Here is a 56,360-nt window from a genome sequence, read left to right as displayed (position 1 = left end):
ATCCTCGCGGTACACAGCCAGGTATCCCACGCCGCACGCGATTCCGCTGAGCAGCGCAAGTGCCAGCAGCATCGCACCGACACCACGCCGGACGTTGCGCTCGGGCCGTTCGACGCGGCGCACCTCGGTGCTGGTCAGCAGATCGGCAAACGTGCGGTTGCGCGAATCCCACAGCGGCCACAACCAGCCCACGAACACCGCCGCGGTATCCAGCAGATGCGCGAGATCACGCAGCAACAGCCGCCCGAGACCGGCGTCGCCGGCCGGTGAGACCACCCGGATGCCGAATACCGACCGACCCGGGCTCCAGCCCGTGAGAGCCGGCAGCAGAACGCGATTCACCGCGGCAACGGCGACCAGCAGGACCAACGCCCCGGCGTAGACCGCCCACCACAACCACTCGCCCAATGCCGTCGCCTGAATGACGAGCATCAACGTCACGATCAACCCGGCAGGCGCCAGCACGTCGATCGCCAACGCCCCGGCCCGGGACGGCCACGACGCCAACCGCGCCTGGTCCGTCCCGGTGACCTCGGTGGCCACCGGACCGGCGTTGTCCAGCACAGCGGTCACGACGTGACCTGGTCGAGCCGTGCGACCTTGTAGTTGCCGTCCTCGGCGCGGGCCATCTTCACCCGCAACCGATAACCCTGCTCTTCATCCGACTTCTCGCTGTTGGTGACCAGCACCCGTACCGCGACCAGCAGGTCCATCGACCCGTCGTCGTTGTGCTTCTCCACCGCCGCCCGCAGGTCGGAAACCTTCACCTGAACGTTGGCGGCCTGGTATGCGTCGAGCAGCATGCCACTGTAGAGACCGGCCTGCGCGCCGAAGTCACCCGTCGCGCATTCGATGATCTTGGTCTGGGCCTCGATCATCGCCTGGGTGTTGGGCGCCTGCGTCGCCGTCACACAGTCCGTGGCCGCCTGCAAGGCCTCGGCCTCGTCGCCGGCGATCCGTTCACTGTCCTGATGAGCGCGCAGGGCCAGGTAGCCACCGACACCGACGGCGGCCGCCAAGACCAGCAGCCCGGCAAGGATCGCCGCCAGCCAGCCCCGCCCCAGTCGCGAAGGACGCGATGCGGCCTCCTCAGCGTCCGTGGCTGAGATCGGATCAACGATCTCGGTGAGAGCCTCCGCTTGCGGTTCGGTGGTGTGGGGATCCTGCTGGTCGGCGAGGTTCAGCTGGCTGGTGCCAGCATCTCCTTCCATCCGTCATCTCCTGGTTTATTCGAGTTGGTGACGGAGTACTTCACACCGCCGGGACCGACCACCTCACCGCTGGACGGACTATAGGTGGCGGTCGAACCTGCTGCCGGAGTGTAGATGCAGGGGTTCGGCTGCTGTCCACTACAACTCACATTGCCACCCCGCGGCGCGGTCAGCGGATCGCTGCGCATCGCCGATGATTCCGGTGGTGGAAGCTGACTTGCCGGCAACGGGTTCAGCCCATTATTCACCGAAGGCGCGGGGATCACCCGACCCGGATCGACGGGCTGATCGCAGCGCGCGGCCGGGGCCGGGCAATTGCGGATCTGATTCGGGTCGCCGTACCACGGGTTGGTACCCAGCGGCTGGTAGGGCTCCTCGCTGTGGCACTCCGCCGGTGAGGCGGCCCGCTTGCCGGGCACATCGGCACACGGGTAGTTACGCGCACCGCGCACCGCGTTGGGCGCATCCTTGGGGATCTTGCAGTACAGGCCCGACGGCAACGGTGCCGTGGACGTGTCCGCGGGGGAACGCCACTGTGAGGCGGGCAGGAACCCGGTCAGACACGGCGGCGGCATATTGATGCCGAGACCGAAGTGGAGCAGGCCCTTGGGCGCGAAGATCGTCGCGGTCTGGGCGACGGCACCACCCTGAGGCAGCGCCACCAGCACCTGCTCGACGTTCTTGTTGTACCGCTTGAGCATGTCGATGACGATTTCCAGGTTCGCCAGCGTCTGCGGCAACGATTCCTGCACGTCACCGAACACCGAGTTCAGCTGATCAGCTGTCGGCGCCGCCTGCTGGATGCCGCTGCGCAACGCGGCGTCGTTCTGGGCACTCTGTGCGGCCAGCGTGTTCAGGTTCTTGGCCCACCGCGAGATCGCGTCGCCCGAATTCACCTGACTGTCGATGATCGGTCCGGAGTTCTCGACGATGTCGTTGACCGACCCGATGTTGTCCTTGAAGTCACCGGCGATCGCCTGGGTGGAATCGACCAGATGCTGCAGTGACGGTCCCAGCCCACCTACCGCTGTGGCTGTTTCGTCGAGCAGCGTCGCGATCTTCTCCTTCGGCAGCGCCGCCAGGCCCTTCTGCGCGGCGTCCAGCGACGGGCCCACCTCGGCGGGCACGGTGCCGATCTGGATCGTGTCGCCGTCGCGGAAGTACTCTTTCGCGCCGTCCTTGGAGACCAGGTCGATGAACTGCTCACCCACCGCCGACACCGAGTGCACATTGGCGCTGGCGTCGATCGGCACCCGGAACTGGTTGTAGATGTTCATCTTGACGTGGGCGCCCTGCTCGGTGGGCTCCACCGAGGTGACCTTGCCGATCGTCGTTCCGCGATAGGTGACGTTGGCCGTGGCGTACAAACCGCCCGAATTCGGGAGGTTGGCATTCAGCTGGTACATCCCGACCCCGGCCCAGGTGGGCAACCGTAGGTAGATCAGCGCCAGCACGACCAGGGCGATCACGGTCAGCACGGTGAACAGAACGAGCTGCATCTTGATGAAGCGGGTCAGCAACATGTCTCACTCCCCCCTTTCCACAAGCGGGCCACCAGGTGCGTCGTGCGGGTTCGGCGTGAACCGCACGTCCGGGATCATCGTCGCCGGATCTCGGCCCCACGCCTGCTCCAGTGCGCGGAGCATGCCCGAGACACCGGTGCCGGACAGGAACGCGTTGTCCACCGAGCTCAACGTCAGATCGATCGTCAGCGACACGTTGATGTAGTCGCCGCGGACCGCCTTCGGGATGTTCTCGATGTTGAACGGCACCGTCAGGATCAGCTTGAGCGCCTCGACCAGGTACGGAGCCGAGCGTGCCAACTGCTTGAGCGGCCGCTGCAGGTTCTGCAGGTTGGTGTGCAGGTTGGCGTTGCTGTTCGACAACGTGTCGTCAGCGGCCTTCGACAACCGGCCCAGCGAGGTCACCGCGTCGGCGAACAACTCCCGCGTATCCGCGAAGTGCTGGATCAGCGGCGGGAACTCCGTCAGCACACGATCCAACGTGTCGTTTCGCGCCGCAACGATGTTCAACAGCCGGTTGGTCGAATCAATCGCCCGGGTGATGTCGTTGCGCTGCTGGTTGAGCTCGTCGGTGAACGTGTCGAGCCGGCCCAGGAAGTCGCGGATCTGATCGGCGCGACCGTTGAGGATGTTGAACACCTCGGTCTGGATGGTCTCGATGTTCGGGATGCCACCGCCGGTCAGGATGCCGGAGATCCCGGCCAGTGTCCGCTCGATCGTCGGATAAGCCGACGAGTGCTCCAGCGGAATGGTGTCCCCGTTCCGCAACTTCTCATCGGACGGCTTCGCCGGCGGGTTGAGCTCGATGTGCTGCGAACCCAGCAAGCTGGTCTGGCCGATCTTGGCCTCGGTGTTCTTGGGCAGCACGATGCCCGGCTCCAGGTCCAGGGTCAACGTCGGAACCCAGTTGATCAGCTCGATCTTGCGGACCCGGCCGACAAAGACATCGCGCACCCGCACGCGGCTGTTGGCGTTGAGTGCCAACGTCTCCGGCATCTGCACGTACACCGTGGTGTGACCGGACTCGGTGCCCGGCCCACCCGGCAGCGGCACGTTGGCGACACCGCGCCACTGCCCACACGAGGTGAGGATCAGCGCGGACGCGGACAACACCGCGACGCGCCGACCGACGCGACCCCATTTGCGTGTCTTCATCCGACCCGTCGGTTCTTCGCGCAAGCGGCTCATCAGACCCGTCGGTTCTTCGCGCAAGCGGCTCATCACGGTTGTCCTCCGACCTCGGCAGGCAACGCGGGTCCGGCGGGAGCCGGGCCGGGCGCGGGAGCTGCTGCCGGTGCGGGGCCCGACATCGGGTCACCCGGGATCACACCCGGCGCAGGCGCCGGCGGCGGTCCGGGCTGCGGATACCACGGCGGCGGCAACGGGTTGCTCTCGTCGTACGAGTTCGGCGGTCCGGGCAGGTTGCCTCCCGGAGGAGCACCGAACGCCGGCGGGGCCGGCGGGGCCACGATGTCCGGGCCACCCATCAACTCGGACAACGACTCCGGTGTCAGCATCTGCTGAGTGGCCGGCTGCACCTGCACACCCTGCATGCCCGGCGCCACGGTCCAGCCCGGCTCATGGTTGCCGTGCGAGAACAAGGTGTCGCGCGACCAGATGCCCGGGACGGTGGTGTCCTTGTAGCCCCCTGGCGGCTGCAGGCGCGGATCCGAGTAGGAGATCTGCTTGGGCAGCGTCATCGCGGTGTTGGCCAGGTTCTGACCGAACGGCAGGAAGTTGAACTTGATCGCGTCGAGGATCGGCGCCAGGTACTGCGCGCACAGCTCGGCCGAATCCTGGTACCCCAACCGGCTGCCCGCCTGGATCGAGCTGCAGACGAACTGCAGCGGGTTGGAGAAGTTGGTCAGACCCGGCAGAACCGGCAGGCCCACGATGCCACCCTGATTGGGCGAGACGATGTTGAGCACGTTGGCGGCCAGGTTCGGGTAGGCGTGCAGCCCCGTCTCCAGACCGTTGCGCGGCTCGGGCTGCAGGATCGCCGTCGTCGCCTCCGACAAGTTGTTCACGTCGTGGGCGAGCACCCCGCCGTTCTTGTCGAGGAACTCACGGGTCGTCTTGAGCACCCGGTTGAGATCCTGCAGGGCCGTGGCCAACTCCTGGTCGGTGTTGGTGAACGAGTTGGTGAACTGCGCCAGGTCGTTGTTCAGCGCCACGAACTGCTGATCGCTCTTGTGCAGGGCATTGACGAACAACGCCAGGCTCTTGACCACCTGGAAGAAGTCGCCGCGGCCCTGGTTCAGCGTGGTCAGCGCCTCCGACAACCCGTTGAGGGTGCGGTTGAGCTGTTCACCCTTGCCCTGGAACCCGTCGGCGAAGGACTCGATGATGTCGCCGAACGGGCCCTTGGGTTGTTCGGCGGTCGGGCCCAGTTCGTCGAGGAGACGGGTGATCTGGTTGCGCAACTCGTCGTACTCGACCGGGATCTGGGTGTTCTCGATCGGGATGACGGCGTTGTTCTTCATCTGCGGCCCGCCGGTGTATGGCGGGGACAGCTGGATGACGCGCGAGGCCACCAGGCTCGGGTTCAGCACGGATGCCGTGGCGTTCTCCGGCATCTTGTACTTGTTCTTGACGTGGAAGACGACCTTCATCTTGTCGCCGTCGGTCTCGATGCTGTCGATCTCGCCGACCTTGACGCCCATGATGAGGACCTTGTCGCCGGGGTACAGCGCCAGGACCTCGGGGAAGTACGCGGTGACCGTGGTGTTGGTCATCTTCTTGTACAGGTTCAGGCCGAAGTAGCCCAGCACCAGGGCCGCGACCACCGCCAGCGCACCGACGATGATCGCTGCCCGTGAAGCCTTGGGCAACTTGATGTTTCGCACATTGAAAACGGTAGACATAGCTCCCTATACCCCTGTCTATCCCTGCGACCCGGGCGGAAGGAACGGCGGGTTACCCGGAAGCGGCGGCGTACCCACCGGCCCCGCATCGGGCCCCGGTCCCGGCGGTGCCGGGGGAGCGTTCAACGGTGGCGGGTGCGGTGCGTAGCCCGGGATGTCTCCCGGCGCCACCGGCAACGGGGCAATCGGAACGGTGCGGGCGCCGGGCGGGCCGGGCGCCAACTCGACCGGGGCGCCGGGCTGATCCGGCGGCATCTGGCCGGGGATGGCCCCACTGGGCACACCCGGCGAATGCGCGATGCCGTCAGGATTCGGCGCCGAGGTCGCGAGGTCCGGCGGACCGTACTCCGGGCCGCCGAACGGACCCTGGGTGGCCGCTGCGCACGGCATCGGGTTGCCCGGGGACGGAATTCCGGCCGCGGTCGGCGTGTACGAGCACGGCGATCCGGGCGGGACGGCAGGTCCCGGATGCTCCGGGGTGCCTTCCAGCGGCGTGGGGGCCGCCGGCGGAGCGCCGTTCTCGAACCGCTTGCCGTTCGGATCGGGGAAGCGGGACGACGGGAGTCCGGCGTTACGCCAGAACTCCTCGGGATCGATCCCGCGCTTCTTGAACGCGGAATCGACGAAGGGCTGCAGGATCTGCGGCGGGATCAGGTTGACCAGCATCACCTTGAAGTACGGGCCGGAGGCCAGCGCCTCGGCCAGCGAGGTGATGAACTTGCCGGCCACGGTCAAGGTGTCCGCCAGGTCCTGCTTGCGCTCGACCAGCAGATCGCTGACCGTACGCAGCTGCTCCAGCACATGGTTGAGGTTCGGGTTGTCGTTGATCAGGCCTTCGACCTGATGCGACACCGACGACACGCGCTCCAGCAGCATGCTCACGGCCTGGCCCCGCTCGTTGACCGCGGCCAACAAGGTCTGGGCGTTCACCAGCAGCTGGTTGACCTGCGTGCTGCGGTCCCCGAGGATCGTGGCGACCTTGTTGGCGTTGGCCAGCAGCTTCTTGACGTCCTCATCGCGCTTGCCGATGGTCTCCGAGAACCTGGCCACGCCGTCCAGCGCGGCGCTCAGGTGCGGCGAGGTCTGATCGACCGTCTCCGACAGGACATTCAGCGAGTCCTTGACCGACTTGGTGTCCCAGCCCGACGCGTTGCGCGTGACATCGAGGAACGCATCATAGATCTGGTACGGCGTGGTCGTCTGCCCCAGCGGCAACATTCCGCGCGGCTGCAGCGTCTGGCTACCACGCGGCTGGATCTCGATGTTCTTACGACCCAGGATCGTGTCGGTACGGATCGCGGCGCGGCTCTCGGTACCGATCGTCTTGCCACCCAGGGTGTAGCCGATCTCGACCTTGTCGCCGTTGATGTCCATGCTCTTGACCGTGCCGACATCCATGCCTGCGATGCGGACTTTGTCGCCCACGCTCAGGCCTCCGGTATCGGAGAACTGGCCGTAATACGTGGGGACCGCGAACAGCATCGGCACACTCGTCAACGTCGAACCGACGCCGATCACCAGTGCCACCACCGCGACGCCCATCAGGCCTTTGCGGAAGCGGTCGGAACCTTGCAGTGTCCTCATCTCGGCGTGCACCTACCCGACGGCTGTGAACTGAGTCTGACGGTTCGGACGGGCCCGCCCGGCTGCAACCCGTTGAGCTTCAACGAAAGGTCGCAGGCATAGAAGTTGAAGAAGTCACCGTAGATGCCACCGGCACGGCCGATGATCTTCAACGCCTGGGGGAACTGCACGAGGATGTCGTTGAGCTGCTGCTTCTGGTCGATCAGCGGCTGCTGGATGACCTCGAGTTGACCGATGGTGTCCTTGAGCAGCGGACGGTTGTCGGACAACAGATCCGCCAGAGAACCGGCCGCATTGCTGATGTTGGCCACGGAGGATCCGATCGGATCGGCACGGTTCTTCAGCCCCGTGATCAGCGTCTCGAAGTTCTTCAGGGTGTCGTTGAACTGCTGCTGATGCGCAACGGTGGTGTCCAGGACGATATTCAGGTTCTTGATCACCTCACCGATCGACTGATCCCGGTCGGCGATGCTCTGGGTGAGCTGCGCCGTCTGGTCGAGGATGTCGTTGATTGTGCCGCCCTGGCCCTGGAAGATCGTGATGATCGACTGGGAGATGGTGTTGACCTTCTCCGGGCTCAGTGACTGGAACAGCGGACGGAAGCCGCCGACGAGGGCGTCGAGGTCGAGCGCCGGCTCGGTGCGTTCCAGCGGAATGGTGCCGCCGGGTGCAAGCTTCGTATTGCTCTCGCCGCGCTTGAGTTCCAGGTAGCGATTACCGATCAGGTCCTGGTAGCGAATCGCGGCCGTCGTCTGGTCGAACAACGGCAGCGACTTCTCGACGTTGAACGTCACCTCGGCCTGCTGGCCACCGTTGACCAACTTGACGCCCGAGACCTTGCCGACCTCGACACCGGATGCCCGGACGAACTGCCCGGTGCGCAGACCGCTGACGTTCTTGAAGATCGCCGAGTACTCGGAGGTCCGGTTGAACCGGATCTGACCGAAGACCACGAAAATGATCGCAGTGAAGGTGAGCAGCACCAGTGAGAAGATGCCGAGCTTGATAATCGTGCCCTTGATGCTCATGGGTTGATCGTGTTCTCCCCCACTTGGCGACCCCACACGTACTCGGCCACGAGCGGTTGACCCATCTCGAGGTGGTTGTAGGGCGCGATCGATGCACCGGTGTCCATCACCAGGTACGGCATGGGCCACAGGTCCTTGGTGATCGGCTGCCAGCAGCCGGGCCGGCCCTCGGGCCCACCCTTGGCGTTGATCCGCGGCAGGTTGTCGGGATAGACGTACGGGTTGCCCACGCCGATCACCAACGACTGAGTCTGCAGCGAGTAGCCGTTACCACCAAGTGCGCCAGCAAGTTTCGGGCCGGCGTCGTGGTAGTTGCGGATCGTGCAGAACAGCGCCGGGCTGTACTTGTCGAGCAGTGCCGAAGTCGGCAGCAGGTCCTGCGCGCCGCGGACCAGGTAGGGGCCGCCGCGCTCGAAGATGTCGCCGCCGGTGTTGCCGAAGCCCACCGCGGCCACCAGAGCCTGGTCGAGGTTGCCCCGCTGCTCGTTGAGGGTGCGGGCGGTGGTGACGGCGTTGGTCAGGCCGTCGAACAGATCGGGGCCGGCGTTGGCGTAGACCTCGCCCAGATCGGCCAGACCCGAGATGTCGCGCCGGATCTGGGGCATGCGCGGGTTGAGGTCGGACAGGATGTCGTTGCCGTTGACGATCGACTGGCCGAACTTGTCACCCAGACCGTCGAGCGCCTGCGCAGTCGCGGTCAGCGTCTGGTTCAGCTTGATCGGATCGATCTGCTCGGAGATCGCGGTGATCGTCTCGAACAGTGTGTTGAACTCCGTCGTCACACCCTGCGCACGGATGGGCGTGGACGGCGACAACCGCTCCTTCGAGGGATTCGGAGGCGACAGGAACGAGATGTACTTGTTGCCGAATACCGTGGTGGCCCGCAGTTCGGCACTCACGTTCTCCGGGATCAGCTTCAGGTACTGGGGCTTGACGTCCAGCGTCAGCTTGGCCTCGGGGTTGTCGTCGACGGTGACGACGTCGATCGAGGCCAGCCGCCCGATGGGCACCCCGTTGAAGGTGACCTTCGAGCCGGGATCCATCGACAGACCGGCTCGACCCGACAACACGGTCAGCTGTGTCCTCTTCTCGAACGTCCCGCGGAACTGCATCCACGTCAATGCCACGACCACCATGGTGACGAGGGCGAGGACCAAGCCGGCCAACTTGTACGGCGGGATCTTGGGCTTGTTTAGGGGCGCGTGCGGCGCTGGAGATCCGGTCATGCCGCTACACCGTGAGGTTGAAGTTGGGGTCGGTGCCGTAGAGCGCCAACGATGCCAACAGGACCACCAACACGATTGCGATCAACGAGGTTCGCATCGACCTCCCTACTGCCTCACCCACACCGACGGCACCGCCACTGGCGTAAAAGCCGAAGTAGCAGTGGTTCAACATGACCACGACGGACATGACGATGACCTGAAGGAAGGACCACATCACGTCGTCGACGCGCAGGAACGTATGGAAGTAGTGCTCATACGTACCGACCGACTGCGAGTAGAAGACCGTCGTGACGAACTGCGCAGACAGGAAGGACAGCAGGACCGCCCCGGCGTACAGCGGGATGATCACGATCGAGCCGGCGATCAGGCGCGTGGACACCAGATACGAAATCGACCTGATACCCATAACTTCCAGCGCGTCGATCTCTTCGCTGATGCGCATGGCGCCGAGTTCCGCGGTGGCACCGGCGCCGACTGTGGAAGCCAGGGCCTGACCCGTGACGACCGGGGCAACGACGCGGATGTTTGCCAGTGCGGCGAAGAAGCCGGTGAAGGCCTCGACGCCGATATTGCCCAGGGAGGCGAAGCCCTGGATCGCGATCAGGGAGCCGGCCGACAGCGTGACGAAACCGATGATGGCCACGGTGCCGCCGATGACGGCCATCGCGCCGGTACCCATACCGATCTCGGCGACCAATCGCAGCGCCTCGCGCCGATAGTGCCGGAACGCGTGCGGGACGGAGCCGATGGATTGGACGATGAACCACGCGACGTGGCCCATGCTGTCGAGGAACCGGGCCGGGGTGCCGGCGATGTCGGAGGTGCGCGAGAAGGCCCGGGGGAACCGGGAGCGGAGGACTGTTGCGGTACTCATGTCAGTGCCCTGTTCCGAACCGCACACCGATGGTGGTGAGCACGACGTTGACTGCGAACAATGCCACCACGCACAGCACCAGGGTCTCGTTCACCGCGGTGCCGACGCCCTTGGACCCACCGGCCACTGTGAGGCCCCGGTAGCAGCCCACCAGTCCGGCGATCAGGCCGAACAGTGTGGCTTTGATGACCGAGATCATCACCTCGGGGAATCCGGTGAGCAGCGTCAGTGTGGACACATAGGCACCGGCGGACACGTTCTGGACATAGACGCCGAAGAAGAAGCCACCGATGAGGCCGATGGTGATCACGGCGCCGTTGAGCATGAAGGCCACGAATGTAGAAGCCACCACGCGGGGAACCACGAGCCGCTCGATCGGGTCGATGCCGAGGACCTCAAGCGCGTCGATCTCCTCACGCACGGTGCGGGCACCGAGGTCGGCGCAGATCGCGGTAGAGCCGGCACCGGCAACCACGAGCACCGTCACCAGAGGTCCGAGCTGAGTGACGGCACCCAGCGCAGCACCGGCGCCCGAGACGTCAGCCGCACCGAACTCCGCCAACAGGATGTTGAGCGTGAAGATGATGAGCACCGTCAGCGGGATCGATACCGCGAGCGTGGGCAGGAATGCCACGCGGATCAGGAACCAACTCTGCAGCACGAACTCTTTCCACTGGAAAGGCCGTGTGACAAAGGCCTTTCCGGTGAGCACGGTCATCTTGAAGAAGCCACCGACCATAGCCAGCGGCTTCTCCAATTGACCACGTACGTAGCCGACGAGCCCGTCGGCGGGCGCCGTCACCGGTGTGCCCCCTGGACGTGTCGCACGCCCCCTCCTCGTCGCCTGTCAGCCTGTGTGATCCGTCTCTCCCTACTCACCAGTAGTAATTGAGACCACCGGACTGTACCCGATAAAAACCGGGCCGTGCACTGCATCGAGAGGATTGTGCCATCAACCGTTAGCGAGGGCGTGCAAAGACAGCAAACTTTCCCGGCGACCTGCAGAAACCGTTGACGCGGAGTTACTTTCGCAGACGTCAACCCTATTGGGCATTGACTGGCGAGCCGAAGCGTTCCCTGAGTTCGGTCTTGAGCACTTTGCCCGAGGGGTTGCGGGGCAGAGCATCGACGATTTCGAGTGCCTTCGGGTGTTTGTAGCGCGCCAGGCGTTCGGTGAGGAAGCCGTCGAGCTCGTCCAGGTTGAGGGCGTCGCCTCTGCCGATTGCCACCACAGCGACAGGAACCTCACCCCATTTGTCGTCATGCCGGCCGATCACGGCGACCTCGGTGATGGCGGGATGCCCGGCGAGGACGTTCTCGACCTCGGCGCAGTAGATGTTCTCGCCGCCGGAGATGATCATGTCCTTCTTGCGGTCGACCACCCAGATGTAGCCTTCCTCATCCTGACGGACCAGATCACCGGAGTGGAACCAGCCGCCGGCGAAAGCCTCCGCGGTGGCCTTGGGATTGTTCCAGTAGCCCGCCATCAAAGTTGGGGCGCGGTAGACGATCTCGCCGACATCGCCGACCGGGACGTCGTTCATGTTCTCGTCCACGATGCGGGCCGAAACAGTGGGGATCACCTGACCGACCGAGCCGAGCTTGCGAATTGCGTCGTCCGCCAACAACATGCAGGTAACCGGCGACATCTCGGTCTGCCCGAACGCCGCAAGGATCTGACTACCCGGGAACGTGTCCGCCATCGCGCGTAGCAACGTGTCCGAAGCCGGCGCAGCGCCCCAGGACAGGGCCCGCAGACACAGGTCGCGCGGATTGGCTTTCTGCTCAGCGCAAACCGCCTGCCACTGCGCAGGCACCAGGAAGATCGCGGTGACCTTCTCGGCCGCCAGTACGTCGAGCAACGCACCCGGATCGAACGCGCCGAGCGGATAGATGACCGTCGGCAGGCCGAGCGTCAGACCCGTGTTCACGTTTCCGGCCACCCCGGCGATGTGGAACAGCGGGACGCCGATGAAGCCGACGTCGTTGTTGATGTCGACGCCGGTGGTGAACAGGTTGGTCATACCCTGCCCGGCCAGGTTGTTGTGCGTCAGCACCGCGCCCTTGGGCCGGCCTGTGGTGCCCGAGGTGTACATGATCAGCGCGGGGGCATCGCTCGGGATGTCAACCGGTGGCGCGGGGTCGCCTTCTTCGGCGATCAGGTCCTCGTAGCCCAGGACTGGATCGTCGGTCGCGGACTCGGTAGCTGTGCCGGCCACGATGACCGTTGACAGCGTGGCATCGAGATCGCATACCGCCGTGGCGACTCCGGCGAGCACGGGCTCGGTGACGATGACGCGGGCCTCGCAGTCGCTGACCAGGAAGGCCACCTCCGGTGGGGTCATGCGGAAGTTCACCGGCACCGCGATGGCGCCGAGCTTGGTGGCCGCCAGCATCGCCTCGATGAACTCGGGCCGGTTCAGCATCAGGATCAGCACGCGGTCGCCGAATCCGACCCCGCGTCGGCTCAGGGCGCCGGCCAGCCTGGTGACCCGGTGGTCGAGCTCCCGCCACGTGGTGGTGTGCCCCAGAAACCGCAGGGCGGTCTTGTCGGGCTGCATCAGGGCATGTCGGGTCAGTTGGTTGGCCCAGTTCTGACGACGGGCCAGGTATGGCTGCTCAGTGGGGATCGGCTCGGCAGTCACCGGATCTGCACTCCATCGGTATCGAGTTGCGTGAATTTTATATTTGATCAAACATTGGGGTTGCCCCGGTCACACTATGGCCTCGGCGCCTCGGCGACAAGCCCACCAGAAAGGCGACCGGATTCGCGTGAATGCACCTGCCAGAGCGGCCGTGCAACGTCGTCGCGGAGGACGGCGCGAGCAACTTTCCGACGAGGTCGCCGCCCAGCTGCGGGCCGAGATCATGACCGGCGTCCTGCGCCCCGGAACGTTCATCCGGCTCGACGAGACCGCCGCGGCACTCGGCGTCAGCATCACGCCCGTACGCGAGGCCCTGCGCACACTGCGCGGCGAGGGCATGGTGCAGTTGGAGCCGAACCGCGGGCACGTCGTCGTGCCCCTGACCCGCGCCGACGTCGAAGACATCTTCTGGCTGCAGGCCACCATCGCGCGTGAGCTGGCCGCTACCGTCACGACCCGCATCACCCCGGCCCAGATCGATGAGCTGGAACAGCTCAACACCGAACTCGCGGCCGCCGTCGGCAATCAGGATCCCGGGGCGATCTCGTCGGCCGAATTCGCCTTTCACCGGGCCTTCAACCACGCCAGCGGTCGGCTCAAGCTCGCCTGGTTCCTGTTGCACGTCGCGCGGTACCTGCCGTCGCTGATCTATTCGACTGATCCGAAGTGGGGCACCGAAGCCGTGGAGAACCACCGGCTTCTGATCGACGCGCTGCGCCGGCGCGATGCGGGCGCGGCGATCGAGCTGAACTCGACTCAGTTCACCGATGCTGCCCAACGGCTCATGGCACGGCTCAACGACATCGGGATGTGGGACTGACGCGCTGACCGCAGCCTAAGCGGACAGCTGCGAAACCCTGGTGATGAGCGCGTTGGCCAGGTGGTCCAGGGTGTCACCGATCAGCTTCTTGACCATCATGGCCGGGATCGGCAGCTTGACCTCGACCTCAAGGTCAACCTGAAGCAACGTGCTGTTGTCGCCGAGCGGCACGACCGAGAACCGCTGCTCCTGCTTGGTGAAGTGGTCGCCCTGCTGCAACACGGTGAAGATCTGGTTCTCCGCGGGGTAGTAGACCGCGTTGATGAAGGTGCCGGACTGACCCTGGATCTCGACGTCGAGCCGCAGTTGGCTGGGCCGGCCGTCGTCGTAGCGGGCCAGGATCCAGCAACCCTTGATCTCAGGGTTCCACTGCGGATAGGCCTCGAAATCGGCGACGATCGCCAGGATCTTCTCGGCAGGGGCATCAACCTCGACGGTCTTGCTCACGAGTGGCATCCGGCGAGCATATCGACTGCAGCAGATCGCGGATCACGGCGGGAATCGGTACCGGACGGCGCGTGGTCCGGTCCACGTACACGTGCACCCAGTGGCCCACCGCCGCCACCGGGCCGTCGGGCTCGAACAGGCCGAGCCGGTAAGTGACACTGCTGTTCCCCAACCGGGCCACCGCCAGCCCGACCACCAACGGGTCGGGGAACTTCAACTCGGCGAAGTAGCGGCAGCCCGACTCGGCGACCACGCCCAACCACGGCGCAGTGACCGGATCGACGTCGCAGTTGGTGTTGATCCAGGCGTTGATCGCGGTGTCGAACAGCTCGTAGTACACCGCGTTGTTGAGGTGGCCGAACATGTCGTTGTCGGTCCAGCGGGTCAGCACCGGCCAGTGCAGCGGAAAATCCTCACGGGTCAACTGGGCTCCGTCGGTCATTCCTGGAGTCTGACAGGCTGATGGGTATGAAGATCCGCGGCGCCGTCCTCGAGCACATCGGACTCCCCCGCCCCTACGCCGAGTCACATCCGATCCGGGTGAGCGACCTCGAGCTCGCCGAACCCGGGCCCGGCGAACTGCTGGTGCGCATCGAGGCCGCGGGGTTGTGCCATTCCGATCTGTCGGTCGTCGACGGCAACCGGGTGCGCCCGGTCCCGATGCTGCTGGGCCATGAAGCCGCCGGGACCGTCGAGGCCGGTGACACCGATCTGCCGGTGGGCCGGCGGGTGGTGATGACGTTCCTGCCGCGCTGCGGGCACTGCCCCGCCTGTGCCACCGACGGGCTAACCCCATGCGGACCCGGATCGGCCGCCAACGGTGCCGGCACCCTGATGAACGGCGACATCCGGCTGACCCGTGACGGCCAACCGGTGTTCCATCACCTCGGCGTATCCGGTTTCGCCACCTACGCCGTCGTCGACCGCCGCTCGGTGGTGCCCGTACCCAGCGATGTCCCAGCAGTCGTCGCGTCGCTGTTGGGGTGTGCGGTACTCACGGGCGGCGGAGCCGTGCTCAACGTCGGCACCCCGCGGCCGGGCCAAACCGTGGCGGTCGTCGGTCTGGGAGGCGTCGGCATGGCGGCTGCCATGACCGCGCTCGCGCACGACGACGTCCGGGTCATCGGCGTGGACCAGCTGCCCGACAAACTCAGGCGGGCCCGCGAGCTGGGCGTGCACGAGACCTACACCCCAGAGCAGGCTGCCGACCTCAAGGCCGACGTGGTGATCGAAGCCGCCGGCCACCCCGCCGCGCTGGAAACCGCGATCGCGCTCACCGGGCCCGGCGGGCGCACGATCACCGTCGGCCTACCCCGGCCGGACGCACGAATCTCGGTGTCGCCGTTGGGTTTCGTCGCCGAAGGCCGATCGCTGATCGGAAGCTATCTGGGCTCGGCGGTGCCCGCACGCGACATCCCGCGGTTCGTCGAGCTCTGGCGGGCCGGACGGCTACCCGTCGAGCAGCTCGTGTCCTCGACCATCACGCTCGATCAGATCAACACCGGCATGGACGAGCTGGCCGACGGACGGGCCGTCCGCCAGATCATCGAGTTCGACTAGAACCAGCTGTCGCGCATCTCCAGCGTGGTCCGGTCCAGGCTCTCCAGCAGATCCAATTGTGGTGCGGTCTTGGGTAATTCGTAACGGAAGAAGTACTGCGCGGCCTGCCGTTTGCCGTCATAGAATTCCCCGGTGCGGCCTTCGGCGGCCAGCAACTGCTCCAGCCAGATCCACGCCACCACGATGTGGCCGAACGCCTCCAGATACACCGCGCTGTTGGCCATCGCGGCCTCGACATCACCCGCGGCGAACATCGCGCCGGTCACCGCGACCAGCCGCTGCCAGGCGGCATCGAGTTGCGCGGCCAGGTCCGGCGCGACCGCCGCAGCAACTGACACGGTCGCCGCGATCCGCTCCCCCAGCGCCACCAAGCTGCCTCCACCGTTCTGGGTTACCTTGCGGCCCAAAAGATCCAGGCTCTGGATGCCGTGGGTGCCCTCGTGGATCGGATTGAGCCGATTGTCGCGGTAATGCTGCTCGACGTCGTATTCGCGGGTGTACCCGTAGCCACCGTGGACCTGGATCGCCAGGCTGTTGGCCTCCACGCACCACTGCGACGGCCAGCTCTTGGCCACCGGGGTGAGGATGTCGAGGACAGCACTGTCACCGGTGGCTTCCCGGTCTATGAGGTTCGCGCAGTACAGCAGCAGGGCAAGACCACCTTCGACATAGGCCTTCTGCGCCAGCAACATTCGCTTGACGTCCGCATGCTCGATGATCGGCACCTGCGGGGTCGACGGATCTTTCACACCGAGCGGCCTGCCCTGCGGACGCTCGCGCGCGTACTCCAGAGACTTGAGATAGCCGGTGTAGCCGAGCGCCACGGCGCCCATCCCGACGCCGAGGCGGGCCTCGTTCATCATGCGGAACATGTAGACGATGCCGCGGTGTGGCTCACCGACGAGGTAGCCGACAGCGCCGTCGAAGTTGAGCACGGTGTTGGTGATCCCGCGTTGCCCCATCTTGTGATTGAGGCCGGAGATGGCCACGCCGTTGCGGGTGCCGTCGGCAAGGAACTTGGGCACGATGAACAGCGAGATGCCCTTGGTGCCGGCCGGGCCACCGGGAATCTTGGCGAGCACGAGGTTGACGATGTTCTCGGTGAGGTCGTGCTCGGCGCCGGAGATCCACATCTTCGAACCGAACAGACGGTACGTGCCGTCGGGCTGTGGTTCGGCGCGGGTGGTGATGTCGGCCAGCGACGATCCGGCCTGGGTCTCCGACAGCGCCATGGTGCCCGAGAACCGGCCGGCCAGCATCGGTTTGACGAAGGTCTCGATCTGCTCCGGGGTACCGAAGTGCGCCACCAGATTGGCGTTGGCGATGGTCAGCATCACATAGCCCGAGGTCGACACGTTGGCCGCGGCGATCCAGGCGAACGCGGCCTGCGCGACCGTGACCGGCAGTTGCGCGCCGCCGACCTCCGCGTCCATCCCCATGGCGATCAGATCGGCCGCCGCGAACGCGTCCCACGCCTCTTTGACGTCGGGGATCAGCGTGACGGTCTGCCCGTCGAACGTCGGCTCGTTCGCGTCGCTGAGTTTGTTGTGGGGCGCGAAGTAGCGCGTCGCGAGTTGCTCGCACAGATCCAGCACGCCGTCGAAGGTCTCGCGGGAGTGCTCGGTGAATCGGTCCAGTGCGGTGAGCTTTTCGACGTCCAACCACTCGTAGAGCAGGAAATCCAGGTCTCGGCGCGAGAGGATCGTCGACTTCATGCGGCCAGGTTAATCGTCGGCGGGTGGCTCGGGCAGCGACATCAGGGCCAGCCGTCGTGGATCGACGATCGACACGATCCCGACCAGACGGCCCCCGTCGACGGTGCACGCCATCACGCTGAGCGGGCGACCGGTCGGCCCCCACGCCAGGATCCCTGGCTCGCCGTTGACCGACACCCGCCGGGCGACGACGCGGGTCCCCTGACCGCGCCGAGCCGCGGCGATGACAGCGTCGGGTCCCGTCCCGACGGTCACGCCGGCGGCCGTGTACCGCTGCCAGGTGACGTCGGGATCCAGGACCCGCAACAGTGCATCGAAGTCGCCGTCGCGAGCGGCGGCCAGAAAGGCGTCGACAACCTCGCGCTGTTCCTGCTTGCGGCGGCGGCCCCCGGTGGGCGGTGGCACATCCTGCACTTTCCGGCGCGCCCGGCTGGCCATCATCTTGACGGCATCGCTCGACCTGTCGAGGATCTGGCCGATCTCGGCGAACGGCACGGCGAACATGTCGTGCAGGACGAAGGCGAGGCGTTCGTCGGGGCGCAGCGATCCCAGCACGACGAGCATCGCCAGCCCGACGGAGTCCGCGAGCACCGCGGCATCCTCAGGGGTGTCGACGTCCTCGGTGACGACCAGTTCAGGAATGTCAGCGGCGGCGGGAGACACTTCTGCGCGGCTGCTGCGCGCCCGCAACGTGTCGATACAGATGCGGCCCACCACGGTCGTCAGCCATCCGGCGACGTTGTCGATGGCGTCCGCGTCCTGACGGGACAGGCGCAACCACGCGTCCTGGACGGCATCCTCGGCATCTGCCCGTGAGCCGAGGACCCGGTGGGCAACCGCGAGCAGCCGCGGGCGCTGTTGCTCGAATGTCTCCGCCAGTGATGCGTCGGGCGTCATGCGTTACCTCTCCTCGTGCGGATCCGTCATAAGAGTGACGAGCCGGAACGGCTGGACGTAACCACGAAACGGAGCGCGCAATGAACATCACTCTCTGGATCATCACCATCATCGCCGCGGCAGCGTATGCAGCCGGCGGAACCACCATGCTGTTGGCGTCGCGGGAGAAGTACCGGTCGATGGGTAAGACCCAGCATTGGGTCGACGACTTCGGTGACGGTCACCTCAAAGCGATCGGGACCATCAAACTGGTCGGCGCAGTCGGCCTGGTGCTTCCCGTCGCGGTGGGTATCGCCCCGGTGCTGACGCCGGTGGCCGCCTGCGGCCTGGCGTTGTTCATGGCGGGTGCGGCCACGACCAGATTCCGTCGCAGCGAGTGGCTCTACATGGCCGGCGACGTGGTCTATCTCGGTGTGTTCGCCTTCTTGGCCTGGGGCTGGTTCACCCTGCCCGTCACCTGATGGTGCTCACGCCGCCGTCGACCGGGATCACGGCACCGGTGATGTACGCGCTGGCCCGGCTGGCCAAGAACACCGAGATCCCGGCGATGTCGTCGGGCCGGCCGATGCGGCCCAGCGGAAGAACGGCGCCTACCTCTTCCGCGCCGGCCCGCAGCATCTCTTTGGTCATCCGGGATTCGAAAAGCCCCGGCGCGATCGCGTTGACCAGGATCCGCGGGGCCAGCTCGCCGGCCAGATGCTTGGTCAGCATGTGCACTGCGGCCTTACTGGCGCTGTAGGAGAAGTTGTCGCGGCCCTTGCCGGGCGCGACGATCCCGTCGATGCTGCCGGTGTTGATGACGCGAGCCGGGTCTTCTTCGGTGGCACCGGAATTCAGCAGCGGGGTGAGCGCCCGGGTCAGCAGGAACACGCCCTTGACGTTGACGTCGTAGACCTTGTCGAACCCGGATTCCGGGAACTCGTCGTACGGTGCGCCCCAGGCCGCGCCGGCGTTGTTGAACAAGGCATGGATCGCGTCCTCACGCTCGGCCACCGCCGCGGTGAGCGCGGCGACCCCTTCAGCTGTCCCGAGGTCGGCGGGCACCGCGGAGATCCGGCCGAGCGGGGACAACGCGTCCACCGCCGCGGCCAGTTCGGCCTCCTTGCGGCTCGCGACGTACACCGACGCTCCAGCCTGCAACAGTCCCCGGGCCATCATGAGGCCGATGCCACGGCCGCCGCCGGTGACGACGGCCACCTTGCCGTCCAATCGGAACAGATCAGTCATGTTCTAGGCCTTTTCCTCGATCTCGACCCCCAGCGGCGACTCGTTGCGGGTTTCCTCGTCGCGGATCAACCCGCGCAGCAGCGCCGTACTGAACTCCACGGCGATCTCCTGCGCGGTCCGCCTGCCGTGGGGGCGTAGCCAGCGGTACGAACCGAGCGTCATGCCGATGTAGCCGAGGGCCAGTACGTGCGAGTCGCAGTCGTAGAACTCGCCGCTCGCGATACCGCGATCGATCACGTCGCGGACGTGCTCGTACACCTGGGTCTCGGCGCGCCGGATGTAGGACACCTGCTCCTCGGTGAACCACTCCGCGATGTACGGGCCTTCCTGGAAGTACACCGCGGCGCGCTCGAGATCGTTGGCGATGCCGACCATCAGTCGCCTGGTGAAGTTGTAGATGGTCTCCCTGGCCGTCGCGGTCGGGTCATCGTGGAGCGCCTCGACGGTGAAGTCCGCGGTGCCCTTGTAGATGTCGTAGAGGATCAGCGACTTACTCGAGTAGTAGTGATAGACCGTGGCCTTGTTCAGTCCGACGGCCTCGGCGACATCGTCCATCCGGGTGCCGTGATAGCCGCGGGCGGCGAACAGCTTGGCCGCGACGGTCAACAGTTCATCGCGGCGGGATGTCCCGTTGGCAGCCGCACCACCGCGGCCCCGGCCGCCTTCTGAATCGGATGACATAGCACACTCACTATCAGCATCGCCCGGACCTTGCCCAGGAAATCAATCAACTAGATGGTTGATCAGTGTAGGCAATTCCGCGCGCGACCCTGTTCCGGCCTTGCCTTCTACGACTAGACTCCGGGCATGGATCCGAATCCTGACTACGACCTCAGCGACGAGAGCGACTTCTTCTTCCCGTGGCTGGCCTGGGGTCTGCGTGGCGTTTACCCGCCGCCGGCGTACCCCCCGGTGTAATCAGGACTGTTCGTCAGTCTTCGCAGTCCGGGCGCGCTGGTGATATCGGCGCGCCTTCATGCGGTTTCCGCAAGTCGCCATCGAGCACCACCGTTTTGTGTTCGGTTTCGTCCGGTCGATCAGGAAGAGCCGGCAGTCCGGATTCCCACACGCGCGTAGCCGGCCCGGACTCGAGGCCCTCAGCGCGTCCCACGCCAGGATGGCCCGCAGGGCGCCTCGCCGCGCGTCGCAAGTATCAAGTTCCCAGCTCACACCGTCGTCCGTCCCGTGCGCCCGGATCGCCGCGACGTTGAGGTACGGCGTCAACGCAACCGCCGTCTCGGTTCCGCGCACCACTTCCTGAAGTAGATTCCGCGCCGCGACCAGATCGGCCAGTTCGGCTTCGGTCGCCGCATGCTCGTCGAGCCACGCGTGCGCCGCCTCTGGATGCGCGAGCACGTCGCGCTGCATTCCGTCGACCACCGGTGTGGTGTTGAGCAGATCGAGCAGCAAGGCCTCATCGCTCAGGCCCAACTCCAGCAGCTCCATATCTAACCTCCAAATAACTATTGACAGGTTATGTCGTCGCGCGTTAGATGTCACTAACCGGTAACAATCGTTAAAGGAGTTAGATATGACCGTTCATCACCGCTACACCACCGTCGACGGACAGCGGCTGTTCTACCGTGAGGCGGGCTCGCCCGATTCCCCGGCAATCGTGCTGCTGCACGGCTTCCCGACGAGCTCGTACATGTTCCGCGACCTCATTCCTCGACTGGCCGAGCGCTACCACGTCATCGCACCCGATCACCTGGGCTATGGACACTCCGATGCGCCGGCCGCCACCGAGTTCGACTACACCTTCGACGGCCTGGCCGACCTCACCGACGGTCTGTTGAATCGACTCGGGGTGTCCCGCTACGCGATCTACGTCCAGGATTACGGCGCCCCGATCGGCTGGCGCCTGGCACTGCGGCATCCGGAGGCCATCACCGCGATCGTCAGCCAGAACGGCAACGGCTACGACGAGGGTTTCGTCGAGAGCTTCTGGGCCGGGGTGTGGGCCTACCAGCGTGAGCAGACCGCAGAGACCGAGGCGGGCGTGCGGTCCGCGTTGAGTGTGGACGGCATCAAATGGCAGTACCTGACCGGCGTGGCGGACGAAAGCCTGGTCAACCCCGACACCTGGGTCCACGACGCGGCGATGGTGGCCCGGCCGGGCAATGACCTGGTGCAGCTCAAGCTGTTCCGGGACTACGCGACCAACGCCCCGCTGTACCCGACACTGCACGAATACCTCCGCACCAGTGCGGTTCCCGTGCTCGCCGTGTGGGGCGAGGGCGATCCGATCTTCGGTCCCGACGGTGCCCGGGCGTTCGGCAAGGACGCTGTCGACGCCGAGATCCACCTGCTCGACGGCGGACACTTCCTGCTCGAGACGCACGTCGCAGAAGTGGCCGCGCTGATCGACGATTTCCTGCAGCGGCGCGCCTGACGCGGCACGCGCCGAAAGTGACGCCATGGTCGTTGCCCGCGCGGGTTTACGACCATGGCGTCACGTTCGGCGCAGAAGATTACGCCGCGGCGACCTTCACGGCCTCACTCACATCCGTCCGCAACCTGAGGTACTCCGGTGACCGCCGCAGTTCGTGCGCATCGACGCCGCTGCGTGGCAGATCGACAGGCAGGTCCAGGGCGATCTTTCCGGGCCGGCGGGTCAACACCACGATCCGGGAGCCCAGGAACGCCGCCTCGTCGGCGCTGTGGGTCACGAAAACCGTTGTGCGACCGGACTCCGCACTCACCTGACGGACATCCTCCTGCAACCGCTCGCGGGTCAGCGCGTCCAGTGCCGCGAACGGCTCGTCCAGAAGGAACAGCGGGGTCTCGGCGGCCAGTGCCCGCGCGATCGCGACACGCTGCTGTTGCCCGCCGCTGATCTCCCAGATCCTGCGCTTGGCCGTGCCTTCCAGCCCGACACGTTCCAATATTTCCGCTCGGCGCTCAGGTCGTGATTCACGCGGCACGTTGGCGTACTTGAGGGCCAGGTCCACGTTGCCGCCGACCGTGCGCCACGGAAACAGCCGCGGCTGCTGGAAAACCACACCCGAGGTGACCCCGGGCGTCGGCGGCGTCCCCGCCACGTGAACCTGACCCTCAGAAGGGGTTTCGAATCCGGCGATCAGGCGCAGCAGCGTGCTCTTCCCGCACCCCGACGCGCCGACCAGAACCAGGAATGAGCCGGGTTCGACGTCGAGATCCACCGGGCCGAGCGCAGTGACCTCGTCCGAGCCACGCCCGTAGCGGTGTGCGACGTTCTTGATCGACAGGGCGCCGGAGGCGTCACTGCTTGGCGATGACATCCGGCAACCCCTTCGTGTAGATGGCGTCCTTGAACCTCTGCAGGGGTGCGGCCTCCGGGATCTGTTTCTGATCGGCCAGGAACTGCGACGCACTCTGCAGATTGGCCGCGATGTTGCCCGGCGCGCCGTCACTACCCAGCCATTCGGGTGAGGCCACCTGGGCCGGAGTCAGATAGACGCCCTGCTTGAGTTGTCCGGCAACATCTTCCGGGCTCAGCCCGACTTCGGCCGCGATCGCCTTGGCTGCGGCCTGCGGGTCGTCCTTGATGACGTTCAGCGCGCGGGCCTGCTGCTGACGCCAGACGTCGACCACCTCGGGATGAGCATTGGAGAACTCGTCGGACACGGCCGCAAGGTCCAGTGTCGGCTTGCCGTCCTTGGCCAACTGCCGGCTGGTGATCAGGTCCTTGCCGGTCTTGCGCAATTGGTCGAGCGTGGGCAGCCAGCTGTAGGCGGCCGCGATGTCGCCCCGGTCCCACGCCGCCAAGATGGCCTGCGGCTGCAGGTCGATCAATTGAACGTCCTTGGACGACAACCCGTTCTGCGCCAGCGCCGCCAGGAGACTGTAATGCGCGGTGGACGCGAACGGCGTGGCGACGCGCTTGCCCCGCAGGTCGGCGATCGAGTTGACGCCGGCGCCGTCACGGGCCACCAGGGCCTCGTTGTCACCAGCGACGTCGAGCACGAAGGCCACCTTGTACGGAATGTTCAGCGGGGCCGACAATCCGCGCGCCACGGGACTCGAGCCCAGGGCCCCGAAGTCCAACTCCTTGGCGATGAACGCGGTATTCACATCGGCCCCGGAGTCGAACTTCGTCCATTTGATGTTGTAATCGGGCAGTGCCTCTTCGAGCCACCTGTTGTTCTTGACGATCAGGTCCCCACTCGGAAAGGACTGGTAGCCAAGGCGAATGGTGGGCTTCTGGGCGTCCTGACCGGAGTGGTCGACCGCGCAGCCGGACAGCGCCAGGGCCGATGCGACGGCTGCCACCATCAAGGCTTTGAGTTTCATATTTTTCCTCTCCAGGGGACGGCCCGTCGTTCAACGGCCCGCAAACCTCCGTCGATCACCAGACCCGAGATCCCGATGGCGAAGATCCCGACCAGTACGACCGGTGTGTTGTTGTAATTGCTCGCGTCCTTGACCAATCCGCCGATACCGGGGATGCCGTTGAACAGTTCTGCGGCCACCACCGACGAGTACGCCATGCCCACGGCCAGCCGGATCCCGGTGAAGGTTTCGGGTAGCGCCGAGGGCACCACGACGTCACGGATCACCTGTGCCCGGGTGGCGCCCAACGCCCGCGCCGCCTCTTGCAGCCCGACCGGTGCGGCGACCACGGCCGCCGTGGTGGCCACCGCGGCGGGCGGTAGTGCGGCCAGGGCGAGCAGCGTGATCTTGGGTGCCTCGTCGATGCCGAGCCAGATGACCAGCAGGAAGAAGTACGCCAGTGGCGGCAGCGCTCGCAGGAAGGTCAGCCATGGTTCGAGCACACTGCGCAGCCATCCGACCGAGCCCATCAGCAGTCCCAAAAGGACACCGATCACTACTCCCAATACGACGCCGGCCAAGACCCGGCGCAACGTCATGTAGAGGTGCTCGTAGAGCAGGTAGCCCGCGTAGCCGCGGGCCCCGTCATGGGTGGTGGAGACGTCGATGAAGGCGCGCCAGACCGCCGATGGATAGGGCACGAACGTCTGGTTCCAGATGCCGGCCCAGGCGACCACCTGCCAGACCACGAAGAACACCACCACCGACAACAGCGGCAACGCGGACCTGATCAGCAGGGTGCGCCAACGGCGTGACGGCACGACCGGACGGAGCGAGCCGGTTTCGGCCTCGCCGGGAACGATGTCGACGAATACTGACACTGTGGGCAGCTTTCTGTTGCTGAAGCAGGGAGTGGTGACTTGGCTTCAGCGACGACAGCAGCCGGGCAGCGTCTTGTTCACCCGGGTATTGGTACCGGCGGGATCCGGCGCGGTGAAGGTCTGGAATCGGGGTGAGTTTTACTGACCGTCAGGTCGCCGAGCGTGGCAGCGCCCGGATTGCGTAGCGGGCGCTGAGCAGAACCAGCGTGGTGGTGACGACAAACAGCGGCCAGCCCATCGCCAACCGTGCGACCGCGAGCAGCCCGTCCTGACCCGTGTCGTAGAGGTAGTTCTGCACCAGGAACCGCGACCAGGACACCGTCGCCAGCACGGCGGTCACGACGTTGAAGACGAGCCGCACACCGGGCACCTGACGCCAGGAGCCGTCGCGGCCGGTCGCCCAGGCCCAGATGACCCCGACCAGTGGGCGCCTGACGAAGATCGAGCCGGTCATCACGATGGCCGAGGCCAGGGACATCCAGATACCCGGGAGATAGAAGTCTTTGGCCTGGCCGGTCACCAGAGCCAGCAGCGCACAACCTGCCACCGCGACGAATCCCCACAGCGCGGGCCTGACCGATTCGCGGCGCAGCAGCTGCCAACCGAATACGACGGCCGCTGTCGCCAGCGCGGAGATGATTGCGGGCACCCGCCCCGAGAGCGCCGAGACCGACGCGTACACGGTCACCGGCAGCGCCGAGTAGGCCAGGCCGCTGACACCGCCGACGCGCGCCATCAGTCCGTCGAGTGGGGAATCCGTCATGTGGGTCTGGGCCTCGCGTTCAAGATCTGGCAGGTCCCCACCGAGAGTACCGAGCTCAGCAGACCAGACCGGCCGGCTCAGTACGCCTGGCCCCCAGCAGGGCCGGCAGCTTCACATATCCGTGCAAATTGACCAGACCGCGCGGGCGTGGGGTCTCGGTCAGGCGCAGGTCGGGGTAGGCGTCGAACAGCGCGCGCAGCGCGGTTGCGCCTTCGATGCGGGCCAGCGCCGCGCCCAGGCAGACGTGGATGCCCGAGGCGAACGCCAGATGTTCACGGGCGTTGTGGCGGGTGATGTCGAAGCGCGTCGGCTCACTGAACACCCGCGGATCCCGGTTGGCACCACCCAACAACACGGCGACCATGGTTCCGGCCGGCAGCCGCTGCCCGCCGATCTCGACGTCGCATTGCGCGGTACGGGCGGTCATCTGCACCGGGCTTTCGATGCGCAGGATCTCCTCCACCGCGGCGGGCCACAGGTCCGGATTGTCGCGCAACAGGGCGAGTTGATCGGGATGCCGCTGCAGCAACACGATCCCGTTACCGATGAGGTTGACGGTGGTTTCGAATCCGGCGCCGATCAGAAGCGCTGCGTTGGAGGCGAGTTCGTGATCGGTCAGCGTGTGGTCGGCGGCCATCTTGGTGAACGGGTTGTCTTCCGCCGCTCCGGCGCGGACCTTGTCGAAGAGGTCTGCGAGGAATCCGTCGAGCTCGCGCATCCCGTCGATGCCACGCCGGTAGGTGCGCCACGGGATTCCGACATCGAGCAGTGGCGCCCCGTCGTGTCCCCACCCGAGCAGTTGCGCATGGGATTCGCCTGACAGGCCGAGGATCTCGGCGATCATGGCGACCGGAAGGACAGCGGCGAAGTCCGCGATCAGCTCGGGTCTGGGCTGCCCGGCGAGCCGATCGATGAGTTCCGCGGTCACCTCGGCCACCCTGGCGTCGAGTTTGTCGATCGCGCGCGGCGTGAAACTCTGCGCCACCAGCTGCCGGTACTGCGTGTGCTCCGGCGGGTCGACGATGACCATCGCCGGCGGCTCCACCGGGTTGGCCACCTTCGGATCAGTGCGGTCCAAGAGCTGCTGGACCGGCTTCGGCATCCCCATCCCGGTGGGCGGGGTGACGCCGAACCGCTTGTCCCGCAGAATTTCCCGAGCGACACCGTGGTCGGCGGTGACCCAGACGAAGGGGGTCTTCACCAATGGACCGCGCCGGCGGATCTGCTCCATCAGCGGATAGGGGTCGATGCCTTTGCCGTGGCTCGAGATCAGCGCGCCCATCGGATTGCCCGCCCGGCCTTGAAGCGACATGAATGCCTTCGGCACTGAATGCAGTGCCACCCACCGCGTCCACAACTTGATGTCCATGTGCGCCCCCTGGCTCGGATCGATCATTAGAATGAGACGTGTGAGACATTTAGACACTCATCGTCTCTCTCGTCTCGATGGCTAGGCTACGACGATCGGCGCATGCAGGCAAGGAGTGGTTCGGTGACATCGACGCGAACAGCGGACTTCGTGCGACGGCTGGCTGAACCGGACCCCGCGGTGCTGGCGCGCGTGCGTGAACCCGACCCGATCAGCACGCGGATCCTGGCCGCCACACTCGAACAGGCCGAACTCGTCGGAATCCGGCGCACCACGATGGAGGATGTCGCCCGGCGCAGCGGCGTCGGTCGCGCCACGCTCTATCGTCGGTTTCCCACCAAAGACGCCCTCATCGACGCACTGGTGCTGTCCGAGGCGCGGCGCTATCTCGACGGCAGCGCCCAGGCCCGGGCACATGCCGACAACCTGGAGGACCGCCTGGTCTACGGCACCGTCTTCACGGTGACGTTCCTACGGGATCACGCCTTGCTCAAGAAGCTACTGCGTACCGAACCCGAGACGATCCTGCCCAGCCTCACCGTCGACGCCGGGGCCATCATCGATTTCGCGACGGAACACTCGGCCGCACAGTTGCGCACCGACCTCTACGGTAAGGCCGAAACCACCCCGGCACAGGAACGCCACATCCGCACCGTCGCCGAGTTGCACACCCGACTTACGTTGTCGTTCATCGTCACTCCGCACACCGGCATCAAACTGACCAGCCTGGAAGACACCCGCGACTATGTGCGGACCTACCTGCTGCCGATGGTGGCCGCCTCATGAGGCAGGTGCAGGGACGAATCTGGCGAGCCGGAAAGCCGGTCGACGGTTTCACGTTCTCGGGCATATCGGATTGTCTGGCCGATGAGGATGCTCTGGTGTGGGCCGACATCTACGACCCCGACCATGAGGCGCTGCGCGAGCTGGCCAAGGAACTCGGCCTCAACATATGGGCCGTCGAGGACGCCGTCGCACCCAAGGAACGCACCAAAACCTCGGTGTACCAATCTCATACGTTCTTCACGGTGTACGCGATCGACGCCCGGACGCCCGACGAGGACGAAGCGCAGGACACCTCGATGTTGGTCAAACACCGCATCTCGGCATTCGTGCTGCCTCGTGGCCTGATCACCGTCCGGCTGCCCAGCATCAACGGTGCGGCCGAATTCGACATCAGCGAGGTGTCACGGCGCTTCGACGATCTCGGCGGCCAGCGCTACGGCGTCGGCGCCCTGGTGCACGGTCTGCTCGATGTCGTGGTGGACGGGCACTTCGAGGCTGTCGAGGCACTGGACGACGCCATCGAATCGCTCGAGGATGAGCTGTTCGCCGACGGCGGCCCACGGCGCGGCCTGCAACGGCGGACCTTCCAGCTCCGCAAGGACCTGGTCGATCTGCGCCGGGTCGTACTTCCCATGCGCGAGGTGGTGAGCACCATCCAGCACCGCAGGCTCGACTCGTCAACGGAACCCGCGCTCGATCCACTTTATGCCGACCTGTACGACCATGTGCTGCGGGCCTCGGAATGGACCGAGTCCCTGCGCGACATGGTCACCACGGTGTTCGAGACCAACCTGTCCCTGCAGGACGCCCGGCTCAACACGGTGATGAAGAAACTCAGCGGCTGGGCCGCCATCATCGCGGTACCGACCGCGATCACCGGCTTCTACGGCCAGAACGTCATGTACCCCGGGATCAACACCGTCGTGGGCTTCATCGCCAGCAGCATTTTGATCGTTGTTCTGGTCATCCTGTTGTATGTGATGTTCAAACGCCGGGACTGGCTGTAGCAGCGCCGCCTCACCCCGTCACTCTGAAACGTGATCCCGGTTGACTCACCGGGAAAGTCCTGCCGCATCGGCGATCTCGCGGGCCTTCTCGACGATCGAGTCGATCCGCGTCACAGTGGGGGTGCCCGCGACCGCCTTGTTCTCTGGCTCGTCCATCGCCCGGCGCATGACGCCCTCGGCGATGATCGCCAGCTTCCATAGCCCGAGCACATGCCAGTACTGCAGGGCCGCCGGATCGCGCCCGGTCTCATCCAGGTAGAGCCGGGCCATCTCGGCACGGCTGGGAAACCCCTGCAGCGTCGACGGTGCGAAGTCCGCCCCGGTCGTTTCACCGGGCTCGGGCCAGTAGGTGAGCAGCGTGCCCATGTCGGCGATCGGATCCCCCAGAGTGGACAGCTCCCAGTCAAGCGTTGCCACCACCGCGCCGGTGTCGCGGTCGGTGATCAGATTGCGCAAGTGAAAGTCGCCGTGCACCAGTTTGATTTCCCGCTGCTCGGGAATCGCGGCACTGAGGCGACGCGTGAGGTCGTCCAGTGCAGGCAGATCCCGGGTCTTGGAATGCTCCCATTGCGCCGACCACCGTTTGAGTTGACGCTGCGCGTACGGCTTGTGGCTGGCAAGATCCGCCAGCCCTGTCTGCTCGAGATCGACCCCATGGATCCTGCCCAAGGTGCTCGGCATGAATTCGGCGATCTCGCGGCGACGCTGCGGGGTCAGCGCCTCGGCGACGGTCATGGTGTCGACGACCAACCCGTCAACGAACTCCATCAACACCAACGGAACGTCGGAGTCCGTTGTGACACCCAGGATCCGGGGCACCGGAACGTCGGTGTCTGCCAGCGCGGCGATGATGCGCGCCTCCCGCACGACATCGTGCGCCGAGGCCAGTAGGTGTCCCAGCGGGGGCCTGCGCAACACCCAGGAGCGGTCACCCGCGTCGGTGACGCGGTAGGTGAGATTCGACTGTCCGAGGCCGATCCGCTGGAACCTCAGCGGAGCTGCATATTCGACGCCCAGGTCCGCGAGCCAACGGGCCACAGCGACGGCATCGACGCCGGTGGGTGTCACCGGAACGCCCGGGCGTCGCCGAGGTGTTGCCCACCGTCGATGACGAACGTCTCGCCGGTCACCCAGCCCGCCGCATCCGAAACCAGGAATGCGATGGCCGACCCGACATCGTCCGGTTCACCGATCCGCCCGAGTGGGGTGGCCGAATTCAGTTGACTCTCATGCTCTTTCCACAGTGCTTCGGCGAGCTTTGTGCGCACCACCCCGGGTGCCACCGCATTGACCCGCACGTTCGGCGACAGTTCCAGCGCCAGCTGTTTGGTGACGTGGATCAGCGCCGCCTTAGACGCGTTGTACAGCCCGAGGTTGGCCTCGAATCCCAGGCCGCCGATAGAGGCGGTGTTGACCACCGCACCACCGTGTTCGCCCATCCATGCCCGGGTGGCCAGCGACGTCCACAGGATCGGCGCCCACAGGTTGACGTCGAAGGTCTTGGCGAAGCTGCCGTGGTCCTGGTCGATGACGGGGCCGAAGGACGGATTGGTCCCAGCGTTGTTGACCAAGATGTCGATGCTGCCGAACCGGTCCAGTGCCAGGTCGATGCAACGTTTCGCGGCATCCTCATCGACGGCGTGTGCCGCGACGCCGAGCGCGGTGCCGCCCACCTCGGCCGCCGCGGCGTCGGCGGATTCCTGCTGTCGCGAGGTCAGCACCACGTTGCCGCCGGCAGCGGCGATCGCCTGTGCCGCAGCCAAACCGATACCTCGCGAGGAGCCCGTGACGATCGCGGTACGACCGGTGAGGTCGAGTCCTGTCATGCCTGTGTTCCCTTCCGGTACTTGCCCAGTTCCTGGCGGGCGATCGCACGCTTGTGCACTTCGTCGGGACCGTCGGCGAGCCGCAGCGTGCGCAGGTGGGCCCAGGCCATGGCAAGCGGGAAGTCCTCGGTGACCCCGCCCCCGCCGTGCACTTGGATGGCCCGGTCGACGATCTTCAACGCGATGTTGGGTGCGGCCACCTTGATGGCGGCGATCTCGGTGCGGGCCGCCTTGTTGCCAACGGTGTCCATGAGGTATGCAGCCTTGAGGGTAAGGAGCCGGATCATCTCGATGTCGATGCGGGACTCGGCGATCCAGTCCTGGATGTTGGCGTTCTCGCTGATCGGCTTGCCGAACGTGACGCGGGACTGCGCCCGCGTGCACAGCAATTCCAGAGCCCGCTCGGCCATCCCGATGGCCCGCATGCAGTGGTGGATGCGGCCCGGGCCCAATCGGGCCTGGCTGATCGCAAAACCTTCGCCCTCACCCTTGAGCACATCGTTGGCAGGCACCCGGACATCGTGGAAGTCGATCTCGGCATGCCCTTCACGGTCCTGATAGCCGAAGACGCCCAGGTTGCGGCGCACCGTGAGGCCGGGTGCGTCCATCGGCACCACCATCATCGACTGCTGGCGGTGTACCGCAGCGGCCGGATCGGTCTTGCCCATCACGATCAGCACCTTGCAATTACGGTGCATACCGTTGGACGCGAACCACTTTCGCCCGTTGAGCACATATTCGTCACCGTCACGGACCATCGACATCTGCACGTTCGTGGCATCCGAACTGGCCACCGCGGGCTCGGTCATCGCGAAGGCCGAGCGGATCGTGCCGTCCAGCAACGGCTTGAGGTAGCGCTCCTTGTGCTCGTCGGTGCCGAACAGCGTGAGCACTTCCATGTTGCCGGTGTCCGGGGCACTGCAGTTGCACGCCTCCGAAGCAATGTGGCTGCGGCCCATGATCTCGGCCAGTGGGGCGTACTCCAGGTTGGTCAGGCCAGGACCCCATTCGGGATGAGGGTGAAAAAGGTTCCACAGGCCGCGCTTTCTCGCCTCGGCCTTGAGTTCCTCGAGAATGGGCGGATGGTGATGCGGGTCGCCGGCTGCGGCCATCTGCTCGTCGTAGATCGGCTCGGCCGGATAGACGCGGTCATCCATGAACTCGAGCAGATCGGACTGGTATCGCTGCGCACGTTCGGGCACATCGAACAGGGACATGAGTACACCTCTGACTGTTGAACTGACCACGCTTGTCACCCCATGGTGGGGCCGACGCAACCGCGCTTCAGGCGATTTGTCGATCTCGCTGCGGATGGCCGGCACTCTGAATGTGATTGTTCAGTGCGCGATAGCCGTAGTAGTAGACGATCAGCTGGAGCCCCCAGGTGGTCAGGGCCGCGGTGTAGAACATCGTCCGGTTCACGTCGTCGCCGGGTACCTGATAGAAGTCGTACGTCGCTGCGATGACGGCTCCCATCGCCGTGACAACGACGACCGCCGCCGCCTGGCCCCGCTCGCCGACACGCCACAACCGGCTGGCGAAATAGAGCAGGAAGACACTGGTGAGCACATTCACCGCGACCAGGAACACGGCGCCGGCCAGTCCGATGTGGTGCGTCTCGGGCGATGCCGTCCGCAATGCGTAGAAAGTCAAACCCAAGCCCACCACCCCGGCCAGCGCAAAGACAGCGATATCGACTGCGCGAGAAGGCTTGTACCCGTGGGTGACGGCCATCAGTCCCAGCACCAGGATCAAGGTGATCCCGACCGACCGGGAGAAGGCGTCGAAGAAGATCGCGACGTGAAAACTCGTGCTGTCCTGGCTCAGTCGCAGCATCCCATAGATGAGGAAGTTGACCCCGGAGGTGGCGACGATGATCCACTCGAGTCCGAGCAGATAATTCTTGTAGTTCCGGATGAACTTCCACCCGCAGGTGAACCCGGCGAAGATCATGAGGAGATCCGCGAGTGCGAACAAGGCACCTTTGACGTCCATGTCTACTCCCTATGGTGGCGGTTATGCGCGGGCGAGGCGATCGAGAACCCGGTCGGCGAACCAGCCGAGGTTCAGGGCCGGTTGGCTGACAAAGCTGGGCCAGAATCTGCCGGTGTGCCAGATGGTTCGCAGGTCCTCGGCCATGGGTTCGCCGGCCAACCGCCCGGCCAGCAGGTGCCCCACGTATTGAGCCTGGGCAAAGCCGTGGCCGTTGCAGGCCAACGAATACAGCACGTTGGACGAGGCCTGTCCAGCCACGGGCAGCCAGGTCGAGCTCATGCCGATCCAGCCGCCCCAGGCCTGTTGCGGTCGGACGTCACTCAGCCCGGGGAAGCGTTCCCGGAATCCGCGGACCAGGTCGTCGACGACAGGTACCGACGGGGTCCGTGCGGCCAGCGGTCCGTTTGTCGTCTCCAGGCGCCGGGTACCGAAGACGACGGTGTTGCGCGGGGTGACCCGGTAGCTCTCCAGAATCATGTGCGAGGTCACCATCGGTGCCCGACTGGTCCAGCCGATGGCCTCCAGACGTTCGGGGGACACGGGCTCGGTTTCGACCAGGGAGGTCCACACCGGGGAGACCAGGCGGCGCGGAGTGATCGCGAGATCCTTGCCGTAGGCATTGGTGGTGAGCAGCGCCTGGTTGGCGTGTACCCGGCCGCGACCGGTTTCGATGGTCACCTCGGAGCCACTGTCAGCGACGTCCTGCACTCGGGTGTGCTCGAAAACCCTTGCCCCCGAGGCCAGGACAACATCACGCAGCCCCAGGACATAGCGTCCTGGATTCAAGGTGCCGCCGATACCTTCCCGTATACCGCCGAGGAAGCCTTCCGGTAGGCCTGCGTCCGGGCCCTCGACGAACTCGGCCGACGATCCCGCTTCCGCCATGATCTTGGCGTTACGCCGAGCCTTACGTAGCTGGCCTTTCGACACCGCGGCCACCACGATGCCCACCTTCTCGAATTCGCAGGCGATGGCCCGGTTCTCGATGACGTCCTGGGTGAATTCCACGGCCGCCTCGGCGTAGTGAAGCAGCGCGCGCACCTTGTCACGGGACAGCAGTAGCGCCAGCAGTCCCGGATCGGCGGCGACCGAGTTGGTCACGTAACCGGCGTTGCGTGAGCTTGCGCCCCAGCCGCAGGTTTGGGCTTCCAGCAGGACGACATCGGCTCCGGACTCGGCCAGCCTCAGCGCCGCTGACATGCCACCGACCCCACCGCCGATCACTGCCACATCGCAGCGGATGTCCTCGGCCAGCGCGGGCTCGGCAGCAGGTGATTGAGCCCACCCGGTTTCAGTGAGAAGTTTCACCGGACAAGACCTTTCGCTGCGTCACTGCCGAGCTCGGGGTGACCAGGGCCTGGACCACCTCGTGCAGCGGCGACCCGCCGGTCGCTGCCAGAGCGCTGTAGAAGGACTCCGGGTCGGCCCAGTCCTCCGGAGCCAGAACGCCGGCCAGATCACCTAGTTCGTTGACGGCCAACAACATGAACGCCGCGGTGGCCGAGCCGGTGAGCGACGCCATGGTGGTCCATGCGGTACCCGGCCCACAGACCGGGGTCCGGCGCACCGACTCGACATGCGCCCCGTCGCGCGTGCCCGTCACCTTCACGTAGTTGATGCCGCGGAACGGTGGGTGCTTGCGGGCGGCCGACATCGCCACGAACTTCAGCACCTCCACCGCACTGATCTCACCGCGACGAACCGTGCCCCACAATCCCGACAGGGCGTGCCGCCAGACCTTGGCCGATCCGTTGTTGTCCGTCATGATCTCGTTGATGAAGTCGATGGCTTCGTCCATCGAGATATTGCCCTCCTGCACAGCGACCGCGACGCCGCGCATGATGCCGTTGGTCGGTGCCGGATGGAGACCGCCCAGCACCCGGATCCGGTCCGCCTCCGGCCAACGCCTGGGCAGCGTCACCGATTCCGGATGCGCACATTCGTAGAGTCGGTAATCGCCCATCGCATTGCCCAGCGCCATCACATCGTTCTCCACGAACGTCTGGTGTTGAACGGCGCGACCGTTCTCCCAGGTCCAACACGGCCCGGCGAAACCGCGGATCGCGTGGTCCAGCACTGCGCGGCCAAGCGGTACCGGTCCTTCGTCGCCGGTCGCCCAGCACACGTCAATGCGTTCGACGGTGTCCACATCGCGGGCCGCGTCGGCGGCCATCACATTGGTCAGGCCCGGGGAGGCGCCGCAGCAGATCAGAATCGCCACGCCGGCCTCTTTCGCCTGAGTGTCCAACTTCAAGGCCGCTCGGGTGCTGGCTTCGTCGTCATCGAGATCGAGGTAGGGCACCCGCTTTTCGATGCAGGCCTCCATCACCGGCTCCGCGGTGCGGTTGTACGGACCCGCGCCGAGCACGACGAGGGCCGCGCCGTCGATTGCCTCACGCAGTGCGGCCCCGTCGAACAGATCGAACGACCCGACCGTCGCCGATCCGGCGGGAAATTTCCTGACGAAGTCCTGCAGGGTTTCGGGTCGGATGTCGTACAACTCCAACTTCCAGTCCCCGTCACCGGCGGCCTTCGTGAAACGCTCGATCGCGACGCGGCACATGTCACCGGCAGCACCGATGAAGACGATTCTCTTTGTCGTAGTCATGGCTACTCTCCTTCGCTGTTCTGATGGACGAATCGGGTACCGCATCCGTCGAGAATCTCCTCGCGCGGAGTGCCGACACGTTCGAGCGCCTGGTAGAACCGCTCCGGTTCTGTCCATTCTTCGGGTGTGAAAACCCCTGCACGAACTGCTGATTCGTTGTCGAGAGCGACAACCATGAACGCCGCGCACGCGGTGCCCGTCGCCGCGGCCATGTCGGTGAAGAGATAGGTTCCGGGACCGCTCACGGGAGTGCGCCGGCTGGCCACCATTGGCAGACCGTTGCGTAGGCCGGTCACCTCGACCTTGAGGCCGGACTTGTAGGGAAAGGTACGGCCCATCGCCGACAGTGCGAGGAATTTCAGCAGTTCAGCGCGCGTCGACTCGCCGGTGCGTGCCAGGTTGTGCATTCCGGACAAGGCGTGCCGCCAGCCCTTCAGGCTGCCGAGCTTGCCGATCAGCAGGGCCTCCAGAAAGTCGATTGCCTCCTCTACCGGCATCTGTCCTCTCTGCACAGCCAGGCCGACGCCGCGAATCAGCCCGTTGTACGGCGCCGGGTCCAGTCCTCCGAAGCACCGAATATTCTTCGCGTCTGGGTACTTTCGCGGCAAGGTGACCGGCTCGGGATGTGCGGTTTCGTGCACCATGGTCAGTCCGAGCCCGGCACCCAGCTCCGTCCAGCGGGTCTCCAGCCAGGACTGGTGCATCACCGGTCCGCCGTTCTGCCATGTCATGCACGGGCCCGCGGCGACGCGCAGCATGTGGTCGAGAACCGCGCGACCGATCGAACCGCGCTCGTCGCCGACCACCCAGTACACGTCGATGTTCTCGACACTGTCCAGTTCGGCGGCCGCATCGGCAACCATCACGTTGGTGATGCCGGGCGACGCACCGCAACCGATGTACATCGGCACCCCGGCCGCGTGAGCGGCGTCATTCAGGGTCAATGCGTGCAGGGTGCTCTCGATATCGTCATCGAAGTCGAGATAGGGCACCTTGGCCGCCAGGCACGCGTCCATCACCGGCCCGGCGGTGCGGTTGTACGGACCCGCACCGAGTACGACGAGCGCGGCGCCGTCGATGGCGTTGTGCAGGCCCTCACGGTCATACAGGTCAAGCCGGGCGGCGGTGGCCAGCCCGGCAGGCAGCCGGCGCAACAGCTGATCGAGGAGTTCGGGGCGAATGTCGTAGAGCGCCAGCTCCCAGTCACCGGCGGCCACCGCGAACCGCTCGATCGCAAGGCGGCACATCTCGCCTGCGGCGCCGATGAAGACGACCCGTCGCCGGCTCTGGCCCATGGCTTTCTCCTCTGTCGGTGTCACCCTCGGGGCTGACCATATCCGAACCCGATTCGAGATCGACTTTAAAGTCGCGGCTACCGTGCTGTCAATACCCGGAGTCAGACGCAGTGCGAAACACCCGGCGCGTAGCTCTCGAGGTACGCCGTGAGCATGCGGCGCGCCTCCTCGATGGTGGCGTCGTCACCCCTCGGGGACCGCTGGAACGCGACATCGAATGGGCGGTGCCCCATCTCGAACACGAACTGGAGCACGTACTCCGGGGCCTCCTCGCTCAGCAGCTTCCGTTCGATGAGGAAGTGCCACAGCCGCTCAGCCCACCCCGCGTGAAGCTCGCCGGCCATGTCGGCCAGTGCCGACGAGCGCCCGACGAACCACAACTGAACGAAACTGGGATGCGCCCGGAAGTACGCGAGCAGCATGTCGATCAGCGCGTCGACGCTGCGGCGCAAGGTGGCCGGACCGGGATACGCGAGCGCCGCGGCGAAGTGCGTGTCGAGGGCGCAGATGTGGCGTCGAGCCAACTCGGCATCGACCTCGCCGCGGTCCGCGAAGTAGTGATAGAGCGAAGCGGTGGGGATCTCGGCGTACTCCCCGATCGCCTTGAGCGTGGCAGCTGCGTAGCCCTGGTCGGCAAGCAACGCTTCGGCGCAATCGAGGATGGCCTGCATTCGCTCGAGTCCCCGGCGCTGAAGCGCGGCGGAGCGAGTCGCCGGGTATGCAGGTTCTTTTTCGAACACGATTCGAGATCGTACCGTTGACGCCGACCGTGCGACTGGTTAAAGTCGATTTCGACTCGACTTTGAGTTAGTCGCCGCCAGGGAGATAAGCCCATGACCACACCGCCCAAAACAGACTTCGACGTCTTGATCGTCGGTGCCGGCATTTCAGGCATCGGCGCCGCGTATCACCTCAAGACCTTCCGGCCGGGCACGACGTTCGCCCTACTGGAGGGGCGGGATTCGATCGGCGGAACCTGGAGCCTGCACCAGTACCCGGGCATTCGCTCCGACTCGGACATGCCCACCTTCGGATACGGGTTCAAGCCATGGACGCACCGCAAGGCAATCGCCGACGGGCACATCATCCTGGACTACCTACAGCAGACAATCGACGAGTTCGCCCTGGGAGAGCACATCCGGTTCGGCCACAAGGTTCACAACGCGAATTTCGATACCGCGCACGGACGTTGGACGCTGACCAGCACACATCCGACGACCGGCCAGACCACCACCTTCACCTCCAGATTCCTGTTTCTGGGCACCGGGTACTACGACTACGACAATCCCTTCATCCCAGAATTCGCCGGCCGGGAAGACTTCGACGGTCAGGTCGTCCACCCGCAGCATTGGCCGGTGGATCTGGATTACACCGGCAAGCGTGTCGTCGTGATCGGCAGCGGCGCGACGGCAGTCACCCTGATCCCGTCGATGGCCGACAAAACGGCCCACATCACGATGCTTCAGCGCTCACCCAGCTACGTCTTCTCGATTCCGGCGTCCGATCCGATCGCCAATGTGCTCAACCGGATGCTGGGCCACAAGCGGGCGTCCAAGATCATCCGCAGAAAGAACGTGGCCCTCGGCCGCGGGCTCTTCAAGGCCTGCGAGCGGTGGCCCAAGCTGATGCGCAAGCTGCTGATCGGGTACGTGCGCATGCAGCTGCCCAAGCACTTTGACGTCGATACCCACTTCACCCCGCGCTACAACCCCTGGGAGCAACGGCTTGCCATGGTGCCCAACGGGGACCTCTTCAAGACGATCTCCGCGGGGAAGGCCTCCGTTGTCACCGACCGGATCGATCGGTTCACCAAGACCGGCATCCTGCTGGAATCCGGCCAGGAGCTGGCCGCTGACATCATCGTCACCGCGACCGGGCTGAACATGTCACCGTTCGGCAAGATCCAGCTCAATGTCGACGGCCGGCCGGTCAATCTTCCCGATACGACCGCCTACAAGGCGATGATGCTCTCCGGCGTTCCCAACTTCGCGTATGCCGTCGGGTACACGAACATCGCCTGGACCCTCAAGGTGGACCTGGTCTGCGAGCACTTCTGCCGCCTACTGGACTACATGGATGCACATGGCCATGGCACTTTTGTCCCGGTGCTGGACCAGCCGGCCATGGATCGCGTGCCGATGATGGACATGACCTCGGGCTACGTGCAGCGGGCGATCGCGAAGTTTCCGCGGGCGGGCACCAGTGGTCCCTGGACGCTCAAGCATGCCTACGAGATCGATGTCGAGCGGCTGCGCCACGGGCCGGTCGAAGACGACTCGCTCAAGTTCACCCCGAAAAAGCCGGCACTCGTGGTGTCCTGAGCGGAAAGCGACTGCAATGCCCAAGGACCTGTATTTCACGAGCCACGGTGTCCGCTGTGCGGCCACCCACATCACTGCGCAGAGCGACACCCTGACCGGGCGATCAGGCCGGCCGTGCGTGGTCATGGCGCACGGCTTCGGTGGCACCCGTGACTCCGGACTGCTCTCCTACGCAGAGAACTTCGCTGCAGCCGGCATCGATGCCTTTGTCTTCGACTACCGCGGCTTCGGCGGTTCGGAGGGCAGCCCGCGCCAAAACATCGCAGTGCGGCGTCAGCGCGAGGACTACCACGCCGCCATCGCGGCCGCCCGGCACCTGCCCGGTGTCGACTCAGATCGAATTGCGTTGTGGGGCTACTCGTATGCCGGCGGCCATGTCGTCGCGGTCGCTGCTCAGGATCCGCGTGTTGCAGCGATCGTCTCGCTCAATCCGGCCACGGACGGCCGCGCCACGCTGGCCCATATCGCGCGCGGTCGCGGCGGCGTCATGCAGCTCGCTCGGCTGACCGCGCACGGAGTGTTCGACGCATCACTGACCCGACTCGGCCGCGGGCCGCACTACCTGCCGGTCGTCGGAGAACCCGGAACGACGGCGTTGGTGACCAGTCCCGGTGCCGCGGCGGCCTTCGCGTCCGTTGCCGGACCGACCTGGCGCAACGAGGTCGCCGCCCGCACGGCACTTGAGGTCGGATTGAACCGCCCCATCACATTCGCCGCGCGCCTGACCTGCCCGATGCTGATGCAAGTGGGCACAAACGACGACATCGCCCCACCTGCCGCGGCGCGCTGCACCGCCAAGAAGGCCGGCTACCTAGCGCAATTGTGCGAGTACCCCATCGGCCACGTCGAGGCTTTCGACGGTGGTCCGTGGCAACAGCAGGTGCGCGACGACCAGGTGGGGTATCTGACACGCGTCCTCGATCCGTGGTGAAACTGCCCTGGTGAATCTCCGCAGCGGTAGCTGTCCGCGCTAACGCAATGGCTCGCCCCACTGCACCTGCCGACGCAGCTGGTTCTTGAGCAGCTTGCCGCTTGGGTTGCGTGGCAAGGGTTCGCCGAGCACGGCTGCGTACTGCGGCACCTTGAAGTCCGCCAGGTGCCTTCGGCAATGATCCAGCACCTCATCGACGTCGATCGGGGTCTCACCCCCGAACATGACCGCGCCGACCTTCTCACCCATGACGTCGTCGGGCACGGCGACGACCGCGGCATCGGCAACTCCGGGAGCGGCGAGCAGGACGGCTTCGACTTCGACGCTGGAAATCTTCTCGCCGCCGCGGTTGATGAGGTCTTTCATCCGATCGATGACGTGCACGCGCCCAGCATCATCGATCCGCACGACGTCCCCGGTATGCAACCAGCCATCGATTACGGTGTCCGCATCAGCATCTGGCCGATTCCAGTAGCCGCTGGTCACGTTGGCGCCGCGGACCACGAGTTCACCTTCGTTGGGATCGTCGCCACTGGGCACAACGCCGAGGTCCACGGATGGCACCGCATATCCGACTGAGTCCGCATGCGCCACTGCGTCTCGGTCCGGCAGGACGGTGAGTAGGGACGCGGTCTCGGTCATGCCATAACCGTTCATCAGCTTCGCCGAGGGAAATGCCGCGTGCAGTTGTTCGACGAGTGACGGCGCGATCGGGGCCCCGCCGTATGCGAGCCGGCGCACCGTGGATACGTCACACCCGGCGAAGTCCGGATGGCGCAGCAGCAGGGAGTACACCGCCGGTACCGTCACCAGGAATGAGATCTGCTCTGCTGAAAGGGTTTCCACCAACGTCGATATTTGGAGTGCCGGCAGGATCACCGCGGTGCCGCCGACGTAAGCAGCCACCAGGAACTGCGAGTTGCACCCCGTCACATGGAACAGTGGAACGCTGATCAGCGTGCGCAACTGCGATCCGAAGTCCCGCGGCACACCGAGGCATCGGATCATGTTCTCCGCGTTGGTGATGAATGCCGAATGAGTGGTCGGCACACCTTTCGGGCGCCCGGTGGTACCTGAGGTGTAGAACAAGGCGGCCACGTGGTCGGCGACGATGCCGTCCGCCACGTAGGGATCGCCGTCAGGCAGCGAAGTGCCGGCTGTCAGATCCACTTCAACGCCGGCATCGGCGAGAACGAAGTCGACCTCAGGCTGCGCCGACCGCGTGTTGACCGCCACCGCGATCCCGCCCGCGAGCACCGTGCCCCAGAACGCCAGAACCCAGTCCATACCGGCCGGGTAGCGCACCGACACCCGGTCCCCACGTTCAACGCCCAGGGTTCGCAGCCCTCCGGCCACGCGTGAAGCTCGCTCCCACAGTTGTGCATACGTCAACCGGCCACCACCCACTTCGACAACCGCCTCGGCGTCCGGTCGCGAGTCGACGTGGGCGCGGAGCATCGCACCGAGCGTTGTGGGTACGTCCGCGTAGTACGCCACTCCGGCGTCGTCGCGAACGATGCCGGAGCGCGGGAACGGATTGTGCCCGCGCGGAACTTCGATGACAGCCTTGGTCACGAGCGGCCTCTCAATGAACGATGATTCCGCGGATGTTCTTGCCGTCGCGCAGATCCTGGTAGCCCTGATTGACATCCTCGAGGCGGTATCTGGTGGTGATGAGCTCGTCGAGCTTGAGCTGGCCGGCGTCGTAGAGCCGCAGCAGTCGCACGATGTCGTACTGGGGATTGGCGGAACCGAACAGTGTGCCCTTGATGGTCTTCTCGCTGAGGGTCAGGTCCAGGCCGGATACGTGGACGGTCAACTTGTCGGGGGCGGCCATACCGGTGACGACCAGAGTGCCGCCCTTGCCGATGACGGCGAACGCAGCCGAGATCACTTCTTCGTCAACCGTGCCGACGGTGACGATGGCCTGGTCCGCACCCTGACCCCACGAAAGTTCATTGATTTTCCCTGCGGCCTCGGCCGCGTCACTGAACACATGCGTGGCACCGAATTTCAGCGCAGTCTCGCGTTTGAACTCGATGGGATCGACCGCGATGACGTACTTGGCACCTGCGTGGGCAGCGCCCTGTACGGCATTGATGCCGATGCCGCCGATGCCGTACACGACGGCGATGTCGCCAGGACGCACCCCGCCGGCATAGTTGGCACTGCCCCACCCGGTAGGCACCCCGCAGCCGACCAGGACCGCGGTTTCCAGTGGTAGCCATTCGTCGACCTTGACCACCGAGTTCTGCGATATGGTGGCCCGCTCGGAGAAGGTCCCCAGCATGCACATCGCGCCGAATTCCTCGCCGCCGTAGTGGAATCGGAAGGAACCATCGGGCATGCAACCCTCCAGGATGGTGGCGCCCATGTCACACAGGCTCTGCCTCCCGGTCGAACAGTAGCGACAGTGGCCGCAACTCGGGATGAAGCTGCACACCACGTGATCACCCGGCTTGACCTTGGTGACGCCAGGACCGACCTCTTCGATGATGCCGGCGCCCTCGTGGCCGCCCACGATCGGAAATCGCGGAGGCAGGTCGCCGTCAGTGAGATGCAGGTCGGAGTGACACAGACCCGCAGCGGTGTACCTGATCAGGACTTCGCCGGTGCGCGGACCGTCGAGGTCCAACTCCACAATCTCGAACGGCCTGCCCGGCTCGAACAGGACCGCGGCGGTTGTCTTCATCGTGACTCCTACATCGATATCGATTCGAGATCGAGTTTTGCTGAGCGTACGCAGCACTGCGACGACTGTCAACGATCGATCAGGAGATCTGCGAAATCACAAAGGGGACAACGTGAGTAAAGCGAAAAAGCTTAGTTACTTGGCCTTGGCCTGCTGCGTGGACTTCGGTGCGTAACCCTGGAGATATGCGGTGAGCATCCGCCGAGTCTCGTCAAGCGTTGCATCGTCACCGGACGACGAACGCTGGAACGCAACGTCGAAGAGCCGATCTCCCGCCTCGAAGACCAGCTCAACCGCGAGCAGCGGAGTGTTGGCGCGGATGAGTTTGCGCTCGACGAGATGTTTCCGGAGTCGCTCGGCCCACGATGTATGTACACCCCTGGCGATGTCGGTGAGGGTCGAGTTACGGCCGACGAACCACAACTGGACGAAGCTCGGATTGTCCCGGAAATAGCTAGCGATGCGTGCGATCACCGCGTCGATGGCGCCGGGCAGGGTTTTCGCCTTCGGGTCGTCCAATCCTGCGGCGAACTGCCCGTCGAGTGCGGCGGCATGACGGTTCACCAGTTCGGTGTCGACCTGCCCACGATCGGCGAAGTAGTGGTAGAGGGATGCGGTCGGAATGCCCGTGCGCTCACCGATGGCCTTGAGAGTGGCAGCCGCGTAGCCCTGCTCGGCGAGCAGGGTCTCGGCCGCATCGAGGATCGCCTGCACACGCTCAACACCTCGGCGCTGCACCACCGGTGCACGGCCGGCTTCACGCCGCGTTGGCTTGGTGTCGAACACGATTCCACATCGTACAGCCTGCAATTGCCCTCACGTCCGGTCGCGAACCGTTGACGGCCTCGCTCCGTGCGGGTTAAAGTCGATCTCGATTCGAGTTTGATTTTGCTGCTGCTACCGACACAAGGGGGGACCCATGTCCACCGACAACTACGACGTCGTCATCATCGGCGCAGGATTCGCCGGAGTCATTGCGGCAAGAGACCTGAGCGTGCAGGGCTACTCAGTGCTACTCGTCGAGGCCCGCGACCGGATCGGTGGGCGCACCTGGACGGCGGACGGACTCGGCCGTCAACTGGAGTACGGCGGCACCTATGTGCACTGGACCCAGCCGAACATGTGGCAGGAACTCCAGCGTCACGACATTCCACTACAGATCCCCACCGTGCCCACGACGATGTACTGGATCGCGCAGGGCACCACGCATTCCGCGTCACCCGAGGAGTACGGAGCGGCCCTCGAGCCCCTCATGAGCCGGTTTTTTGCCGACGCACGTGCGGTGTTCCCGCAGCCGTTCGACATCAGCCTTGTCGATACCAGCGCGGTCGAGAAGGAAACCATCGCCGACCGGTTCGCCGCGCTCGACCTGCCCCCGTACGAACACGATCTGCTCGACGGCGCGATGGCCGGGCTCGTCACCGCCTACAAGGATCACGGTGTCGCCCAGTTCCTCTCGTGCGTCGCCACCTACTTCGGCAGTTGGGCGGCGTTCTTCGAGACCGCGGGCACGTGGCCGATCGAGGGCGGCACAAAGCGACTGCTCGATGCCATCATGGCTGAGTCGAAAGCCGCGGTACGGCTGTCCACCCCGATCGCCTCGGTCGAGGACGACGGCTCGGCCGTCACCGCGACGACAAGAGACGGTGAGCAGATCCGCGCTCGCAGCGTCGTCGTCGCGGTACCCCTGAACACGTTGGGCGACATCACCTTCACGCCGGACGTCCCAGCGGCGTCGCGCGCCATGATCGACGAGAAGAACCCGATCATGGGCTCCAAGATTTGGGTGCGAGCCAAGGGCGTACTAGAGCCCTTCCAAGCCGTGGCACCCGTCGGACAGAACCCCATCAATGCCGCACGCGTGGAGTACCACGCCGAGGGGGACACCTTCATCATGTGCCTGTGTTCCAACAGCGCAGACATCGAGGCCAGCGACCCAGCCGCGGTGCAGCGCGCGCTGCGGTACTTCATTCCCGATATCGAGGTGTCGGAGACCGCCTGCCACGACTGGTCCACCGACGAGTTCGCCAAGGGCGGCTTCATGGTGCACCGGCCTGGCCACTTCACCAACGGCGCCGTGCAGCTGCGTGAGGCGCACGGGCGGATCCACTTCGCAGGAAGCGATATCGCCGGGGTCGAGGCCGGTGCGATCGAAGGTGCCATGGACACCGGCGCGCACGCCGCGCGCACGATCGCTGCCAACTTGCGGCTGGGTCACGTGCACACGCCGTGACTATCGGTGCCCCGGGGCTTTCTACGGCCAGAACGTCGTGTATCCCGGGGCCCACACCGTCGCGGGCTTCATCGCCAGCAGCATTTTGATTGTTGCTCTGGTCATCCTGTTGTATGTGATGTTCAAACGCCGGTACTGGCCGTAACCCGAGCTGGGCCTTTGATCACATCCCCCAAAAGGGGCATGGGCGATACCTGAACACAAATGCGACACTCTTCCAGGCTGAACGAAGAGGCCTACCAGAAAGAAACGGAGCAGAGTCGATGCTCATCGGGATCCCACGCGAGTCCCTACCAGGGGAAACGCGCGTCGCCGCCACGCCGCAAACAGTCGGGCAGATCATCAAGCTCGGGTACGCGGTAGTCGTAGAAAGCGGCGCTGGTGCTGCCTCGAGCTTCTCCGACGCCGCCTATGTAGAGGCCGGTGCCGAGATCGGCACGCCGTGGGACGCCGACGTCGTACTGAAGGTCAACGCGCCTGATGATGCCGAGATCGGCAAGCTGCGCGACGGAGCGACGCTAGTGAGCTTGATCTCACCCGGGCTCAAGCCCGAACTGGTCGAGAAGCTCTCCACCCGCCCGATCACCGTGCTGGCCATGGACGCGGTGCCGCGTATCTCGCGGGCCCAGTCGCTGGACGTCCTGTCGTCGATGGCCAACATCGCGGGCTACCGCGCAGTGGTCGAGGCAGCCCACGCATTCGGCCGGTTCTTCACCGGTCAGGTGACCGCTGCAGGCAAGGTGCCGCCGGCCAAGGTGCTCGTGGTGGGTGCCGGCGTGGCCGGTCTGGCCGCCATCGGCGCAGCCGGCAGCCTCGGCGCGATCGTGCGGGCCACCGATCCCCGGCCCGAGGTCGCCGATCAGGTCGCCTCCCTCGGCGGCGAGTACCTGTCGGTGGATCCGGCGGCGGCCGAGGTGTCGGCCACCGGCTACGCCAAGGAGATGGGCGACGACTACAAGGCCCGCGAAGCGGCGTTGTACGCCGAGCAGTGCAAGGACGTCGACATCATCGTCACGACCGCACTGATCCCCGGAAAGCCCGCGCCCCGCATCATCACCGCCGAGATGGTGGCCTCGATGAAGTCGGGCAGCGTGATCGTCGACATGGCCGCGGCCAACGGCGGCAATGTCGAGGGCACCGTCAAGGACCAGGCGATCGTCACCGACAACGGCGTGACGATCATCGGCTACACCGACCTGGCCGGCCGCCTGCCTACCCAGGCCTCCCAGCTGTACGGCACCAACCTGGTGAACCTGCTCAAGCTGTTGACCCCGGAGAAGGACGGCAAGGTCGTCCTCGATTGGGACGACGTGGTGCAGCGCTCGATGACTGTGGTGCGCGACGGGGAGACCACCTGGCCCCCGCCACCAGTGCAGGTCTCCGCGGCGCCCACCGCGCAGCCCGCCGCCACCCCGGTCGCCAAGCCGGAGAAGCAACCCATGTCGACCGGGCGCCGGCTCGGGGTCACCTTCGGCGCAGCCGCCGCGATCTTCGCCCTGATCGCGATCTCGCCGGCAGCGCTGCAGGTCCACCTGACCGTGTTCGCGCTGGCGATCGTGATCGGCTACTACGTGATCGGCAATGTGCACCACGCGCTGCACACTCCGCTGATGTCGGTGACCAACGCGATCTCCGGAATCATCGTGGTGGGCGCCCTGCTGCAGGTCGGCACCCACGACGTCGCCATCACTGTGCTGGCGACCTTGGCGATCCTGCTGGCCAGCATCAACGTATTCGGCGGCTTCGCGGTGACGCGTCGCATGCTCGCGATGTTCTCCCGCAGCTAGATCCGGCGTGCCCACACAGACTTTGGAATGGATTCCATGTTCACCTTAGAAAACGTTGCCACGGCCGCCTACGTCATCGCGGCCCTGCTCTTCATCCTGGCTCTGGCCGGACTGTCCAAACACGAAACCTCCCGCGCCGGAAACACATTCGGCATCGTCGGCATGGCGGTAGCCCTCGTCGCGACCATCGCGCTGGCCTTCGACCGCAAGATCGAACCGCTGGGCCTGGCCCTGCTGATCGGCGCAATGATCGTCGGCGCCGCGATCGGCCTGTGGCGCGCCAAGGTCGTCGAGATGACCGGCATGCCCGAACTGATCGCGCTGCTGCACAGCTTCGTCGGTCTGGCCGCCGTACTGGTCGGCTGGAACGGCTACCTGCACATCGAGGGTGATCCGCACGGGCACGCGGCCGCAGAGCTGGCCACGCAGGGCATGCTCGGCATCCACTCGGCCGAGGTGTTCATCGGGGTCTTCATCGGTGCCGTCACCTTCACCGGTTCGATCGTGGCCAACCTGAAACTGTCCGCACGAATGAAGTCCGCACCGCTGATGCTGCCCGGCAAGAACTTCCTCAACGTCGGCGCGCTGGTCGTGTTCGCTGCGCTGACGGTCTGGTTCGTCATCGAGCCGCACCTGTGGCTGCTCATCGTGGTCACCGTGCTCGCGTTGCTGCTGGGCTGGCACCTGGTGGCCTCCATCGGCGGCGGCGACATGCCCGTCGTGGTGTCGATGCTCAACAGCTACTCGGGCTGGGCCGCGGCGGCGTCGGGCTTCCTGCTCGGCAACGACCTGCTGATCATCACCGGCGCCCTCGTCGGCTCCTCCGGTGCGTACCTGTCCTACATCATGTGCAAGGCCATGAACCGGTCCTTCATCTCCGTGATCGCCGGTGGTTTCGGCATCGAGGCCGGCCCGGCCGAGGACAAGGACTACGGCGAACACCGCGAGATCAACGCCGAAGGTGCGGCCGAACTGCTCAGCCACGCCGACTCGGTGATCATCACCCCCGGCTACGGCATGGCCGTCGCCCAGGCCCAGTACGGTGTGGCCGACCTGACCCGCAAGCTGCGTGAGCGCGGCGTCAACGTCCGCTTCGGCATCCATCCCGTCGCGGGTCGCCTGCCCGGCCACATGAACGTGCTGCTGGCCGAGGCCAAGGTGCCCTACGACATCGTGCTCGAAATGGACGAGATCAACGACGATTTCGAAGGCACCTCCGTTGTACTCGTGATCGGCGCCAACGACACCGTCAACCCGGCCGCCGCCGAGGATCCGAGCAGCCCGATCGCCGGCATGCCGGTGCTCACGGTTTGGAACGCCGACCACGTCATCGTGTTCAAGCGCTCCATGGCCTCGGGCTACGCCGGTGTGCAGAATCCGCTGTTCTTCCGCGAGAACACACAGATGCTCTTCGGTGACGCCCGCGACCGGGTCAACGACATCCTCGCGGCACTGCCCGCCGCGGAGCGCGTCTAGGTTCCTCTGCCGGATTTCTCCGGCGAGCAGACACAAACCTGCCCCTTTTCGCCGTGAAAAGGGGCAGGTTTGTGTCTGTTCACGGTCAGAACACGACGTGCGTGCACTCAACGAGGAGCAATGTATGAAAATAGTTGTCCCGCAGTGGATGCAACCGATGTACGACGCCCACCACTTCGCGCCGGCGGTGATCGACGGCGATCACCTGCGCTGCTCGGGCATGATCGGGATGCGCCCCGATATGTCCGTGCCGGCCGAACCCCGGGCTCAGTTCACGCTCGCCTTCGAGAATCTGCGCGGGCTGTTGGCAGAAGCCAGGCTGACGTTCGCCGACGTCGTCGACATCACCAGCTATCACGTTGGCCTGCAGCAACATGTGCAGACTTTCGGTGAGGTCAAGGACGAGTTCGTGGCCGCGCCGTATCCGGCCTGGACCGCCGTCGGCGTCACCGAGCTTGCCATGCCGGGGGCACTGGTCGAGATCCAGATCATCGCGCGGATCCCCTGATCCGACCGCGAGCCGGACCCCACCACATACCTGTTTCGGGACACTGCGGCGAACGTGCAGGCAAACGTCGCCAATTGCGGCGGATTTACGGGGAAAAGCTGCACGTTCGTCACAGTGCGTGTCGACACAACTACATGGTCGTCCGATCGGCGCCAACGGCGGGATTTCCGCCGCCCTCCGGGTCGTATTCGGCGTTCTGACCCCAGCCACCTTCTCCGACGAGCAGACGCAGAGAAACTAGGATGTGCAACTATGCCGGTTGACCGCCTCCTGCCCTCTGACGACGCTCGTGACCTCATCACGCTGACCCGCGATGTCGCCGACAAGGTTCTGGACCCGATCGTCGACGAGTACGAGCGCGACGAGAAGTACCCCGAGGGCGTCATGGCCCAGCTCGGCGCGGCCGGGCTGCTGAGTCTGCCTCAGCCCGAGGAGTGGGGCGGCGGTGGTCAGCCGTACGAGGTCTACCTGCAGGTACTCGAGGAGATCGCGGCGCGGTGGGCCGCGATCGGCGTCGCGGTCAGCGTGCACAGCCTGTCCTCGCACCCGCTGCTGTCCTACGGCAGCGAGGAGCAGAAGAAGCGCTGGCTGCCCGGCATGCTCTCCGGTGAGCAGATCGGTGCCTACAGCCTGTCCGAACCCCAGGCCGGCTCCGATGCCGCCGCACTGAACTGCAAGGCAACGCGCGACGGCGACAACTATGTCCTCAACGGCTCGAAGGCGTGGATCACCCATGGCGGGAAGGCCGATTTCTACACGCTGTTCGCTCGTACCGGTGAAGGGTCGAAGGGCATTTCCTGCTTCCTGGTCCCTGCCGATCTCGACGGCCTGAGCTTCGGGAAACCCGAGGAGAAGATGGGTCTGCACGCGGTGCCCACCACCTCGGCGTTCTACGACAATGCCCGCCTCGACGCCGGTCGGCTGGTCGGGGAAGAAGGGCAAGGCCTGTCGATCGCATTCTCCGCGTTGGACTCCGGCCGCCTCGGCATCGCCGCCGTCGCGGTCGGCATCGCCCAGGCCGCCCTGGACGAGGCCGTCCGGTACGCCAACGAACGAACCACGTTCGGCCGCAAGATCGTCGACCATCAGGGGCTCGGTTTCCTGCTCGCCGACATGGCCGCCGCGGTGGTCAGCGCCCGCGCCACCTATCTGGACGCCGCGCGCCGTCGCGACCTCGGCCTGCCCTACTCGACCCAGGCCAGCGTCGCGAAACTGATCGCCACCGACGCCGCCATGAAGGTCACCACCGATGCCGTGCAGGTGTTCGGCGGGGTCGGCTACACCCGCGACTTCCGCGTCGAGCGGTACATGCGGGAAGCCAAGATCACCCAGATCTTCGAAGGCACCAATCAGATTCAGCGCCTGGTCATCTCGCGGGGGCTGTCTTGACGAACGGCGCCACAGCGGCCAGGAACTGATCGGGCTGCTCGACCATCGGACTGTGCCCGGAACCTTTGATCACCACGGGCGTCAGCCCGACCGCGGTGTAACGCTCCACATTCGGCGCCGTCGGGGTCAGCACGTCCTCGTCGCCCCACAACACCAGCACCGGCTTGTGCAGGGCGGCAAGCGTTTCCGCAGTCGGGCGCAGACCTTCGGTGGAGTCGCACAACCCGGTGTAGGTCAGGCGCTCCAACGAGCGGTGCGCATAGCCGGGCACCGGATAGTCCGCGGCGAACCCGGTCTGCAGCGAACTCTCGCTGATCGCGTCGACACCGCGGACAAGATCCATCGCCGGCCCGATCACCGGCCAGCAGACCATTTGTCCGAGCAGCGGCATGCTGACCAGATCGTCGGCGCCCGGGGTATCCGAGACCACGACCCGCTCTACCAGGTCGGGATACTGCCGGGCCAGTTCCGCCGAGACGGCACCGCCCATCGAATGCCCGATCAGTACCGCATGCCGCACCCCGAGTGCCACGAGCGCGTTGCGCACCGCGGTGGCCTGCGCATCCGAGCGGTACGCGGCGCCGTCGGCGGGTGCCTCCGAGCCGCCGTGACCGACCAGGTCGATCGCAATCACCCGCTGATCGCGGGCCAGCTGCGGGGCCACCTGCTCCCACCACTCGATCGAGGCCGAGTACCCGTGCAGCAACACCACTGCACGGTCCCCCGGCGGCCCGTACTCGCGCACGTCGAGGTCGGGGCCCTCCAGCTCCAGCACGTGCCCACCTGCGAAGGGCTCAGCCTGGCGGTGCTCCTTGGTCGCCACCAGTTCGTTCAGCAGCAACGCCACCACCGCCAACACCAGCACGCCCACCGCGATGCGCAATTTCACCTTGCGCACGCTAATGCCGAGACGTCGGTGTTGACCAGCAATTTTCCCCGGTGGTGGGAGTCTCAGCGAACAGCCTCATAATGACAGGTGCGATGAACACACCTGCCCACGCCGCCAGCGTCCCCCGGCACCGTATGCCGCGTCGGGGCGTGCGGGCGGCCCGACGCGCCGCCGCGGGCCTGGTTGCGGCGTCGGTAGTGGCCGGTACCGGCGCGGGCTGGGTGACTTACCACGGTGCCCTGGACGGCATCACCACCTCCAACGCACTCGACGGTGGTCCCGTCTCGGCGGGCGACACCGAGAACATCCTGATCATGGGGCTGGACAGCCGGCTCGATCAGCACGGCAACCCGCTGCCCGAGGATGTCTACCAGGCCCTGCACGCCGGCGACGAGACTGTCGGCGGCTACAACGCCAACGTGCTGATCGTGGTGCACCTGCCCGGCGACGGCGGCCCGGCCACCGCATTCTCCATTCCCCGCGACGACTATGTGGACTTGGCCGGTTGCGACGTCTCCCCGTGTAAAGGCAAGGTCAAGCAGGCCTACGGCTTCGCCTATCAGCGCGAGATGGAATCCCTGGAGTCCGACAGCGGTGATACCGCCGGACATGAACAGCAGGCACGGGAGGCGGGCCGCAAGGCAGAGATCGCCACGGTGCGTAATCTGCTCGGCATTCCGATCGACCATTTCGTCGAGGTCACCCTCGGTGCGTTCTTCGAAATCGCCAAGGCGGTGGCACCGATCACCGTCTGCCTCAACGCCGATACCTCAGATCCCTACTCTGGGGCCGACTTTCACCAGGGTGTCCAGGAGATCAACGCGGCCCAGGCGATGGCCTTCGTGCGTCAGCGTCGTGATGTCAACGACGAGAACTTCACCGACCTCGACCGCACCCGCCGTCAACAGGCGTTCATCGCCGCGCTGGTATCGGCACTGGGCAAGAGCGGAACGCTGAACAGCTCGGCCGGATTGCGCAGCCTGCTGGGCGTGGTCAAGCAGAACGTCGCGCTCGACGCGGGATTCGACCTGCCCAGTTTTGCCCGCCGTGCCTCCGCGCTGACCGACAAACCGCCGACGCTCTACACCCTGCCGATCAAGGAATTCAGCCAGAACGCCTACGGCGAGGACATCAACCTCGTGGATGTGCCGACGATCCGCAAGATCGTGCATGACCTCGTCTCCAAAGATGACGCCACGACGTCGTCGGCACCGACCGGCAAGGCTCAGACGCTCAATGGGCATGGTGCGGTGCTCGACGTGGTCAACGCGTCCACCTACAGCGGACTGGCCGCCCAGCTCGAAACCACCTTCGGCGCGCATGGATTCACCGAGGGCCAGATCGGCGACGGCGAATCGCTGGCTGCCACCACCACGATCGACTACGGGACCGGTGCCGAGGCCGCTGCTCAGTCGCTGGCCGATGAGCTGGGCGTGATGGCGAACCAGTCCTCCGAGGTGGTGCCCGGAACGGTCCAGTTGACGGTGGGAACCGATTTCCCCGGTGACGATTACCTGTCCGGATCGAGCGATACGACATCGCCGACGGGGTCGGAGTCAGAATCTGGGTCGGGCTCCTGGGACTCGAGCAGCGAGACGACAGAGGAAACCACGCCCAGCACCCCGGTGACGACGGTGGCCGCCACGGCGACCGGCACCTATACCCCCGCGCCCACCGACCTGAGCCAGATGAAGGTCTCCGGTATTCCCTGCGTGAAATAGCCTCGACTACAAGGTGACCCGGACCTGGGTGCCGAACCCGGCCTCCGAGCTGATCGCCATCGAGCCGCCCATGGCGTCGATACGAACCTGCAGTGAGGCCAGCCCGATGTGCCCCTCGGCGACGGACTGGGCCAACTTCGACGGGTCGAACCCCTTACCGTTGTCGGCCACGGTCAGCACGACGCGCTCCCCCGACCGGTAGAGGCCGACGGAAATCGTGGTCGCCCCGGCATGTTTGTTGATGTTGGCCAGCAGCTCGCGGGCCGCCCGGTACAGCAGTGCCTGCCCAACGGGGCGCCCGACGTCCTCCAGATCCGCTCGCACGGCGATATCTGGTCGAGTCTCGTACTGGCGCAACAGTTCCCGCACCGCCGGGGTGAGCCCCAGCTGAGCCAGCACCTGCGGATGCAGCGCGGTGACCGTGGAGCGCAGTCCGGCCGCGGTCTCCTGCAGCGCGGCCTGCACCCGGTCCAGGCCGGGATCCGGGGTGCGTTCGCGGATCTCGTCGAGGTCCAGGCGCGCGGCCAGCAGGGTCTGCAGCGGCCCGTCGTGAAGATGTTCGGCGAGTTCGGCATTGCGCAGGTCGTCGGCCCGGGTGGATTCCGACACCAGCTGGCGGCGCACCTCCATCAGCGTCCGCACCCGGGCCGAGCGGCGGGCCAACACAAACGACAGGGCAGCCGACGCTACCGCCAGCCAGACCAGAAAGCCCACATGCATGTAGACGATGTTGGGTAGACCCACGTTGTCGTCGCGCTCGGAATACAGGATCCACACCGCCAGGTACCCCAGTGCGGTGCTGCCACCCAGCAGCGCGGTCAGCCACGGACGATCTTGGAACGCAACAGAGATGGGCAACAGGAAGAACACCGGCAGCAGCGCCGCGGTGGCCCCGCCCGACACCGCGCACAGGGCGACCAGCACCAGTACGTCGACTGCGGTGGAGGCCCACTCGGCCCAGGGCGGCATGGGCCCGCGGAACACCACCACCAGCCACAGCACCGCGACGGCGGCGTACACGCTCAGGATCACCGCGTACAGGACAGGCAACCAGTGGTCGACCTCCCACACCGACACCAGCACCACGATCAGGCCGATCAGCGGAAGCCGCAGCAGCGCCGAGACCCGAACCGGTTGGGTGGTGAAGAATTCGACGACGCGCCCGCCTGCCATGTCAGTCCAGCAGCCGGCGGCGCATCGCCTCTGCGACGGCCGCGCCCCGATCGCTCACGCCCAGCTTCTCGTAGAGGCGTTGCACGTGGGTCTTCACAGTCGACGGCGCCAGGAACAACTCCTTGGCCATCGCCGGGATGGAAAAGCCCTTGGAGATCATGCTGAGCACCTCGCGTTCGCGCGGGCTGAGCACGGGTACATCTGGTTCGTTGCGACGACGGATCTCGCCGGCCAGCCCGGCCGCCAGGTTCGGGTCGAGCACGTCGCGGCCCTTGGCGCAGGACAGCACGGCGTTCACCAGCTCGCTGCGGGTGGACTCCTTGGACAGGAACCCGGCCGCGCCCTGCTGCAGTGCGGTGTAGACGATCGCCGACTCGTCGTGTGCGGAGACCAGCAGCACCCGGGTGGGCAACTCGTCACGGACGACCGCCGCGGCCACCTGGGCCCCGTCGAGCTGTGGCATCCGGTAATCGAGCAGGGCGACCTGCGGCCGGTGGGTCCTGATCAATTCCAGTGCGTCGGCGCCGTTGTCGGCCTCGGCCACCACGTCGATCTCGCCGCTTGAGGTCAAGGCGCGCACCACGCCTTCGCGGAACATCGGATGGTCATCGCCCACCACCACCCGCACCTTTTCGGCCATGCGGCTCAGCATGGCACAGCGCGGGTCGGTGATCAGCGCGTTTAGAGTCGGCGTATGCATACCGACGAGCTGCAGTGGTTCGTGGTGCTCGCCGAAACCGAGCACGTCACCGACGCCGCAGCCGAACTCGGCATCAGCCAGCCCACGCTGTCGCGCGCACTGGCCCGGCTCGAGGAACAGGTGGGGGTTCCGCTGTTCGATCGGGTGAACCGGCGGCTTCGGCTCAACGCCTACGGACACATCCTGTTGGAGCACGCCCGCCGCAGTATCAGCGAAATCCGTTCGGCCACTGAAAGAATCGCCGAGCTACGGGATCCCGATACCGGGACGGTGCGGCTGGCCTTCCTGCATTCGCAGGCCGGTTGGTACGTGCCGGATCTGTTGCGCCGGTTCCGGACCGAGGCTCCGCTGGTGCGCTTCGAGCTGTTCCAGGGCGCGGCCCACGAAATCGTCGAACGCCTCGCGGGCGGTGAGGCCGACCTGGCGATCACCTCGCCGCGGCCGGACGGATACCGCTGGCGCGGGCTGTACATGGAACGGTTGTGCCTGGCCGTGCCGCGCGGGCACCGGTTCGCTCGCCGGTCCAGGATCCGGCTGTCCGACGCCGGGTCCGAACCCTTCGTCGCTCTGGCACCCGACTTCGGGTTGCGTCAGCTCACCGACGAACTGTGCGCCGAGGCCGGCATCTCGCCGCCGGTGGTGTTCGAGGCCATGGAGATCCCGACCATGGAAGGGCTGGTGGCAGCGGGTTTCGGGGTCGCGGTCGTTCCGGTGCCCCGCGCCGAACGCGCCGAGCCGGGCGCCGCGTATGTGCCGCTGTCGGAGAGCTCGGCGAAACGTCAGATCGGGCTGACCTGGAACGCCGACCGCCCGCTGCCTCCCGCCGCGGCGCGCTTGACCGAGTTCATCATGCAAAATGTTCATGAGCTTGACTAAAGTCATGCATTGGACACATCTTGGCCGGCGTCCTACCGTCGACTGAGTGTCCACCTCCCTGACCTCAGTTGAATGGCAGGGGCACTCCCGTGGCTCGACCGAGTACCGGCGGCTCCTGGCTGCACTGTTCTGCGCCGGCGTCGCGACCTTCGCGCAGTTGTACTCGCCCCAGGCCGTGCTCCCACTGATCGCCCAGGACCTGGGCACCGGAGCCGCTCATGCCGCGCTGACGATCTCGGCGGCCACGGTGGGCCTGGCGCTGGGCGTCATCCCGTGGTCGGCGCTGGCCGACCGCATCGGCCGAGTGCAGGCCATGACGATATCCATCACGGCCGCAACGATTCTCGGCTTGATCGTGCCCCTGGCACCGGGCACCGCCCTTCTGCTGTCCGGCCGGCTCCTCGAAGGGCTGATGCTGGGCGGGGTGCCCGCAGTGGCAATCGCGTACCTCACCGAGGAGATCGACGCCGGGCACGCCGCCCGCGCTGCAGGCACCTACGTCGCAGGCACCACCATCGGCGGGCTGGCCGGGCGCCTCGTGACCGGACCGATCGCCGAGTTCGCCGGATGGCGCGTCGGCGTGCTCGTGGTCGCGGTGTTGTGCGGTCTGTCGGCATTCGCGTTCGTCAAGCTCGCCCCACCGGCTCGGGGCTTCACCCCGTCCCGCAGCCGTGACCTGGCCCGTCGGCTGGCCGAGAACCTGCGCTCCCCACGTCAGCTCGTGCTCTACAGCCAGGGTTTCCTGCTGATGGGCGGCTTCGTGGCGATGTACAACTTCCTCGGATTCCGGTTGATGGCCGCACCGTTCAATCTGCCGCAGACCGTCGTCAGCCTGGTGTTCCTGGCGTATCTGGCCGGCACCTGGGCCTCGGCTCGGGCCGGCGCCGAGGCAACCCGGTTCGGCCGCAAGACCGTGCTGCTCGGATCCATCGCCACGATGATCGGCGGCGTCGCGATCACCCTGGCCGGCAATGTCGTCGCCGTGCTGATCGGGCTCCTGATCGCCACCGCCGGGTTCTTCGGCGCGCATGCCATCGCCTCAGGATGGGTTGGTGCTGCCGCCGGCGACGGCAAGGCCCAGGCGTCCTCGCTGTACAACCTCTTCTACTACGCGGGGTCCAGTGTCATCGGCTGGGTCGGCGGGCTGGCGTTCGACGCCGCGGGTTGGCCGGCGGTGGCGGGCACCGTGATGGGCCTGGCCGCGCTCGCCGGGGTGCTGGCTCTGATGCTCAACTGCCGGAGCTCGATGTCCCGGCCGTACT

General features: G+C 65.7%; 54 protein-coding genes and 2 pseudogenes (3 of these 56 cut by a window edge). 18 read left to right on the top strand and 38 right to left on the bottom strand.

The window, feature by feature from the left end; genetic code table 11:
* From ACZYZF_RS04750 to fadD5, 11 genes are all read right to left on the bottom strand, one after another.
* Positions 1-573: the 5' portion of an RDD family protein gene (locus ACZYZF_RS04750; RefSeq protein WP_463743304.1), read on the bottom strand. It extends 405 nt beyond the left edge of the window; only the first 573 of its 978 coding nucleotides appear in the window; its start codon is at positions 571-573; its stop codon lies off the left edge, out of view.
* Positions 570-1,211 (bottom strand): hypothetical protein, encoded by a 642-nt coding sequence (locus ACZYZF_RS04745; RefSeq protein WP_463743305.1) that lies wholly within the window; start codon positions 1,209-1,211, stop codon positions 570-572. Before ACZYZF_RS04745 ends, ACZYZF_RS04750 begins: the two co-directional genes overlap by 4 nt.
* Positions 1,181-2,731: an MCE family protein gene (locus ACZYZF_RS04740; protein ID WP_463744140.1), complete on the bottom strand. Its 1,551-nt coding sequence runs from the start codon at positions 2,729-2,731 to the stop codon at positions 1,181-1,183. The genes ACZYZF_RS04745 and ACZYZF_RS04740 overlap by 31 nt, the downstream gene beginning before the upstream one ends.
* 6 nt (positions 2,732-2,737) lie before the next feature.
* Positions 2,738-3,889, bottom strand: a complete 1,152-nt coding sequence (locus ACZYZF_RS04735) for a virulence factor Mce family protein (protein WP_463744141.1) — start codon at positions 3,887-3,889, stop codon at positions 2,738-2,740.
* 65 nt (positions 3,890-3,954) lie between these two features.
* Complete coding sequence (locus ACZYZF_RS04730; protein ID WP_463743306.1) at positions 3,955-5,598, bottom strand: virulence factor Mce family protein; 1,644 nt, start codon at positions 5,596-5,598, stop codon at positions 3,955-3,957.
* Between the two features lie 18 nt (positions 5,599-5,616).
* The gene (locus ACZYZF_RS04725) at positions 5,617-7,182 is read right to left on the bottom strand and encodes a virulence factor Mce family protein (RefSeq protein WP_463743307.1); all 1,566 of its coding nucleotides are present in this window, start codon (positions 7,180-7,182) and stop codon (positions 5,617-5,619) included.
* Positions 7,179-8,210: a virulence factor Mce family protein gene (locus tag ACZYZF_RS04720; RefSeq protein WP_463743308.1), complete on the bottom strand. Its 1,032-nt coding sequence runs from the start codon at positions 8,208-8,210 to the stop codon at positions 7,179-7,181. Before ACZYZF_RS04720 ends, ACZYZF_RS04725 begins: the two co-directional genes overlap by 4 nt.
* Positions 8,207-9,436, bottom strand: coding sequence for an MCE family protein (locus tag ACZYZF_RS04715; protein ID WP_463743309.1), 1,230 nt, complete (start codon positions 9,434-9,436; stop codon positions 8,207-8,209). Before ACZYZF_RS04715 ends, ACZYZF_RS04720 begins: the two co-directional genes overlap by 4 nt.
* A 4-nt stretch (positions 9,437-9,440) precedes the next feature.
* On the bottom strand, positions 9,441-10,310 hold the full coding sequence (locus ACZYZF_RS04710; protein WP_463743310.1) for an MlaE family ABC transporter permease: 870 nt from the start codon (positions 10,308-10,310) through the stop codon (positions 9,441-9,443).
* Position 10,311: 1 nt separating this feature from the next.
* A complete protein-coding gene (locus ACZYZF_RS04705; protein ID WP_463744142.1) occupies positions 10,312-11,049 on the bottom strand; it encodes an MlaE family ABC transporter permease in 738 nt (245 codons plus the stop codon).
* A gap of 304 nt (positions 11,050-11,353) precedes the next feature.
* The gene (gene fadD5 / locus ACZYZF_RS04700) at positions 11,354-12,955 is read right to left on the bottom strand and encodes a fatty-acid--CoA ligase FadD5 (protein ID WP_463743311.1); all 1,602 of its coding nucleotides are present in this window, start codon (positions 12,953-12,955) and stop codon (positions 11,354-11,356) included.
* Positions 12,956-13,082: 127 nt separating this feature from the next.
* Between fadD5 and ACZYZF_RS04695 the strand changes: the two genes are divergently transcribed.
* A complete protein-coding gene (locus ACZYZF_RS04695; RefSeq protein ID WP_463743312.1) occupies positions 13,083-13,775 on the top strand; it encodes a GntR family transcriptional regulator in 693 nt (230 codons plus the stop codon).
* A gap of 15 nt (positions 13,776-13,790) precedes the next feature.
* Here ACZYZF_RS04695 and ACZYZF_RS04690 read toward each other — a convergent pair whose 3' ends face one another.
* Together ACZYZF_RS04690 and ACZYZF_RS04685 are read right to left on the bottom strand one after the other, a co-directional pair.
* The gene (locus ACZYZF_RS04690) at positions 13,791-14,231 is read right to left on the bottom strand and encodes an SRPBCC family protein (RefSeq protein WP_463743313.1); all 441 of its coding nucleotides are present in this window, start codon (positions 14,229-14,231) and stop codon (positions 13,791-13,793) included.
* Positions 14,200-14,664, bottom strand: coding sequence for an acyl-CoA thioesterase (locus tag ACZYZF_RS04685; RefSeq protein ID WP_463743314.1), 465 nt, complete (start codon positions 14,662-14,664; stop codon positions 14,200-14,202). The genes ACZYZF_RS04690 and ACZYZF_RS04685 overlap by 32 nt, the downstream gene beginning before the upstream one ends.
* 26 nt (positions 14,665-14,690) lie before the next feature.
* Between ACZYZF_RS04685 and ACZYZF_RS04680 the strand changes: the two genes are divergently transcribed.
* A complete protein-coding gene (locus ACZYZF_RS04680) occupies positions 14,691-15,782 on the top strand; it encodes an alcohol dehydrogenase catalytic domain-containing protein (protein WP_463743315.1) in 1,092 nt (363 codons plus the stop codon).
* Here ACZYZF_RS04680 and ACZYZF_RS04675 read toward each other — a convergent pair.
* Both ACZYZF_RS04675 and ACZYZF_RS04670 read right to left on the bottom strand, forming a co-directional pair.
* On the bottom strand, positions 15,779-17,497 hold the full coding sequence (locus ACZYZF_RS04675; protein WP_463743316.1) for an acyl-CoA dehydrogenase: 1,719 nt from the start codon (positions 17,495-17,497) through the stop codon (positions 15,779-15,781). The two genes, ACZYZF_RS04680 and ACZYZF_RS04675, sit on opposite strands and share 4 nt — an antisense overlap.
* Positions 17,498-17,506: 9 nt before the next feature.
* The gene (locus ACZYZF_RS04670) at positions 17,507-18,394 is read right to left on the bottom strand and encodes a sigma-70 family RNA polymerase sigma factor (RefSeq protein ID WP_463743317.1); all 888 of its coding nucleotides are present in this window, start codon (positions 18,392-18,394) and stop codon (positions 17,507-17,509) included.
* Positions 18,395-18,474: 80 nt separating this feature from the next.
* On the opposite strand from ACZYZF_RS04670, the gene ACZYZF_RS04665 reads away from it, so the two are divergent.
* Positions 18,475-18,855 (top strand): DoxX family protein, encoded by a 381-nt coding sequence (locus ACZYZF_RS04665; protein ID WP_463743318.1) that lies wholly within the window; start codon positions 18,475-18,477, stop codon positions 18,853-18,855.
* On the opposite strand, the gene ACZYZF_RS04660 is transcribed toward ACZYZF_RS04665, so the two are convergent.
* Both ACZYZF_RS04660 and ACZYZF_RS04655 read right to left on the bottom strand, forming a co-directional pair.
* Entirely contained in the window at positions 18,848-19,621 is a 774-nt protein-coding gene (locus ACZYZF_RS04660) for an SDR family oxidoreductase (RefSeq protein ID WP_463743319.1), read from the bottom strand. The genes ACZYZF_RS04665 and ACZYZF_RS04660 overlap by 8 nt on opposite strands.
* A gap of 3 nt (positions 19,622-19,624) precedes the next feature.
* Positions 19,625-20,302 (bottom strand): TetR/AcrR family transcriptional regulator, encoded by a 678-nt coding sequence (locus ACZYZF_RS04655; protein WP_463834694.1) that lies wholly within the window; start codon positions 20,300-20,302, stop codon positions 19,625-19,627.
* Positions 20,303-20,428: 126 nt separating this feature from the next.
* Between ACZYZF_RS04655 and ACZYZF_RS04650 the strand changes: the two genes are divergently transcribed.
* Positions 20,429-20,539, top strand: coding sequence for a hypothetical protein (locus ACZYZF_RS04650; RefSeq protein WP_003883225.1), 111 nt, complete (start codon positions 20,429-20,431; stop codon positions 20,537-20,539).
* Here the strand turns inward: ACZYZF_RS04650 and ACZYZF_RS04645 are convergent, their stop codons facing one another.
* Positions 20,540-21,067: a CGNR zinc finger domain-containing protein gene (locus tag ACZYZF_RS04645; protein WP_463834693.1), complete on the bottom strand. Its 528-nt coding sequence runs from the start codon at positions 21,065-21,067 to the stop codon at positions 20,540-20,542. It lies immediately after the preceding gene.
* Positions 21,068-21,152: 85 nt separating this feature from the next.
* Between ACZYZF_RS04645 and ACZYZF_RS04640 the strand changes: the two genes are divergently transcribed.
* The gene (locus ACZYZF_RS04640) at positions 21,153-22,013 is read left to right on the top strand and encodes an alpha/beta fold hydrolase (protein ID WP_463834691.1); all 861 of its coding nucleotides are present in this window, start codon (positions 21,153-21,155) and stop codon (positions 22,011-22,013) included.
* 79 nt (positions 22,014-22,092) lie between these two features.
* On the opposite strand, the gene ACZYZF_RS04635 is transcribed toward ACZYZF_RS04640, so the two are convergent.
* The 5 genes from ACZYZF_RS04635 to ACZYZF_RS04615 all read right to left on the bottom strand — a co-directional run bounded on the left by ACZYZF_RS04635 (position 22,093) and on the right by ACZYZF_RS04615 (position 26,885).
* On the bottom strand, positions 22,093-22,881 hold the full coding sequence (locus tag ACZYZF_RS04635; protein WP_463834689.1) for an ABC transporter ATP-binding protein: 789 nt from the start codon (positions 22,879-22,881) through the stop codon (positions 22,093-22,095).
* Positions 22,862-23,893 (bottom strand): taurine ABC transporter substrate-binding protein, encoded by a 1,032-nt coding sequence (locus ACZYZF_RS04630; protein WP_463834688.1) that lies wholly within the window; start codon positions 23,891-23,893, stop codon positions 22,862-22,864. The genes ACZYZF_RS04635 and ACZYZF_RS04630 overlap by 20 nt, the downstream gene beginning before the upstream one ends.
* Positions 23,890-24,753, bottom strand: coding sequence for an ABC transporter permease (locus tag ACZYZF_RS04625; RefSeq protein WP_463834686.1), 864 nt, complete (start codon positions 24,751-24,753; stop codon positions 23,890-23,892). Before ACZYZF_RS04625 ends, ACZYZF_RS04630 begins: the two co-directional genes overlap by 4 nt.
* Positions 24,754-24,901: 148 nt before the next feature.
* Positions 24,902-25,516 (bottom strand): DUF3159 domain-containing protein, encoded by a 615-nt coding sequence (locus ACZYZF_RS04620; RefSeq protein ID WP_463834684.1) that lies wholly within the window; start codon positions 25,514-25,516, stop codon positions 24,902-24,904.
* 55 nt (positions 25,517-25,571) lie between these two features.
* Positions 25,572-26,885 carry a cytochrome P450 gene (locus ACZYZF_RS04615; RefSeq protein ID WP_463834683.1) on the bottom strand — a complete coding sequence of 438 codons (1,314 nt, stop codon included), beginning with the start codon at positions 26,883-26,885 and terminating at the stop codon, positions 25,572-25,574.
* 123 nt (positions 26,886-27,008) lie between these two features.
* Between ACZYZF_RS04615 and ACZYZF_RS04610 the strand changes: the two genes are divergently transcribed.
* Positions 27,009-27,671 (top strand): TetR/AcrR family transcriptional regulator, encoded by a 663-nt coding sequence (locus ACZYZF_RS04610; RefSeq protein WP_463743328.1) that lies wholly within the window; start codon positions 27,009-27,011, stop codon positions 27,669-27,671.
* Positions 27,668-28,678: a magnesium transporter CorA family protein gene (locus tag ACZYZF_RS04605; RefSeq protein ID WP_463834682.1), complete on the top strand. Its 1,011-nt coding sequence runs from the start codon at positions 27,668-27,670 to the stop codon at positions 28,676-28,678. The genes ACZYZF_RS04610 and ACZYZF_RS04605 overlap by 4 nt, the downstream gene beginning before the upstream one ends.
* A 45-nt stretch (positions 28,679-28,723) precedes the next feature.
* Here the strand turns inward: ACZYZF_RS04605 and ACZYZF_RS04600 are convergent, their stop codons facing one another.
* The 8 genes from ACZYZF_RS04600 to ACZYZF_RS04565 form a co-directional block, all read right to left on the bottom strand.
* Positions 28,724-29,746: a phosphotransferase family protein gene (locus ACZYZF_RS04600; protein ID WP_463834680.1), complete on the bottom strand. Its 1,023-nt coding sequence runs from the start codon at positions 29,744-29,746 to the stop codon at positions 28,724-28,726.
* Positions 29,743-30,504: an SDR family oxidoreductase gene (locus tag ACZYZF_RS04595; RefSeq protein ID WP_463834679.1), complete on the bottom strand. Its 762-nt coding sequence runs from the start codon at positions 30,502-30,504 to the stop codon at positions 29,743-29,745. Before ACZYZF_RS04595 ends, ACZYZF_RS04600 begins: the two co-directional genes overlap by 4 nt.
* Positions 30,501-31,721 (bottom strand): acyl-CoA dehydrogenase family protein, encoded by a 1,221-nt coding sequence (locus ACZYZF_RS04590; protein ID WP_463834678.1) that lies wholly within the window; start codon positions 31,719-31,721, stop codon positions 30,501-30,503. Before ACZYZF_RS04590 ends, ACZYZF_RS04595 begins: the two co-directional genes overlap by 4 nt.
* Positions 31,722-31,788: 67 nt before the next feature.
* Positions 31,789-32,499, bottom strand: a complete 711-nt coding sequence (locus tag ACZYZF_RS04585; protein ID WP_463834677.1) for a transporter — start codon at positions 32,497-32,499, stop codon at positions 31,789-31,791.
* Positions 32,500-32,520: 21 nt separating this feature from the next.
* Positions 32,521-33,807, bottom strand: coding sequence for an NAD(P)/FAD-dependent oxidoreductase (locus ACZYZF_RS04580; RefSeq protein WP_463834676.1), 1,287 nt, complete (start codon positions 33,805-33,807; stop codon positions 32,521-32,523).
* On the bottom strand, positions 33,791-35,107 hold the full coding sequence (locus ACZYZF_RS04575) for a saccharopine dehydrogenase family protein (protein ID WP_463834675.1): 1,317 nt from the start codon (positions 35,105-35,107) through the stop codon (positions 33,791-33,793). Before ACZYZF_RS04575 ends, ACZYZF_RS04580 begins: the two co-directional genes overlap by 17 nt.
* A gap of 2 nt (positions 35,108-35,109) precedes the next feature.
* Positions 35,110-36,402 carry a saccharopine dehydrogenase family protein gene (locus ACZYZF_RS04570; protein WP_463834674.1) on the bottom strand — a complete coding sequence of 431 codons (1,293 nt, stop codon included), beginning with the start codon at positions 36,400-36,402 and terminating at the stop codon, positions 35,110-35,112.
* Between the two features lie 101 nt (positions 36,403-36,503).
* Complete coding sequence (locus ACZYZF_RS04565) at positions 36,504-37,142, bottom strand: TetR/AcrR family transcriptional regulator (RefSeq protein WP_463834673.1); 639 nt, start codon at positions 37,140-37,142, stop codon at positions 36,504-36,506.
* 93 nt (positions 37,143-37,235) lie between these two features.
* Between ACZYZF_RS04565 and ACZYZF_RS04560 the strand changes: the two genes are divergently transcribed.
* Together ACZYZF_RS04560 and ACZYZF_RS04555 are read left to right on the top strand one after the other, a co-directional pair.
* Positions 37,236-38,723: a flavin-containing monooxygenase gene (locus ACZYZF_RS04560; RefSeq protein ID WP_463834671.1), complete on the top strand. Its 1,488-nt coding sequence runs from the start codon at positions 37,236-37,238 to the stop codon at positions 38,721-38,723.
* A 16-nt stretch (positions 38,724-38,739) separates the two neighbouring features.
* Complete coding sequence (locus tag ACZYZF_RS04555) at positions 38,740-39,654, top strand: alpha/beta hydrolase (RefSeq protein WP_463834670.1); 915 nt, start codon at positions 38,740-38,742, stop codon at positions 39,652-39,654.
* 39 nt (positions 39,655-39,693) lie between these two features.
* Here ACZYZF_RS04555 and ACZYZF_RS04550 read toward each other — a convergent pair whose 3' ends face one another.
* The 3 genes from ACZYZF_RS04550 to ACZYZF_RS04540 all read right to left on the bottom strand — a co-directional run bounded on the left by ACZYZF_RS04550 (position 39,694) and on the right by ACZYZF_RS04540 (position 43,132).
* Positions 39,694-41,229: a class I adenylate-forming enzyme family protein gene (locus ACZYZF_RS04550; protein ID WP_463834668.1), complete on the bottom strand. Its 1,536-nt coding sequence runs from the start codon at positions 41,227-41,229 to the stop codon at positions 39,694-39,696.
* Between the two features lie 10 nt (positions 41,230-41,239).
* Positions 41,240-42,346 carry an NDMA-dependent alcohol dehydrogenase gene (locus ACZYZF_RS04545; protein ID WP_463834666.1) on the bottom strand — a complete coding sequence of 369 codons (1,107 nt, stop codon included), beginning with the start codon at positions 42,344-42,346 and terminating at the stop codon, positions 41,240-41,242.
* Positions 42,347-42,481: 135 nt separating this feature from the next.
* Positions 42,482-43,132: a TetR/AcrR family transcriptional regulator gene (locus ACZYZF_RS04540; protein WP_463834665.1), complete on the bottom strand. Its 651-nt coding sequence runs from the start codon at positions 43,130-43,132 to the stop codon at positions 42,482-42,484.
* Positions 43,133-43,265: 133 nt separating this feature from the next.
* On the opposite strand from ACZYZF_RS04540, the gene ACZYZF_RS04535 reads away from it, so the two are divergent.
* The 6 genes and pseudogenes from ACZYZF_RS04535 to ACZYZF_RS04510 all read left to right on the top strand — a co-directional run bounded on the left by ACZYZF_RS04535 (position 43,266) and on the right by ACZYZF_RS04510 (position 49,739).
* Positions 43,266-44,579, top strand: coding sequence for a flavin monoamine oxidase family protein (locus tag ACZYZF_RS04535; RefSeq protein WP_463834664.1), 1,314 nt, complete (start codon positions 43,266-43,268; stop codon positions 44,577-44,579).
* A gap of 19 nt (positions 44,580-44,598) precedes the next feature.
* Positions 44,599-44,724 (top strand): annotated as a pseudogene (locus tag ACZYZF_RS04530) (magnesium transporter); the annotation flags it as partial.
* A gap of 118 nt (positions 44,725-44,842) precedes the next feature.
* On the top strand, positions 44,843-46,366 hold the full coding sequence (locus tag ACZYZF_RS04525; protein WP_463834663.1) for a Re/Si-specific NAD(P)(+) transhydrogenase subunit alpha: 1,524 nt from the start codon (positions 44,843-44,845) through the stop codon (positions 46,364-46,366).
* 36 nt (positions 46,367-46,402) lie between these two features.
* Complete coding sequence (gene pntB, locus ACZYZF_RS04520) at positions 46,403-47,842, top strand: Re/Si-specific NAD(P)(+) transhydrogenase subunit beta (RefSeq protein ID WP_463834661.1); 1,440 nt, start codon at positions 46,403-46,405, stop codon at positions 47,840-47,842.
* Positions 47,843-47,966: 124 nt separating this feature from the next.
* The gene (locus tag ACZYZF_RS04515) at positions 47,967-48,350 is read left to right on the top strand and encodes a RidA family protein (protein ID WP_463743332.1); all 384 of its coding nucleotides are present in this window, start codon (positions 47,967-47,969) and stop codon (positions 48,348-48,350) included.
* 252 nt (positions 48,351-48,602) lie between these two features.
* Positions 48,603-49,739, top strand: a complete 1,137-nt coding sequence (locus ACZYZF_RS04510; protein WP_463743333.1) for an acyl-CoA dehydrogenase family protein — start codon at positions 48,603-48,605, stop codon at positions 49,737-49,739.
* Here the strand turns inward: ACZYZF_RS04510 and ACZYZF_RS04505 are convergent.
* Positions 49,717-50,628 carry an alpha/beta fold hydrolase gene (locus tag ACZYZF_RS04505; protein WP_463743334.1) on the bottom strand — a complete coding sequence of 304 codons (912 nt, stop codon included), beginning with the start codon at positions 50,626-50,628 and terminating at the stop codon, positions 49,717-49,719. The two genes, ACZYZF_RS04510 and ACZYZF_RS04505, sit on opposite strands and share 23 nt — an antisense overlap.
* A 92-nt stretch (positions 50,629-50,720) precedes the next feature.
* Here ACZYZF_RS04505 and ACZYZF_RS04500 point away from each other — a divergent pair, with 92 nt between their 5' ends.
* Positions 50,721-52,349, top strand: a complete 1,629-nt coding sequence (locus ACZYZF_RS04500; protein WP_463834660.1) for an LCP family protein — start codon at positions 50,721-50,723, stop codon at positions 52,347-52,349.
* A gap of 6 nt (positions 52,350-52,355) precedes the next feature.
* Here ACZYZF_RS04500 and ACZYZF_RS04495 read toward each other — a convergent pair whose 3' ends face one another.
* The gene (locus tag ACZYZF_RS04495) at positions 52,356-53,522 is read right to left on the bottom strand and encodes a sensor histidine kinase (RefSeq protein ID WP_463743336.1); all 1,167 of its coding nucleotides are present in this window, start codon (positions 53,520-53,522) and stop codon (positions 52,356-52,358) included.
* Position 53,523: 1 nt separating this feature from the next.
* The gene (locus tag ACZYZF_RS04490) at positions 53,524-54,174 is read right to left on the bottom strand and encodes a response regulator (protein ID WP_463835134.1); all 651 of its coding nucleotides are present in this window, start codon (positions 54,172-54,174) and stop codon (positions 53,524-53,526) included.
* A 42-nt stretch (positions 54,175-54,216) separates the two neighbouring features.
* Here ACZYZF_RS04490 and ACZYZF_RS04485 point away from each other — a divergent pair, with 42 nt between their 5' ends.
* Together ACZYZF_RS04485 and ACZYZF_RS04480 are read left to right on the top strand one after the other, a co-directional pair.
* Positions 54,217-55,098 carry a LysR family transcriptional regulator gene (locus ACZYZF_RS04485; RefSeq protein ID WP_463834658.1) on the top strand — a complete coding sequence of 294 codons (882 nt, stop codon included), beginning with the start codon at positions 54,217-54,219 and terminating at the stop codon, positions 55,096-55,098.
* Between the two features lie 46 nt (positions 55,099-55,144).
* A protein-coding gene (locus ACZYZF_RS04480; RefSeq protein ID WP_463834657.1) for an MFS transporter crosses the window boundary here: on the top strand, positions 55,145-56,360 show its 5' portion. 26 nt of this gene lie beyond the right edge of the window; 1,216 of the gene's 1,242 nt are visible here — the first part of the coding sequence; its start codon is at positions 55,145-55,147; its stop codon lies off the right edge, out of view.
* Positions 56,338-56,360, bottom strand: a pseudogene (locus tag ACZYZF_RS04475) (nuclear transport factor 2 family protein); its annotated part runs 457 nt beyond the window's last position; the annotation flags it as partial. The gene ACZYZF_RS04480 and the pseudogene ACZYZF_RS04475 sit on opposite strands and share 49 nt — an antisense overlap.

Source organism: Mycobacterium sp. IDUB_24, assembly GCF_055419385.1.
This window is presented reverse-complemented; position numbering and strand designations above follow the sequence as displayed.

Excerpts from the sequence above, each read along its gene's own strand:
- ACZYZF_RS04545 (WP_463834666.1), bottom strand. The coding sequence starts at position 42,346 with ATGAAGACAACCGCCGCGGTCCTGTTCGAGCCGGGCAGGCCGTTCGAG.
- pntB (WP_463834661.1), top strand. The coding sequence starts at position 46,403 with ATGTTCACCTTAGAAAACGTTGCCACGGCCGCCTACGTCATCGCGGCC.
- ACZYZF_RS04605 (WP_463834682.1), top strand. The coding sequence starts at position 27,668 with ATGAGGCAGGTGCAGGGACGAATCTGGCGAGCCGGAAAGCCGGTCGAC.
- ACZYZF_RS04555 (WP_463834670.1), top strand. The coding sequence starts at position 38,740 with ATGCCCAAGGACCTGTATTTCACGAGCCACGGTGTCCGCTGTGCGGCC.
- ACZYZF_RS04630 (WP_463834688.1), bottom strand. The coding sequence starts at position 23,893 with ATGAAACTCAAAGCCTTGATGGTGGCAGCCGTCGCATCGGCCCTGGCG.
- ACZYZF_RS04615 (WP_463834683.1), bottom strand. The coding sequence starts at position 26,885 with ATGGACATCAAGTTGTGGACGCGGTGGGTGGCACTGCATTCAGTGCCG.
- ACZYZF_RS04510 (WP_463743333.1), top strand. The coding sequence starts at position 48,603 with ATGCCGGTTGACCGCCTCCTGCCCTCTGACGACGCTCGTGACCTCATC.
- ACZYZF_RS04585 (WP_463834677.1), bottom strand. The coding sequence starts at position 32,499 with ATGGACGTCAAAGGTGCCTTGTTCGCACTCGCGGATCTCCTCATGATC.
- ACZYZF_RS04685 (WP_463743314.1), bottom strand. The coding sequence starts at position 14,664 with ATGACCGACGGAGCCCAGTTGACCCGTGAGGATTTTCCGCTGCACTGG.
- ACZYZF_RS04490 (WP_463835134.1), bottom strand. The coding sequence starts at position 54,174 with ATGCTGAGCCGCATGGCCGAAAAGGTGCGGGTGGTGGTGGGCGATGAC.
- ACZYZF_RS04665 (WP_463743318.1), top strand. The coding sequence starts at position 18,475 with ATGAACATCACTCTCTGGATCATCACCATCATCGCCGCGGCAGCGTAT.
- ACZYZF_RS04690 (WP_463743313.1), bottom strand. The coding sequence starts at position 14,231 with ATGCCACTCGTGAGCAAGACCGTCGAGGTTGATGCCCCTGCCGAGAAG.
- ACZYZF_RS04575 (WP_463834675.1), bottom strand. The coding sequence starts at position 35,107 with ATGACTACGACAAAGAGAATCGTCTTCATCGGTGCTGCCGGTGACATG.
- ACZYZF_RS04570 (WP_463834674.1), bottom strand. The coding sequence starts at position 36,402 with ATGGGCCAGAGCCGGCGACGGGTCGTCTTCATCGGCGCCGCAGGCGAG.
- ACZYZF_RS04645 (WP_463834693.1), bottom strand. The coding sequence starts at position 21,067 with ATGGAGCTGCTGGAGTTGGGCCTGAGCGATGAGGCCTTGCTGCTCGAT.
- ACZYZF_RS04535 (WP_463834664.1), top strand. The coding sequence starts at position 43,266 with ATGTCCACCGACAACTACGACGTCGTCATCATCGGCGCAGGATTCGCC.
- ACZYZF_RS04660 (WP_463743319.1), bottom strand. The coding sequence starts at position 19,621 with ATGACTGATCTGTTCCGATTGGACGGCAAGGTGGCCGTCGTCACCGGC.
- ACZYZF_RS04705 (WP_463744142.1), bottom strand. The coding sequence starts at position 11,049 with ATGGTCGGTGGCTTCTTCAAGATGACCGTGCTCACCGGAAAGGCCTTT.
- ACZYZF_RS04680 (WP_463743315.1), top strand. The coding sequence starts at position 14,691 with ATGAAGATCCGCGGCGCCGTCCTCGAGCACATCGGACTCCCCCGCCCC.
- ACZYZF_RS04650 (WP_003883225.1), top strand. The coding sequence starts at position 20,429 with ATGGATCCGAATCCTGACTACGACCTCAGCGACGAGAGCGACTTCTTC.
- ACZYZF_RS04590 (WP_463834678.1), bottom strand. The coding sequence starts at position 31,721 with ATGTCCCTGTTCGATGTGCCCGAACGTGCGCAGCGATACCAGTCCGAT.
- ACZYZF_RS04730 (WP_463743306.1), bottom strand. The coding sequence starts at position 5,598 with ATGTCTACCGTTTTCAATGTGCGAAACATCAAGTTGCCCAAGGCTTCA.
- ACZYZF_RS04715 (WP_463743309.1), bottom strand. The coding sequence starts at position 9,436 with ATGACCGGATCTCCAGCGCCGCACGCGCCCCTAAACAAGCCCAAGATC.
- ACZYZF_RS04515 (WP_463743332.1), top strand. The coding sequence starts at position 47,967 with ATGAAAATAGTTGTCCCGCAGTGGATGCAACCGATGTACGACGCCCAC.
- ACZYZF_RS04635 (WP_463834689.1), bottom strand. The coding sequence starts at position 22,881 with ATGTCATCGCCAAGCAGTGACGCCTCCGGCGCCCTGTCGATCAAGAAC.
- ACZYZF_RS04720 (WP_463743308.1), bottom strand. The coding sequence starts at position 8,210 with ATGAGCATCAAGGGCACGATTATCAAGCTCGGCATCTTCTCACTGGTG.
- ACZYZF_RS04670 (WP_463743317.1), bottom strand. The coding sequence starts at position 18,394 with ATGACGCCCGACGCATCACTGGCGGAGACATTCGAGCAACAGCGCCCG.
- ACZYZF_RS04655 (WP_463834694.1), bottom strand. The coding sequence starts at position 20,302 with ATGTCATCCGATTCAGAAGGCGGCCGGGGCCGCGGTGGTGCGGCTGCC.
- ACZYZF_RS04525 (WP_463834663.1), top strand. The coding sequence starts at position 44,843 with ATGCTCATCGGGATCCCACGCGAGTCCCTACCAGGGGAAACGCGCGTC.
- ACZYZF_RS04710 (WP_463743310.1), bottom strand. The coding sequence starts at position 10,310 with ATGAGTACCGCAACAGTCCTCCGCTCCCGGTTCCCCCGGGCCTTCTCG.
- ACZYZF_RS04675 (WP_463743316.1), bottom strand. The coding sequence starts at position 17,497 with ATGAAGTCGACGATCCTCTCGCGCCGAGACCTGGATTTCCTGCTCTAC.
- ACZYZF_RS04745 (WP_463743305.1), bottom strand. The coding sequence starts at position 1,211 with ATGGAAGGAGATGCTGGCACCAGCCAGCTGAACCTCGCCGACCAGCAG.
- ACZYZF_RS04640 (WP_463834691.1), top strand. The coding sequence starts at position 21,153 with ATGACCGTTCATCACCGCTACACCACCGTCGACGGACAGCGGCTGTTC.
- ACZYZF_RS04495 (WP_463743336.1), bottom strand. The coding sequence starts at position 53,522 with ATGGCAGGCGGGCGCGTCGTCGAATTCTTCACCACCCAACCGGTTCGG.
- ACZYZF_RS04725 (WP_463743307.1), bottom strand. The coding sequence starts at position 7,182 with ATGAGGACACTGCAAGGTTCCGACCGCTTCCGCAAAGGCCTGATGGGC.
- ACZYZF_RS04595 (WP_463834679.1), bottom strand. The coding sequence starts at position 30,504 with ATGACAGGACTCGACCTCACCGGTCGTACCGCGATCGTCACGGGCTCC.
- ACZYZF_RS04620 (WP_463834684.1), bottom strand. The coding sequence starts at position 25,516 with ATGACGGATTCCCCACTCGACGGACTGATGGCGCGCGTCGGCGGTGTC.
- ACZYZF_RS04735 (WP_463744141.1), bottom strand. The coding sequence starts at position 3,889 with ATGAAGACACGCAAATGGGGTCGCGTCGGTCGGCGCGTCGCGGTGTTG.
- ACZYZF_RS04560 (WP_463834671.1), top strand. The coding sequence starts at position 37,236 with ATGACCACACCGCCCAAAACAGACTTCGACGTCTTGATCGTCGGTGCC.
- ACZYZF_RS04500 (WP_463834660.1), top strand. The coding sequence starts at position 50,721 with ATGAACACACCTGCCCACGCCGCCAGCGTCCCCCGGCACCGTATGCCG.
- ACZYZF_RS04485 (WP_463834658.1), top strand. The coding sequence starts at position 54,217 with ATGCATACCGACGAGCTGCAGTGGTTCGTGGTGCTCGCCGAAACCGAG.